Origin of the sequence: Dyella sp. KRB-257, from assembly GCF_049445995.1 — a bacterium.
Taxonomy (GTDB): Bacteria; Pseudomonadota; Gammaproteobacteria; order Xanthomonadales; family Rhodanobacteraceae; genus Dyella_A.
This window is the reverse complement of sequence record NZ_JBMSDZ010000003.1, coordinates 115,344-171,136: the sequence shown is the minus strand read 5'-3', so window position 1 is coordinate 171,136 and position 55,793 is coordinate 115,344. Positions and strand designations below refer to the sequence as shown.

Here is a 55,793-nt window from a genome sequence, read left to right as displayed (position 1 = left end):
TGACGCTGGCCGGCATCGGGCTGGTGCGCGCCATCGTCGCCGCCCGCTAGACGGCCTGGCATCATCCATCCGGGAGCATTCGCATGAACGGCTATTCGCTGCGTTTCTACATGCACGAGAACCAGAAGCACCAGGGCATGCTGCTGTACGAGTGGCTGCTGGAAGCGGCCAAGAAACACCGCGTGCACGGCGGCTCGGCATTCAAGACCATCGCCGGCTTCGGCCGGCACGGGCAGATCAACGCCGCGCACTTCTTCGAGCTGGCCGGCGAGCAGACCGTGCTGGTGGAGTTCATCGTCGACGCCGCCGACGCGGACACGCTGGTAGCGCTGGTGAAGCAGGAAAAAGCGCCGCTGTTCTGGGCGCGCTTTCCCGCCGAGTTCGGCATGGTCGAGGCGTCGTGACGGCCGACCATCGAGCGCGCCATGTCCGTCTCGGGCGATCGCATGCGCCGTAGTAGGCTGGCGCCAGTCATGACGGCGATGCCGCGTCCGGCCGCCGGCCGATCCACCATCCGGACAATCGCGTGGGAGGCGTCGATGAACTCCGATTCGCTGCGACTGAAGGCCGAACAGCTGCTGGCGCAGGCCGGCATCCAGATCAACGGCGACCGCCCCTGCGACCTGCGCGTGCACGACGAACGTCTGTATGCGCGGGTGTTCTCGCACGGCTCGCTGGGGCTGGGCGAGGCGTACATGGACGGCTGGTGGGACGCCGCCGACCTGCCCGGCTTGTGTACGCGACTGCTGACCGCCGGCCTGGATCAGGAACTGAAAACGCTCGACGTCCTGCTCGCCCATCTGAAGGCCCGCTTCATCAACCTGCAGCGCGGCGAACGCGCCTACGAGATCGGCAAGCTGCATTACGACCTCGGCAACGACCTGTTCCACGCCATGCTGGGCAAGCGGCTGGTGTACTCGTGCGGCTATTGGGCCGAGGCCGACAACCTCGACGACGCCCAGGCCGCCAAGCTCGACCTGGTCTGCCGCAAGCTGCAACTGCAGCCGGGCCAGCGTGTGCTGGACATCGGTTGCGGCTGGGGTGAGGCACTGAAGTACGCGGCGGAACACTACGGCGTCGAGGGCGTCGGCATCACCGTGTCGCAGCAGCAGGCCGACTATGCCCGCGAACTGTGCGCCGGGCTGCCGATCGAGATCCGCCTCCAGGATTACCGCGAGATCGACGAATGCTTCGACGCGGTGTACTCGATCGGCATGTTCGAACACGTCGGCGGCAAGAACTACCGCAGCTATTTCGAAACCGTCAGGCGCTGCCTGAAGGACGACGGCCTATCGGTATTGCACAGCATCGGCAGCAACGGTGCGCCGGCGCAACCGGACCCCTGGATCGAGAAGTACATCTTTCCCAACTCGATGATTCCCGCCGCCAGCCAGGTCACCGCCGCACTGGAAGGGTTGTTCGTGGTAGAGGACTGGCACAACTTCGGCGCCGACTACGACCGCACCCTGATGGCCTGGCGCGACAATTTCGATCGCGCCTGGTCCGAACTGGCGGCGCGCTACGACGAGCGCTTCCGCCGCATGTGGCACTTCTACCTGGGCGTGTCGGCCGCGGTGTTCCGCAGCCGCCGCGACCAGCTCTGGCAACTGGTGCTCAGCCCGCACGGCGTGCCCGGCGGCTACCGCGCGCCGCGCTGACACCGCGCCTTTCGTCAAGCTTGCCGGCCGCCACGCGGATTTTTGGCGCCACGCCCCCCGGATCGGCATACTGGCCACGCCCGGGCCGGGGGGGCCTTGCCGACGGGACATCGCATGGGGAATGCCGTGAAGGACGACAACGATTCCGCGCGCATGGGTGCAACTGGGCGCGCAACGCAGCGCGGCATACCGCTACCCGATCCTCGCCGTGGCCTGGCTGGCGCTGTGGTACCTGTCCGGTCTCGTGCCCTGCGGGCCGCATGCCGGCGTGTGGTTCCCGTCGGCCGGGCTGACCTTCGCCGCACTGCTGGTGATGGGCTGGCGGGCATTGCCGGTGCTGGTGCCTGGCGCGATGCTGGCCACGCCATGGCTCGACCGCCTGTACCTCACAGGCACACCGCCTGGTCATTCCGCAGCTGTGGATCGTGCACACCGAGGGCCCGCTGCGTGGCGCGGCGAGCCTGGTGCTGTTCGCCACGGTCGCCGCGGTGATGCTGGCGGTACTGGGCTCGACCGACAGCGGACTGGCGTACCCGTTCGCGATCTGCATGATCGCCGCCAGCGCCTGCTTCGGCCTGGCGGCGCCGGCATTGATCGCGCAGAGCCGCTCATCCGGCGAGCTGGCACTCAACGACACACTGACCCAGGTCGCCTCCCGCGCGTATTTCATCGAGTGTGCCGAGCGCGAGCTGGCCGAAGCCCACGGCCAGGGCCTGCCGATATATCGCTGATCGTGCTCGACATCGATGGGTTCCGGCAGATCAACGACCGCTTCGGCCATGCCGGCGGCGACCGGGTGCTGGTCGAGGTGGCACGGGTGCTGCGAGCGCACCTGCGCCGCTCCGACCGGGTGGGCCGTTTCGGCAGCGACGAGTTCATGGTGTTGCTGCCCGGTCTGGCACTGGACCGGACGCAGGCCATGGCCGCGCGGCTGGCGCAGGCGTTGGCGAAGCTGTCGGTGCCGGGCGTGCCCACCACGCTGTCGGCACGGTTCGGCGTGGTCGGCGTGGGCGATGGCGAGAGCATCACCGACGCGTTCCGCCGCGCCGACGCCCGGCTGCTCGCCGCCGGGGCGACCACCCTGCAGCCACCGCAACGGCCGTTCCCCGGCCACGGAAGCATCGCTTGAACGCCGGGCCGGTCCACCCTACCGTGGCCGCATGGCCCATGTATTGAACCCGACCGACGCGGTCGCCCGTCTCGACGAACCGTGGTCCCCGCACGTGCTGGCGCAAGTCGACGACACCCCGGCCAAGGCGGCCCGGGTGCACGGCTCGATGAGCTGGCACAGCCACGCCGACGAGGACGAGCCGTTCCACGTTTTGCGCGGCTCGTTGCGCATCGAGCCGCATCCGCTGTGAGGCAGCGTGCCCTCCCCCTGCTGGCGGCACTGGTCCTTCTGCTGCTGCCCGCGTGGGTCGTCGCCAAGCCCGCGCTGTGGGTGGTGAAGGATGCCGACACCACGCTGTACCTGTTCGGCACCATCCACCTGCTGCCCAAAGACGCCGACTGGCACTATCCGGCGCTCGATCGCGCGCTGGCGCACAGCGGCGCGCTGGTGGTGGAGATCACCGACGACAGCCCGGCCAACATGACCGCGCTGGTGCTGCGGCTGGGTATGGATGCGGCGCATCCGCTGTCCAGCCTGCTCTCGTCCGGCGACTTCCACCGGCTGGATCTCGCCGCCCGCAAGGCCGGCCTGCCGGGCACCACTACGCTCAACGTGATGCGCCCGTGGCTGGCCGCGCTGACCCTGACCCTGGCGCCGCTGACCCGCGCCGGGCTGGACCCCGCCCGCGGCGTCGATCGCCAGCTCCGCGACATGATGACCAAGGCGGGCAAGCCGGTGCGGGCGCTGGAAACCGCCGAGGAGCAGATCCACTTCCTCGCCGACATGCCGACCCGCCTGCAGCTGGACATGCTGCGCCAGACCGTGCACGAGGCCGATCACGCCAGCGTGGAACTGCAGGCCCTGCTCGACGCCTGGCAGGCGGGCGACGACGCGGCCATCGCCCGGCTCGAAAACGAGCTGATGAGGCGCGAGACGCCCGCGCTCTACCGGCGCCTGCTGGTGCAGCGCAACGCCGCCTGGGCCGGCCGCATCAAGGCCATGCTCGACACGCCCGGCACGGTGTTCATCGCGGTGGGCGCCGCCCACCTGGCCGGGCCGGACAGCGTGCAGGCGCAGCTGCACAAGCTCGGCATCGACAGCACCCGCGTCCCGGCCATGTAGGGGAGGTTGAAGAAAATGCTTCAGCCCCGACAGCCCCATCGACCTGCACCGTCGCGACTGAAGTCGCTCCCACGAAGAGCCGCAGTTACGCCCAGTAGCGACCAGCTTGCCTACGGCAACCCGGCAAGCTCCGCCGCGCGCAGCAGCCATCCGGCCATGCGCTCGCCCCACGCGCGCTGGCCGTCAGCCGCAGCGATCAGATCCTGGCGCACCTCCAGCTCCACGTGCGGCAAGCCACGCTGCTCGCCGTGGACGGGGATCGCATAGTCGGTGGCGTCGCTCACCGCGTAGGGCCGGTTGTCGCCCACGCACCAGCCGTCGGCGCGCATCAGTTCCAGCAGCGGGCGCGCCAGCCGCGCGTCGCGCTGGTACAGCACGCCCAGTTCCCAGGCGCGGGTGTCGTCCATGAACACCGGCGTGAAGCTGTGCACGGTGACCAGGATCGTCGGCTGGCCGGCGGCGGCGCGGCGGTCCAGTTCCTGCACCGTGCGCTGGTGGTAGGGCTGGAAGATCTCGCCGCGCCGGGCGGCGATCGCCTCGGCGGAAAGATCGCGGTTGCCCGGCACCTCGGTGCGCTCGCTCACCGTGACGATGGAACCGGGCGCGTCCAGCGGCCGGTTGCAGTCGATCACCAGCCGCGAGTAGGTCTGGCAGATCAGCCAGGCATCGAGCGCCTCGGCGATCACCCGCGCCATGCCGGCCGCGCCGATGTCCCAGGCGATGTGGCGGTCCCACTCCGCCGCCGGCACGCCGAGGTCGCCCAGCGCGGCGGGCACCGCGCGACCGGCGTGGTCGCAGGTGAGCAGGAACGGCGAGCGGCCGCCGGCGCGATGCACGGTGAACGGGGCGGGATCGGCAGGGCCGAGCAGGCGGGATGACGGCATGGATCGAGGCACGACGGGCAAGGCCGCCACGATACCGAGCGCCCCCGCCTCCGGCCAGCGTCGCCGGCGCAGCCCGTGCGACGGCGGCACGGCAGCCTGCCCCGCACAAGCTGTCGCCCCCCGGCCCGTTCTGGCACCATCGACCGGCTGTCCGCGCCGCCGGCGCGCCTATCGATCGATCGAAAAAAATGAACCTGCAAGCCAATTACGAACAGATCCCGCTGAAGGAATACGCCGAGCGCGCCTACCTCGACTATTCCATGTACGTGGTGCTGGACCGCGCCCTGCCCTTCGTCGGCGACGGCCTGAAGCCGGTGCAGCGGCGCATCATCTACGCGATGAGCGAGCTGGGCCTGGCCGCCGGCGCCAAGCCGAAGAAGTCGGCGCGCACCATCGGCGACGTGATCGGCAAGTTCCATCCGCACGGCGATAGCTCCTGCTACGAGGCGATGGTGCTGATGGCGCAGCCGTTCTCGTACCGCTATCCGCTGGTGGACGGCCAGGGCAACTTCGGCTCGCCGGACGACCCCAAGAGCTTCGCGGCGATGCGCTACACCGAGTCCAAGCTCAGCCCGATCGCCGAGGCGCTGCTGGGCGAGCTGGGCCACGGCACGGTGGACTGGGTGCCGAACTTCGACGGCACCATGGACGAGCCCAGCTGGTTGCCCGCGCGGGTGCCGCACGTGCTGCTCAACGGCTCGATGGGCATCGCCGTGGGCATGGCCACCGACATCCCGCCGCACAACCTGCGCGAGGTGGCGAGCGCCTGCATCCGCCTGCTGGACGATCCGGACGCGAGCGTCGCCGACCTGTGCGAGCACGTGCTCGGCCCGGACTACCCGACCGAGGCGGAGATCATCACCCCGCGCAAGGAGCTGCAGGCGATCTACACCACCGGCGGCGGCTCGCTGCGCGCGCGGGCGGTGTACGGCGTGGAAGACGGCAACGTGGTGATCACCGCGCTGCCGCACCAGGTCAGCCCGTCGAAGATCCTCGAGCAGATCGCCGCGCAGATGCGCGCCAAGAAGCTGCCGATGATCGAGGACCTGCGCGACGAGTCCGACCACGAGAATCCGATCCGCCTGGTGATCGTGCTGCGCTCCAACCGCGTGGACACCGACGAGATGATGCAGCACCTGTTCGCCACCACCGATCTGGAAAAGAGCTTCCGCGTCAACCTCAACATGATCGGCCTGGACGGCCGGCCGCAGGTGAAGGATCTCAAGCGCATCCTCACCGAGTGGCTGAGCTTCCGCACCGCCACGGTCACCCGCCGCCTGGAGCACCGCCTGGGCAAGGTCGAGCGCCGCCTGCACCTGCTGGAAGGCCTGCGCATCGCCTACCTCAACCTGGACGAGGTGATCCGCATCGTGCGCACCGAGGACGAGCCCAGGCCGGTGCTGATGAGCCGATTCCGGCTGTCCGAAGAGCAGACCGACTACATCCTCGAAACCAGGCTGCGCCAGCTGGCCCGGCTCGAGGAGATGAAGATCACCGCCGAGGCCAGCCAGCTCGAAGAGGAGCGCGCGCGCATCAACGTGCTGCTGAAGTCGCCGGCCAAGCTCAAGGGCCTGATCAAGGACGAGCTGCGCGCCGACGCCGAGAAGTACGGCGACGCGCGCCGCTCGCCGCTGGTGCAGCGCGAAGTGGCGCAGGCGCTGGACGAGAGCGCGCTGGTGGCCAGCGAGCCGGTCACCGTGGTGCTCAGCCAGAAGGGCTGGATCCGCGCCGGCAAGGGCCACGACGTGGACGCCGAAGGCCTCAACTACCGCGAGGGCGACGGCCTGCTCGCCGCGGTGAAGGCGCGCACCACGCAGCAAATCGCGGTGATCGACTCCACCGGCCGCAGCTATTCCACCCCGGCGCACACGCTGCCCTCGGCACGCGGCAACGGCGAACCGCTGACCGGCCGCTTCACCCCGCCGGCCGGCGCCAGCTTCGACGCGCTCGCGGCCGGCGACAACGACACCCGGCTGATCCTCGCCACCGACTTCGGCTACGGCTTCGTCACCCGCTTCGAATCGCTCACCGGACGCAACAAGGCCGGCAAGCAGATCATCAGCCTCAGCGACGGCGCGAAGGTGCTGGCGCCGCAGGCCAGCGCCGATCCCGCGCGCGACCGCATCGTGGTGGTCACCAGCGAAGGCCACCTGCTGATGTTCTCGGTGGCCGAGCTGCCGGAGCTCGACAAGGGCAAGGGCAACAAGCTGATCGAGATTCCGAAGAAGCAGTTGGCCGAGGGCGAACGCGTGGCCGGCGTGGCCGTGGTCGCCGAAGGCAAGGGCGAGGTCATCCTGTACGCCGGTCAGCGCAAGCTCACGCTGAAGTGGGCCGACCTGGTCGAATACGGCGGCAACCGCGCCAGCCGCGGCGGCGTGCTGCCACGCGGGCTGCGCCGGGTGGAGCGGATCGAGACGTCGGGCTGAACGGGAACCCGGTAGGAGCGCACCCTGTGCGCGAATGCCTTTACTCCTGATCGATATCAAAGCCAAAGGCATTCGCGCACAGAGCCTGCCCTCGACTCGATCGAGGGGTGCGCTCCTACCGCCATGGCGAGTCGGAACTTGTCACGGCGGTACGGTTCCAATGGCCATGTCCACGTCGACACGTGCTCGTGCGTTGGCAGGACAACGATCCGGAGCACACATGAAAGCGTCCCCTCTTCTCCCCATCTTCGTCGCGAGCCTGCTCGCACTCCCCGCCGCGGCGCAGACGGCCTCGCCGCCGCTCAACCTCAAGCTGCCGCCATCGGCCGCGCCCGCGGCAAGCAGCCGCGCCGCCAAACCTGCCACTGCGAGCACCGCGCCCGGCGTCTACTACGGCGACACCAGCGGCAGCACCGATGCAGGCCTCGCCGCCGAGGCGGACACCGCGGACCACTGCGACGACGCCACCTACAACGACACCCAAGTGCACGGCAGCGTGGGCATGGGCGTGGTCGCTGGGAACCACGTCAGCGGCAATTACCAGACCGGCACGGTCAACCTCAGCAAGGCCTTCGGCGACTGCGATCACCCCACCGGCGGCATGAGCATTTCGATCGGCGCCGGCCAGGGGCATTTCGACCGCGACGGCCGCCGCTTCGGACGCTGACCGACGGACGCCCGTCACCCCCACCCGCCGCCGAGTAGCCGGCTTGCTTCGCCGCCTCGCTCACAGCCGGCTGTACGACCACGACTGCATGCGGCCGCCCTGGTAGGGCATCACGCCGTGGAACGGCCGCGGATCGTCGTCGAACACCAGCGGCAGGAAATGGCGGTCGCCTTCCCACATCGGCAGTTCCATCAGCCGATCGCGCTCGACCCACTCCAGCGTGCCTTCCGGATTGGCCTGCAGCGGCGTGCCTTCGAAGCCGTCGATGACAAAGATGAAACCTAGCCAGTCCTCGCCCTGCTTGCCGAAGCCGGGCCAGTTGAGCGTGCCGCGCAGTTGCATGGAGGTGCACTCGATGCCGGCCTCCTCGCGGATCTCGCGGCGCATGCAGCCCGCGGCGTCCTCGCCCGGCTCCATCTTGCCGCCGAGGCCGTTGTACTTGCCCAGGTGCTGGTCGTCGGGTCGCGCGTTGCGGTGGATCATCAGCACCCGGCGGCGATCGGGCGAAAGCACGTAACCGAGCGTGGCGACGATGGGGCAGTAAGGCATGGCGGGTGCCGGCAAAGCCCGTAGTGTAGCGCCGACGGCCGCAGCGGCCCGACCGCGCCGACGACCGCGCTTGCGTCACACCGCGTTGCCCGGCGACCATCGACGGATGCCCGTATCGTCCGCACCGGTTTCGACGCTTTCCCGCTGGCGCCCGCTGCTCGGCGCTGTGCTGCTGCTCGCCACGCTGGCCGGCTGCGCCTCGCGTGCCAGCGCGCTGGACAGCGACGAGCGCGAGTTCGACGGCCAGCGTTTCCACGTGGTCAGCATCGACCTCACCCGTCAGCACCTGAGCCTGCACTGGCGCAATCCGGACGACGGCCGGCCCTACGGCAGCATCGACGTCCTGCAGCAATGGGGCACGCGCCACGGCAAACGGCTGCTGTTCGCCGCCAACGCCGGCATCTACGACCACCGCGGGGCACCGCTGGGCCTGTACGTCGAGGGCGGCCACACGCTGGTGCCGCTGAACCGCGCGCGCGGCAATCCGGCGGCGGGAAATTTCTCGCTGCAGCCCAACGGCGTGTTCGCGGTGTATGCCGACGGCCGCGCCGCGGTGCGCACCACCGAGGCGTTCAGGGCCGACCGCCGGCCGGCGGCGCTGGCCACGCAGTCCGGCCCGATGCTGGTGATCGACGGCCAGCTCAACGCGCAGTTCGTCGACGACTCGGCCAGCCTGAAATGGCGCAGCGGCGTGTGCGCGACCTCGCCCACCCGCGTGGTGTTCGCGGTGAGCGAGACGCCGGTGAACTTCCACACCTTCGCACGGCTGTTCCGCGACGGCCTGGGCTGCCGCGACGCGCTGTACCTGGACGGCTCGATCTCGCAGTTCTACGTGGACGGCGAAGGCTACAGCGGCGCGCCCTCGTTCATGCTCAAGCCGTATGCGGGCATCTTCGCGGTGTTCGGCGATTCATGAGGCACGCGAAGCTCGGGCGCTGGGTGCGCCGCGTCCTTGGTGCTGTCGCCCTGCTGGTGCTCGCCGCCGGCATCGGCGTGTGGGTGCTGCTGGCGCGCGGTCGCGCCGTGCTGGATGGCGAGGTGGCCGCGCCCGGGTTGAGCGCCCCGGTCAGCATCACCCGCGATGCGCTGGGCACGGCCACGCTGGAAGGCCGCACGCGCGACGATCTCAGCTACGCGCTGGGCTACGTGCACGCGCAGGAGCGCTATTTCTCGATGGACCTGATGCGCCGGCTGCCGGCCGGCGAGCTGGCCGCGCTGGTCGGCAAGGCGGCGCTGCCGACCGACATCGCGCATCGCCGCCTGCGCCTGCGCGCGGTGGTCGCGCAGGCCTATGCGCAGCTGCCGGCCGATCAGCGCCGCACGCTCGACCGCTACCGCGACGGCGTCAATGCCGGGCTGGCCGATCTCGCCGTGCGTCCGTGGGAGTACTTCCTGCTCGGCACGCGGCCGCAGCCGTGGCGGTCGGAAGACAGCCTGCTGGTGATCGCCGCGATGTACCTGGATCTCAACGGCGACGGCCGCAACACGCGCGAGCTGCGCATCGCGCAGATGCGCGCCGCGCTGCCGCGGCCGGTGGTGGATTTCCTGCTCGCGCCCGATCCGGACTGGGAGGCGCCGCTCGCCGGCGCACTGTCGCGCGTGCCGGTGGTGCCGGGCGCGGCCACCTTCGACCTGCGCCGCGGCGCGTCCGCGAAGGGCCACGATCTGGCCGCCGTGCTGGCGCCCGCGCTGGACGATGCCCGCCCCGGCAGCAACAGCTTCGCGGTCGCCGGCGCACTCACCGGCAGCGGCGCGGCGCTGCTGGCCAACGACATGCACCTGGGCCTGCGCGTGCCGAACCTGTGGTTCCGCGCCCGCCTGCGCTATCCGGATGCCAGCGCGCCGCACGGCCTGCGCGACGCCAGCGGCGTCACCCTGCCCGGCACGCCGGCGCTGGTGGTCGGCTCCAACGGGCAGGTCGCCTGGGGCTTCACCAACAGCTACGGCGACTGGGCCGATTGGGTGCGCGTGCGGCGCGATCCGGTGGACGCCACGCACTACCGCACGCCGGACGGCTGGCAGGCGATCGCCACGCACCACGAGACGATCCACGTGAAAGGTGCGCCCGACCACGTGATGACGGTACAGGACACGCGCTGGGGTCCGATCCTCGCCAGCGACACCGACGGCACGCCGCTGGCGCTGGCGTGGACCGGCGATCGCCCGCGCGGCTACAACCTCGCCCTGATGCAGCTCGAACGCGCGCCCGACATGGCGCACGCGCTCGACCTCGCGCCCACGCTGGGCATGCCGGCGCAGAATCTGCTCGTCGCCGACCGCGCCGGGCACATCGGCTGGACCGTCGCCAGCAACAGCATCCCGCTGCGCCGGGGCATCGATCCGCTGGTGCCGGCCGACTGGTCGCGCCCGGATACCGGCTGGGTCGGCTGGGCCAGCGCGGCGCAGTACCCGCGCATCGAGAATCCCGCCGATGGCCGGCTGTGGACCGCCAACAACCGCACCGTCGACGGCGCCGCCCTGGCGCTGCTGGGCAACGGCGGGCACGATCTGGGCGCCCGCGCGCAGACCATCCGCGACGACCTGCGCATGCGCGCGCGCTTCTCCCCGGCCGACCTGCTCGACATCCAGCTCGACACCCGCGCGGTGCTGCTGACCCGCTGGCAGCAGCTGCTGCAACAGACGCTGGCCGGCAGCACCGATCCCCAGCTCGTGCAGCTGCGCGACCTCACCCGCAGCTGGCGCGGCCGCGCCGCGGTGGACAGCGTGGACTACCGCCTGGTGCGCGCCTTCCGCGAGCGGGTGCACGCCGCCGTGCTGGCGCCGTTCGCGGCGCGCGTGCAGGCGCGCTTCGCCGACTTCAGCTGGCCCGGGCTGGGCGATCCGGAAGCGGCAGTGTGGACGCTGGTGCACCAGCAGCCGAAGCACCTGCTCGATCCGGCCTACGCCGACTGGCACGCGCTGCTGCTCGCCGCGGCGAAGCAGGTGGTCGACGAGCTCGGGAAGGAACCCGGCGGCCTCGCCGCGCGCACCTGGGGCGAGCGCAACCGCGCCGCGGTAAACCATCCGCTGGCGCGCGCCCTGCCCGGCTGGCTGGCGCGCTTCATCGACATGCCGGACCAGCCGCTGCCGGGCGACGGCAACCTGCCGCGCGTGGCCGCGCCGGGCTTTGGTGCGTCCGAGCGGCTGGACGTGTCGCCCGGCCACGAAGACCACGGCATCTTCCACATGCCCGGCGGACAGAGCGACAACCCGCTCTCACCGTTCTTCGGCGTCGGCCACGAGGACTGGGTGCAAGGCCGGCCCACGCCCCTGTTGCCCGGCGCTGCGACGCACGCGATGACCCTGGTTCCCGCGCGCTGACCGCACCATATTGCGCATCCGTGACGGCGCGCACAGCCCGGCACCGGCGCCGAAAGACTCGCGAAAGATTCCCGCACCGATGCTCGATCGCCTTTCGTGGGGAGCCGTGACAGGATCGTTGCGGGACGGAAGATCGCACCGGCCAGGGGATGGCGGTGGCGAGCACCCTGCCGCCGCTGCAGCATGCCCGGCCGGCTCAGAAAGTCGAACTGTCTTTCTCGGAGGGGTTCCAATGACAACGCTCAAACCAAACCTGCCGGGCTTGGGTACCGCCCTGTGCGCGCTCGCCGGCATGACCTGCCTGAACGCATACGCGGCCACCGCCACCCTGTCGGGTGCCGAAGTGGCCGCCTCGGTGCAGCACGACACGCTTCACTCGCTGCGCGGCGTGATGCCGCGTCCGGACGATTTCTCCAAGAGCGGGCAGCATCCGGCCCGGCCGCTGCCCTGGCTGGACGGCCCGGGCACGCCCACCGACGGTGCCTTGCAGACCAGCAGCACCGGCAGCTTCGCCCCAGCGGTGGGCGCCGGCTTCGACGGTGTCGGCCAGGGCTTCAGCGGCCCGCAGGGCACGTTCACCGTCAACAGCGCGCCGCCGGATACCAATGGCGCGGTCGGCGCCACGCAGTACGTGCAGATCGTCAACTCGGCGTTCGCCGTGTTCGACAAGACCACCAGGTCGGTGACCTACGGCCCGGTGGCCACCAATACGCTGTGGACCGGCTTCGGCGGCCCCTGCGAGGCGGACAACGACGGCGACGCCATCGTGGTCTACGACAAGGCCGCCGGCCGTTGGGTGATCTCGCAGTTCGCGGTCACCGCCGCGCCGTACTACGAGTGCGTGGCCGTGTCGGCCACCAGCGATGCCACCGGCGCGTACTACCGCTATGCGTTTCCGTACGGCTCGGTGTTCCCTGACTACCCGAAGATGGGCGTGTGGCCGGACGCGTACTACGAGACGTTCAACATGTTCAACGGCAACACGTCGACTGGGCCAACTCGGCGAACACCACGCTGACCGGCCCGATCGCGATTCCAGTGGCCTCGTTCGCGGCCGCCTGCGGCGGTGGCACCTGCGTACCGCAGTACGGCACACGGCAGAAGCTGGACTCGCTGGCCGACCGCCTGATGTTCCGCCTGGCCTACCGCAACTTCGGCGATCACGAGTCGCTGGTGATCCGTGTGTGCGGCTTCAGCCGCGACGCTCTTCGCGCTTGACCTCGCCCCACAGCGCTTCCTGTGCATCGAGATCGCGGGCGGGCAGCGGCCGGCCGGAAGCCGTGGCCAGCGCCTCCATGCGGCGGAAGCGCCGCTCGAACTTGGCGTTGGCGTGGCGCAGCGCCTGCGAGAAATCCACGCCGGCGTGGCGGGCCAGATTCACCAGCACGAAGGCGACGTCGCCGATCTCGTCCTGCAGCCGGGCCTTGTCGGCACCGGCGGCGAACTCCGCGCGCACCTCCTCGATCTCCTCGGCCAGCTTGTCCAGCACCGGGTTCGGGTCGGGCCAGTCGAAGCCGGTGCGGGCGGCCTTCTCCTGCAGCTTCTGCGCGCGCTTCCACTCGGGCAGGCCGCGCGAGACGCCGGCCAGCGCGCTGTCGTCGGCGGCTTCGCCCTTCGCCGCGCGCTCCCCGGCCTTGATCGCCTCCCACGCCGCCTTCTGCGCCTCGACGTCGTCGTAGCTGACGTCGCCGAACACGTGCGGATGGCGGCGGATCATCTTGTCGCTGATCGCATGCGCCACGTCGGCGAAATCGAACAGCCCGCGCTCGCTGGCCATCTGCGCGTGGAACACCACCTGCAGCAGCAGGTCGCCCAGTTCGTCGCGCAGGTCGGGCCAGTCCTGCCGGTCGATCGCGTCGGCGACCTCGTAGGCCTCCTCGATGGTGTACGGCGCGATGGTGGCGAAGTCCTGCTGCACGTCCCACGGGCAGCCGCGCGCGGGGTCACGCAAACGGGCCATGATGGCGAGCAGGTCGTCGAGGCGGTGGCGATCGGTCATAGGGAAGCCCGGCGAAAAAGGAGGGTAGGAGCGCACCCTGTGCGCGAATGCTTTGCTCCTGACCGACATCAAAGCCAAGAGCATTCGCGCACAGGGTGCGCTCCTACCGATCAGGCGAGGCTTTGCGCCAGCCGCGCCGTCCAGTCGATGTCGATGTCGCCCACCGCGATGAACTCGGGGTTGAGCAGCGACTCGCCGCGGTTGTAGCGCAGCGGCGCGCCTTCCAGGTCGAGCACGGCGCCGCCGGCTTCTTCCAGCACGCACTGCGCGGCGGCAGTGTCCCATTCGCTGGTGGGTCCGCGGCGCAGATAGACGTCCGCATCGGCGCGGGCGATCAGGCAGAACTTCAGCGAGGAGCCCATCGGCAGCGCGGTGTAGCTGCCGCCGAGCAGTTGTTCGAGCAGCGCCTCGCCGGTGCCGCCGTGCGAGCGGCTGCCGGCGACCACCGGCGGATTGGCCAGCGTGCGGCTGCGGATCGGCTGCCATTCGGCGGAGCCGTCGGCACGCATCCACGCACCCTGCCCGCGCTCGGCCACGTAGGCCTCGCCGATGACCGGCGCGAGCACCACGCCGAGCACCGGCCGGTGATGGTCGATCAGCGCGATGTTCACGGTGAACTCGCCGTTGCGCTTGACGAACTCGCGGGTACCGTCGAGCGGATCGACCAGCCAGTAGCGGTCCCAGTGGCGACGCACGTCCCAGGCGCAGGCGATCGCTTCCTCGGAGATCACCGGCAGTACCTCGGGCAGCGCGGCGAGGCCCGCGGCGATCACGGTCTGCGCGGCAAGGTCGGCCGCGGTGAGCGGCGAGCGGTCGTCCTTGTGCTCGACGGCGAAGTCGCTGGCGTAGATCCCCATGATCGCCCGCCCGGCCGCCTCGGCAATGGCGGCGACCCGGCTCAGCAGGGGCGACAGCGGTGCGGCACTCATGCGCGCTGGAACCGGCCGGCGAGATACTCGCGTGCCATGAACAGGGCGGCAATCGAGCGCCCCTCGGTGACGTCGTCTCGGGCGATCAGCGTGTGCAGCTCATGAAGTTTCCAGGGCACCACTTCCAGTTCCTCGGGTTCGTCGCCCTGCAGGCGCTCGGGGTAGAGGTCCTGCGCCAGCACCACGTGCGCCATGTGGGTCATGTAGGCGGGGGCCAGCGAGAGATGATGCAGGATGGTGAGCGTGCGCGCGCCGTAGCCCACCTCCTCCTTCAACTCGCGATCGGCGCCCTGCTCCACCGTCTCGTCCTGGTCCAGGCGGCCTTTCGGCAGGCCCAGCTCGAAGCGGCCGAGGCCGGCGGCGTATTCGTTCACCAGCAGCACGGTGTCGGCGTCGAGCATCGGCACGATGATCACCGCGCCCAGTCCGTGCGACTTGAGCCGCTCGTAGGTGCGGCGCTCGCCGTTGGAAAACTCCAGATCCAGTTGCTCGGCGCGCAGGAACGGGCTCTGGGCGACGTCACGCCGCGCATGGATGATCGGTAGCTTGGCCATCCGCGGATTGTAGCCCCGGCCGGCCCCGGGCATGCCGGGCATCTTGCGACTCAGCGGCGCAGGCGTTCGCGTGCCTCGGCATGCAGGGCCGGCGTGCCAGCCAGCACGCTGCGCGATTCCAGCGTGAGCGGCGCGCCGTCCAGGTCGGTGAACACGCCGCCGGCCTCGCGCACGATCACCGCCAGTGCCGCCACGTCGAGGATGTTGACGTCCGACTCGATCACCAGGTCGAGGCTGCCGCGCGCCAGCAGGTGGTAGTGACAGAAATCGCCGTAGCCGCGGATGCGGTTGGCGTCGCGGATCATCTGCCCCAGCGCGTCCCAGCGTGCGTCGGCGGTGAGCGTCTTGACGTTGCCGGTGGAGATCGATGCCTGCGCCATTGACGCGGTCGGCGCCACGCTCACGCGGCTGCCGTCGAGCCAGGCGCCGCCGCCGGCATGCGCCCACATCGTCTCGCCGTACACCGGCGCGCTGGATACGCCCAGCACCAGCTCGCCGGCGTGCATCAGCGCGATCTGGGTGGAGAAGAACGGCGTGCGCCGCACGAAGCTCTTGGTGCCGTCCAGCGGATCGACCAGCCACAGCAGGCCGTCGCGACTGCCGTCCAGGCCGAACTCCTCGCCGTAGATCGCCGCCTCCGGCAGCGCGGCGGTGAGGATGCGGCGAATCGCCAGCTCGGCCTCGCGGTCGGCGGCGGTGACCGGCGTGTCGTCGGACTTCAGTTCCACGTCCACACCCTTGCGCCAGTAGTGCAGGATCACCTCGGCGGCGGCCGCGGCGGCCTCGCGGGCGGCGGCCAGGGCGGGGGTGAGATCGGCAAGTGTCATCGTGAGGCTCCGGCATTCAGTGCGCCCACGCCGGCGCCGCGTTGAAGATGGGTGACTCCCTGCGCGTCGGGCGGGCCCAGGCGGGCCAGCCAGCGCTGCAGCGCGGGGTCGTGGTCGCGTGCGGACAGACGCGCGTCGAGGTGCCAGCCGATCGGGCTCAGCTGGAGCACGCCGGCCAGCGCCAAGGGACCGCTGCCGCCGTCGCGCAGACCGGCGCGGATCACGCCGTGGCTGCCGCTGAGCTCAGCCATCAGGTCGCCCAGGGCGACGCTGGCCTGCGGTGTCTGCAGGGTTGCGCGCGGCCAGCGCACGCGGCCGGACACGCTGTCGGGCCAGCCCTTGCGCACCTGCATCTGCGTCAGGTCCAGGAGCAGTTCGCCGCGCGGCACGCCCCAAGGCGTTGGCGGCGGATGCGGCAGTGCGTCCAGCGCCACGTGCAACTGCACGCCGCGCCAGCGGGCGGTGTCGCCGTCGCGGGCGAAATCACCGTGACCGCGCATGGCCGGTCCGTCGATCGCCGCATGCAGGCGCACCTGGCCGAACAGGGCACGGCGCGACAGCCGCCAGTCCAGCCGGCCCAGCACCGTGCCATCGGCCAGCACCAGCTCGCCCACGCGACCGTCCCACACGCTGCCCGACACGGCGTGCAACTGCACGCCGCGCAGCCGCGTCTCGACCATCGGCGCCAGCCAGCGCGTCGGCGCGAACCACACCAGCAACGCCAGTGCGACCGCCACGACGGCAAGGCCCAGCAGCAGTTTCTTCCCCCTCGTCAACGCACGGACTCCGGCTCGGATTGCGCGCCCGGCTTGAGTGCCCGGCGCAAGCCCACGATCATAGCCGGATGACCACGCACGACCGCAGCAACCGCGCGCTCGCCCAGCGCGACCTCCGCCACCTGTGGCACCCGTGCACCCAGATGCACGACCACGAGCGCATCCCGATGGTGCCGATCGTGCGCGGCGAAGGCGCCTGGCTGATCGACGCGGACGGGCGCCGCTATCTGGACGGCATCAGTTCCTGGTGGACCAACCTGTTCGGCCACGCCAACCCGCGCATCGCCGCAGCGCTGGCCGACCAGGCCAGGCAGCTGGAGCATGTGATCTTCGCCGGCTTCACCCATGAGCCGGCGATCGCGCTGGCCGAGGAACTGGTGCGCATCACGCCGCCGGGGCTGGAGCGGGTATTCCTCGCCGACAACGGTTCGGCGGCGATCGAAGTGGCGCTGAAGATGAGCTTCCACTACTGGCTCAACCAGGGCCATGGCGAGAAGACCCGCTTCATCGCGCTTACCGGCAGCTACCACGGTGAGACGCTGGGCGCGCTCTCGGTGAGCGACGTGGCGCTGTACCGCAAGACCTACGCGCCGCTGCTGCTGACGCCGATCCTGACGCCCTCGCCGGACACCTGCGAAGGCGAGCCGGGCGAGACGCCGCCGCAGATCGCCGCCCGTCGACTGCTCGAACTGCGCGCATTGCTGGAGCGGCACGCCCACGAGACCTGCGCGGTGATCGTCGAACCGTTGGTGCAGTGCGCCGGCGGCATGCGCATGTACCACCCGGACTACCTCACCGGCCTGCGCGCGCTGTGCGACGAGTTCGACGTGCACTTCATCGCCGACGAGATCGCGGTGGGCTTCGGCCGCACCGGCACGCTGTTCGCCTGCGAACAGGCACATGTGTCGCCCGACTTCCTGTGCCTGTCCAAGGGGCTCACCGCCGGCTTCATGGCGCTGTCGGCGGTGCTCACCACCGCGCGGGTGTACCAGGCGTTCTACGCCGAATACAACGCCGACAAGGCCTTCCTGCATTCGCACAGCTACACCGGCAACCCGCTGGCCTGCCGCGTGGCACTGGAGACGCTGGCGATCTTCCGCGAGGAACCGGTGCTGGAGCGCAACCGCGCGCTGGCCGCCCATCTGGCCGCGCGCCTGGCGCCGCTGCGCGATCACCCGCACGTGGCCGACGTGCGCCAGACCGGCCTGATCGCCGCGGTCGAGCTGGTGGCCGACAAGGCGACGCGGCGGCCCTTCCCGGCCCACGAACGCCGGGGGCTGGAGGTGTACCTGCACGGGCTGGAGCACGGCGCCCTGCTGCGCCCGCTGGGCAACATCGTCTACTTCATGCCGCCCTATGTGACCACCACCGGCGAGCTCGACCACCTGGTGGACACGGCGATGGCCGGCATCGAACTGGCCGTGCGGCGCTGACCGCGCCAGCGGCGGACAACCGCGCCCGGCTATCCTTGCCGCCTCGCGTCCGACTCCGCCCCGCCATGCGCACCATCCGCATCCATATCGACCAGCCGCTGACGATCGGCGCCTCGCTCGCCCTGCCCGCCCAGGCCGGCGAGCACGTGGCGCGCGTGCTGCGGCTGGGTGCGGGCGATCCGCTGGTGCTGTTCAACGGCGACGGCCACGACTACGCCGCCACCATCGCCGAGGCGGGCAGGCGCCAGGTCAGCGTGACGATCGGCGCGCGCACCGCGGTGGCCAGCGAATCGCCGCTGCCGCTGGTGCTGGCGCAGGCGGTGGCGCGCGGCGAGAAGATGGACCTGATCGTGCAGAAGGCCACCGAGCTGGGCGTGAGCGCCATCGTGCCGCTGCTGACCGAGCGTTCGGAGGTGAAGCTGGACGCCGATCGTGCGGCCAGGCGACTGGCACACTGGCAGGCGGTGATCGCCAGCGCCTGCGAGCAGAGCGGTCGCGCCGTGCTGCCCTCGATCGTCGCGCCGCAGCCGCTGGCAGCCTGGCTGGATCGGCTCCATGCCGGCGCGCTGCGCCTGGCGCTGCTGCCGGACGGCAGCTGTCGTCCCCGCGAGCTGGCACCGACATCCGGCGGGGCGTTGCTGATGGTGGGTCCGGAAGGCGGCCTGGGCGAACGCGACGTGGCGGCGCTGCTCGCCCATGGGTTCCGGGGACTGCAGTTGGGGCCGCGCATCCTGCGTACCGAAACGGCGGGGCTGGCGGCGCTGGCCGCCTTGCAGGCGCTGCACGGCGATCTCTGAACCGCGGATACGCGAACGGCGCGCCGGAAGCGCGCCGTTGCGTCGATCCGGCGGAAACCTCAGGCCTCGGCGGCGAGCAGTCCGTCCAGCTCGCGTTCGATCATTTCCAGATCGGGGATCACCGCCATGTCGTCGCGCACCAGCACGTTGGCGCGCACGCCGGGCGGCAGCGCGCTGCCGTCGTGGGTGGGGATGATCAGCTCGGCGTTGAGCGTGGTCAGGCGCGGGAAACCCTGGGTGAGCACGGCGATGAAGGGCAGCTCCGGATTGCCGCCCAGCGCCTTGAGCACGGCCACGCGCACCGCGAGATCCGGATCGCCCTCGCCGGCGCCGGCCAGGCGGGTGAACGACACCAGCGGCACGCGCCAGCCGCGCCAGGCGATGCGGCCGAGCAGCCAGTCCGGCGCGCCTGCCACCGGCTCGGGCGTGGGCAAGGTGATCACTTCGGCGACCGTGGCGTTGGGCAGCAGCAGGCGCAGCTCGCCGGCCGGCACCAGCACGCAGCGGATTTCGCGCGGGAGAGGCTGTTCGCTCATCGGTATTCCTCGATCAGGCGCGCGGCCAACTGCGCCGGCGTGCCGGAAAAATCGGCCAGGTGTTCGGCCAGCACGCTACCGACCATGTCGGCATAGTGCTCGCCCGGGGCGTCTTCCACCCAGATGCGGCCACCGCGGTCGTGCACCGCCTGGCAGCCGGCCACGGCGTCGTTGGCCTGCCCGGCGAACAGGATCGCCAGCGCATCCACGCCGAACACGTTGGCCACGGCGGTGAAGCTGGCGTCGATCGAGGGGCTGCTGGTTGGCACGTCCTGCGCGGGCGCGAGCTGCAGCCTGCCGTCGCGGGTCAGGCGCAGCTGGGCGTCGGGGGGCACCACGACGATCTCGCCGGCGCGCGCGAACTGGCCGCCGACCGCCGCGCGCACCGGCATCGTGCAATGGCGGCCCAGTTCCTGCACCAGTTCCTGCACCGGCCGGCCGCCCAGATGCTGGACGTGCACGATGGGGGCGCGCAAACCCTGCGGCAACGCGCGAAGAAAGTCGGCGACGGACGCGTGACTGCTCGCCGCCGCACCGAGCAGCACCACGCGCGAAAGCCCACCCGAAAGTTCTTCCAGGATCATTTCCCCGCCCATCCCCGGGTCGTACGCGGCGGGCGCGATGGCCTCTTCCAGCGAGACCAGTTCGAGCGACATCACCGGCTCGCCCATGGGCTCGCCGGGCTCGGAATCCGGCGTGAGGAAATCCTGCGCGCTGATCTTCTCGATGCCGAAGTCGGCGGCCGAGGGCCGCGGCGAAGCCGGCGAGGTCGCGACGACGGCATCCTCCTCGACCAGCGACCACTCGTCGGACAGTGTGAAGCGGGCGGCGCTCCCGCCGACGGGTGCCCGGGCGGCGGGTGCCGGCGCGGGCTGATCCGCATCCGGATCGGCCAGACTCGGGCCCTCGGTCGAAAATCGTGCGGCCGACCTGGGCGCAGCCGGTGGTTCGGCGGAGGCCGACGACTCGCTGGCCGCCGAGTCGAGAAAATTGCCATCGTGGAGCGGCGATTCCGGCAGTGGCCGGTCCAGTTCGCCGAGCGCCAGTTCGTCCAGCTCGAAGTCGTCCAGCTCGAAGTCATCCAGGTCATGGACATCCTGCTGGTCGGCGCGCGCGCTGGATGAAAAGCCATCCCCGGCCAGGTCGTCCGGCAGCGGATCGCCGGAAAGCAGTGCCTCGAGCTCGGCTTCCAGCGACTCCGATTCGGCCGCAATCTCGGCCACGTGCGCGTCCGCTGCGGGCTCGACGGACGCCGCCGGCGCAGGCGCATCGACCTCGTGCGGCTGCGGTTCCGGCGGCGGCTCGGCGGCCGGCGGCCGCGGCGGATCGACGTCGCTGCTGGCGAGCACCTTGGCTGCCAGATGGCGTGCCCAGCGCGCGCGCGCCCAGCCGTCCAGCGCACGGGTGGACGCAGCCTCGTTGAACACCACGCGTGGATGATCGCCCTGGATGGATTCGTCCAGGCGATCAAACACCGCGTCGTCCGTTTCGTCGAGGTTGATCACCACCACGTCGGCAGCGACGCGCTCGAGCAGCGCCCGGCTGAGGTCGGTCAGGCTGCCCTCGTGGACGATGCGGGCGCCGCGCTCGTGCAGGGCATCGCGCAGCTGGGCACCGAGCTCCGCGTCGTCGAACAGCAACGCGACGGCCGTTGCCTCAGCCATTGGCCAGCTCCATCGCCCGCTGCTCGAGCACCTCGCCGATCTGCGCCAGCAGTTCGGCTTCCTGGTAGGGCTTGCCGAGGTAGCGGTCCACGCCGATGTCGAACGCGCGCTGGCGATGCTTCTCGCCGGTACGCGAGGTGATCATGATGATCGGCACGTCGCGCAGGCGCGGGTCCGCCTTCATGTGCTCGGCCAGCTCGTAGCCGTCCATGCGCGGCATCTCGATGTCCAGCAGCATCAGGTCCGGCACGCGCTGCTCGTGCAGCTTCTCCAGCGCGTCGACGCCGTCCTTCGCGGTGTTGACCTCGTAATCGTGCCGCTCCAGCACGCGGCCGGTGACCTTGCGCATGGTGATCGAGTCGTCCACCACCATCACCAGCGGCTTGGTGCGGGCTTCCTCGATCATCGGCGTCGACACCGGCACCAGGCCCTCGGCCATGCGCTGTTCGCGGCGGGCGATGCCGTAACGCACCAGCGGGGCGAGATCCAGAATCATCAGCACCGAGCCGTCGCCCATGATGGTGGCGCCGAGCAGGCCCGGCACCGAGCTGATCTGCGGGCCCACCGACTTGACCACGATCTCGCGCGAGCCGATCACCGCGTCGATGCGGATCGCCGCGCGCAGGTCGCCGGCGCGGGTGAGCAGCAGCGGCAGCTGCGGCTCGTCCGCGGCGTAGCTGGCGGTCAGGCCGAGCAATTCGGCCAGGTCGTGGATGCCGTAGTCCTCGCCGTTGTGCAGGAACGAGGGCACGTCGGAGGCCAGGTGGATCGCCAGCTCGTCCGGCGTGATGCGGGCCACGCCCTGCACCGAGGTCATCGGGATGGCGAAGGTGGACTCGCCGATGCGCACCAGGATCGCCTGGGTGACCGCCAGCGTGAACGGCAGGCGCAGCACGAAGGTGGTGCCCTTGCCCGGCTGCGATTCGATCGACAGCGAGCCGCCGAGCTGCTTGATCTCGTTGGCCACCACGTCCATGCCCACGCCGCGACCGGCCAGCTGGGTCACCGAACTGGCGGTGGAGAAGCCCGGCTGGGTGATCAGGGCGAGCAGCTGGTCGTCGCTCGGCCTGGCCTCGGCGCGCAACAGGCCGCGCTCGATGCCCCGCTTGCGCACCGCCTCGCGATCGAGGCCGCGGCCGTCGTCGGTCAGGCGGATCACCACCTCGGTGGCCTCGCGGGCCACGCGGATGCGCACCGCGCCCTCCTCAGGCTTGCCCGCCTTGCGGCGGTCTTCCGGCGACTCGATGCCGTGGGCGATCGCGTTGCGCAGCATGTGCTCGAACGGCGCCTTGATACGGTCGAGCAGGTTGCGGTCCATTTCGCCGTGCGCGCCCTCCACGAACAGCTGGGCACGCTTGCCTTCCTCCTGCGCGGCCTGGCGCAGGGTGCGGCGCAGGTTCGGCACCATCGTGTCGAACGGCAGCATGCGGGTGCGCAGCAGGCCTTCCTGCAGGTCCGAGCTCACGCGCGACTGCTGGATCAGCAGCGTCTCGGACTGGCGGGTGAGCTCGTCGAGCATGTTCTGGATCGACACCAGGTCGGAGACCGACTCGGCCAGCGCACGCGAGTACTGCTGCAGCTGCGAGAAGCGGTCGAGCTCCAGCGGATCGAACACCGCCATGCCCGCCTCGCGATGCTCGCGCTGGAAGCGCGCGATGATCTGCGCCTCGGTCTCGATCTCCAGCATGCGCAGCTGGCTGCGCAGGCGCACCACGGTCTGGTCCAGCTCGACCAGGTTGAAGCGGTAGCCGGCGACCTGCTGCTCCAGCCGCGAGCGATAGATCGCCACCTCGCCGGCGTGGTTCACCAGGTTGTCCAGCAGTTCGGCGCGGACGCGGATCTGTTCCTGCGGCGAGCGCGTCTCGTCGTGGCCTTCGAGCAGTTGTTCGGGCAGCAGTTCGGGCAGTTCGGGCCCGGTCGGTGCCAGATCGCGTGGCTGCACGGTGGCGTCCTCGCGCTCGACCAACGCCTCCTCGCCGGCGAGGGCGAGCAGGTGGTTGATCGTATCCTGCGGGTAGCGGACACCCTTGTTCTGGCTGATCCGCTGCACCAGCGCGTGGAGCCGGTCGAAGCCGGTTTCCAACGCGCCAATCAGGGTCGCGATCTGGGCGCTTTCGCCGGTGATCGGTTTTTCCAGCAGCGTCTCGATCGCGTGGGCGAGGTCGCCCACCGGCACGAAGCCGGCAATCCGCGCACCGCCCTTGAGGGTGTGCAGGTCACGCTGCAACACCGGCACCTGCGCCAGCTCGGCCGGCTCGGCGCGCCACTGGGCCAGCGATTCGTCGGCGTGGTCGAGGATATCGCGTGCCTCTTCGGCAAACACCTCGAGCAAGTCGGGATCGATCTGGCCGCGCCACAGTTCGACGCCTTCGGCCGCCTCGTCCTCCTCCGGCTCCTCGGCCTGATCCTCCGCCACGGCCTGCTCGACGGCCTCATCCGCCGCCGTCGCGGGCAGCTGCGGTGCGTCGGCGTCCAGCGCCTCGACCGGCGACTCCTCGGCCGGCGTGTCGATGCCGGAATCGGCGGCAGCCTCGGGAGACTGCGCGGCCGGTGTCTGCGGCGTGCTGTCGGCAGCCACCGTCGCCGGCTGATCGGCGGCGACCGGCGCGGCGGGTTCGATCGGCGCATCGGCGCCAGGCGCGGCGGCCACGGGCTCGTTGTCCAGCAGGCCGGCGAACATCGCGGCGATGTCGTCCTCGTCGCTTGCCATGGGCGTGGTCGGCGGCGCAGGTGGCTGCGGCAGGGCCGCTCCCTGCTGCTGCGGATCGAATGCGTCCAGCGCCGCCATCATCTCGTCGGCAAGCCGATCGTGATGCTCCTGCTCGACCTGCTGTTCGCGGCGCGCTTCCACCTCGGCCAGGCTCTCGTCCAGCGCGGCGGCGGCCTCGGCATGCGTGTCCTCCGCAGCATCGGCGTCATCGTCGTCGTGCGACTCGAACACGACGTGCGCCACCTGCGGTTCGGGTTGCGCGTCGCGCAGTTCGGTGATGCTGGCGACCAGCGCGTCGACGTCGGGCAGTTGCGGGTCGGCGGCGTCGAACTGCGCCATCACGTGATCGACCACGTCGGCCGAGCGGCCCAGCAGATGCACGCCTTCGGCCGACAGCGGCACGTTGGCCGCGCGCAAGCGCTTGAGCAGGTTCTCCAGTGGCGACAGCAGTTGGGTGAGCAGCGGCATGTCGACCATGGCGATGGCGCCGTGCAGGGTGTGCACGGCGCGCAGCAGCGCGTCCTCGACGCGCAGCTCGGGGTGGCTGCGACCGATGTGTGCGCGGATGGTCTGCAGGTACTGGGCCACCTCGCTGCGCAGGATCTCCAGCAGCACCGAGTCCACCGGCGGCATCACCGGCATGGGCAGGCTTTCGGCCGGCTCCACCGGCTCCGCTGCGGTCGCCCCGGCGGTGTTCGCCAGAGTGGCTGCAGGCACGCTGGCACTGGCGGTGTCGAAACGCGGCACGCGACGGCGCACGATGCGGCGCACGGTTTCGGTGGCCCCGGTGGTCAGTTCCGCGATGTCGGCCTGCTCGCCCGCGGCCAGGCGGTCGGCGGTCTGCATGATCGCGCCGAGCGGGGCGTCGGGCGTGCCTTCGTCGCGCAGCGCGGTTAGCAGTTGCGGCAGCGTGGCAATGGCGTGGCCCACCAGCGCCTGCACGCCGTGGTGCGGCTCGATGCTCTGGTCGAGCACCCGGTTGAGCATGTTCTCCACGCGCCAGGCGAACTCGCCCAGCGTGCTGGCGCCGACCAGGCGGCCGGAGCCCTTGAGCGTGTGGAACGAGCGGCGGATCGGCGTGAGCGCCGCAATCTGCGCCGGATCGGCCAGCCACGCCTGTTCGGCCCGCTGCAGGTTGTCGATCTCTTCCTGCATTTCTTCCAGGAAGATTTCGCGGATGTCGTCGTCGATGCCGTCGGTGGAATCCTGGAAACCGGCTTTCGCCGCCAGCGGATCGGCAATGGGACGCTGCTCGACCACTTCCTCTTCGATCTCGATCCAGTCCCCGTCGCCCCCGGCCGCGTCGGCGGCGTCGGCGTGCTGGTCGACCGTCTCGGCCAGATGCAGGCCGGCCATGTCCTCGGCGGCGTCGGCCAGCGCCGGCGCCTCGCCGATCATCAGGCTGCCGAGATCCTCGCCGGCCCCCACACGGACCGATTCGGACAGTTCCGGCTGGGCCGCCAGCTCCTCGTCGAGCCCCGCCAGCGCGTGGGTAGGCACGTCGAGCCGTGCGTCCGGACCGGGCTCCGGCTCGGCCAAGGGCGCGCGGGCGGCAGGTACCGGCCAGTAGCCGAGCAGCGACAGGCTGTGCTCGGCGACGTCGAGGATGTGTTCCAGTCCGCCCCGGTGCTCGCGCGCGGCATCGAGGTAGTACTCCAGTGCGGCCAGCGCGTCGGCGAGATGGTCCATCTGGGCGCTGCTGGGTACCCGGCGGTCCGCCAGCAACTCGTTGCCGATGAACCGGCCGATGCCCTCGGCCAGCTCGGCCGGGCGCGTGCTCGCCAGCATGCGCATGGCGCCGGCGACCTCCTCCATCTGACCGGGCGCGTCCTTGAGGTGATGGTGCTGCCAGGCGGACTCGACGAAGCCGACGATCGCGTCCTTGACGCGATTGGTGCTGACGCTGGCCTCCTGCATCAAGGTGGCCATGATGTGGCGCGCTTCGCTGCGCGGCAGCGCCGGCGTGACGCCCCGCTCGGCCGCCGGCTCTTCGCTGCTGCCGAGGCTCTCGATATGGTCGTCCAGCGAGGCCTCCACGTAGAGCAGGGCTCCGGCCACTTCCAGCAGCGCATCGTCTTCCGGCGCACGCATGCGGCTGGCGATCTCGTCGAGGATGCGGCGCTGCTCATTGATCACCCGGCGCGGCACGCTCAGCGCCAGCATGCCCAGCGTGTCGCCGACGCGTTCGAGCACCTCGCTCTGCGCGGCGAGCTGGGACGGGTCGGCATCGCTCTGGCGCAGGAACAGATCCAGCGCCTCCTTCACACGCAGCATGTCGTCCTTCAGTGCACGCGAGACGGAGTCGAGCAGGGCGCGGTTGTGTCCGGCCATCGAGCCGCGGGCGTGTTCCAGCTCCGCCGCGTCGGGCAGCAGGCTGTCCAGCGCATAGGTTTCGCGCAGCAGTTGCATCTGCGGACTGCGTTGCCCGGCCTGCGCCACGATGAAGAGCAGCTTGCGGGCCAGATCGTCCGCATCGCCTCCACGCAGGCTCTCCTCGCCGTGCTCGAGCATCTGGCGGATGCTGCGGTCGACCTTGCCGATCAGCTGGCGAACTTCGGCGGCCTGCGACTTGAGATGACCCTGTTCGAGCCCCTCCAGCGCGCCGGCGGCAATCCACCAGAGTCGGCGACCGGGGGTGCTGTGGCAGCAGCCGGCGATCGCGTTGAGCGTATCGCGCATGCCCAGCAGTTGCCGGTCGGTGTCCTGCCCGCGGAACCAGGCCAGCAACTGCTGCTGGAATCGCAGGCGCAGATCGGCCACGCGGGAACGATGCGCGTGTGCCTCGGCCTCGGTCACCGCCGGCGGAGCCTGCGGCGGCAGGGGCGCATCCAGGCGCGGGTTGAACAGCGCCACTTCGGTCAGTGCCGCCATCTTGCGGCTGGCACGCAGCTCGTTGAGCAGCGGCAGCAGCACCACCGGCACGTCGCGGTGACCGCTGGACAGGCGCTCGAGGTAGTCGGGCAGCTGCATCAGGCCGCGCATCAGCGAGGCGTAGGCCTCTTCGCGCTGCGGCACATGGTCCTCGAGCAGCGCGATGGCCAGCGTCTCCATCTCGTCGGCGACCATGGCGGCGCCGTACAGCTCGACCATCTGCAGCGTGCCGTGCACCTGATGCAGGCTGTCGGCGCACGAACGCATCGCATCCCGATTGCCCGGGTTGTCGACGTAGGATTCCAGCGCGTCGCGGGCGGCGGCCAGGGTCTCGTCGAGCTCCGGCTTGACCCACTGCAGGGTGGTGAAATCGATGTGGTCTTGAAGTCTCATGCGCCCCTCACTGCGGCTGCGCCAAACTGCCTGGCGCAACCGTCGAGGTTGCCCCCTGTCATGTAAGCCTGTGTCAACCCGGCAGCTTGAAGTGCGCCACCGAACGGCGCAGATCGCTGGCCAACTGTGCCAGGTAACCGATCGAATCGGCCGTCTGGCTTGCACCCTGCGACGTCTGCGAGGTGATTTCCTGGATCGCGTTCATCGATTGGGAAATGTCCGTCGCGGCCGCCGACTGCTGGCGTGCTGCAGTGGAGATGTTCTGGATCAGCGCGGACAGGTCGTGCGACACGCGTTCGATGTCGCCCAGCGCGCTGCCGGCATCCTCGGCCTTGCGGGCTCCGGACACCACCTCGGCGGTGGTCTGCTCCATCGAGCTCACCGCCTCGTTGGTATCGGACTGAATCGCCTGCACCAGCGTCTCGATGCGCTTGGTCGCGCTCGCCGAGCGCTCGGCGAGGCGCTGCACTTCGTCCGCCACCACCGCGAAGCCGCGACCGGCCTCACCGGCCGATGCGGCCTGGATGGCGGCATTCAGGGCGAGGATGTTGGTCTGCTCGGCGATGTCGTTGATCAGTTCCACGATCGAGCCGATTTCCTGCGAGGACTCGCCCAGCCGCTTGATGCGCTTGGAGGTCTCCTGGATCTGGTCGCGGATCGAGTCCATGCCGGAGATGGTTTCACGCACCACTTCGGCACCGCGCGAGGCGATCTGCACCGAGCGCTCGGCCACGTCGGCCGATTCGGCCGAATCCTTCGACACGTTGTCCATCGAACTGGCGATCTGGTTGATCGCCGAGGTCGCGGTACTGATGCGCTGCGCCTGCGCCTGCGCCGATTCGGCCAGCTGGCGGGCGGTGGTCTGGGTTTCCTGCGCCGACGAGGACACCTGCTCGGAGGTCTCGTTGATGGTGGTCACCAGGGTGCGCAACTCGTCGATGGCGTAGTTCACCGAGTCGGCGATGGCGCCGGTGATGTCCTCCGACACCGTGGTCTTCACGGTGAGGTCGCCTTCGGCGAGCGAGCCCATTTCGTCCAGCAGGCGCATGATCGCCTCCTGGTTGCGCTGGTTCAGCTCGGCCGAGTCCTGGAAGCGCTTGCGCTGGTCGCGCACCAGCGTGAACACCAGCAGCAGGGCGAAGGCTACTGTGCCGATCGCGCCGATGATGCCCCACCACAGGTTCGGGAACAGGCGCCGCAGCGGCAGCTTGCCGATCTGGTCGGCCAGTTCGTTGGCGCGCAGCAGCACGTTCTGCGAGTCCAGCGAGGCTTGGTTGGCGGCGCGCTTCACGTCGGCGATGTTGCCGGCGGCGCTGACCAGCTTGGCCACGGGGTCGGCCAGGCTGTCCCAGTTCGTGCGCATGTCGCCGAGGATCTTCTGCGCATTGGCGTCGTTCATCGCGCGGATGCCGGCGGCGCTGTCGCCCTCGCTCAGGCCCTTCAGCACGGTGCCGTAAAGCTGCGCGTCGCGGGCCAGGCCGTCGGCCGCGGACTGGGCCGAATCGCCGCCCTGCAGCACCTCCTGCACGCGGCGGATCATGCGGTCGGCCACCAGCATCTGGCGCGACGAGTTCAGCATCTGATCGGCGCTGCCGCTGCGTTGCTGCAGGATGTTGACCACCTGCTCGGTGCTGGAGTTGAGCAGCGGAATCTGTTTGGCCAGGGTGTCCGCGCGACTGGCCGAGTCCAGCACCACCGACTTGTTCGACAGGATCTTGCCGATGTCGCCGTCGAGCTGCGCCCAGGCATTGTCAAGCGCGGTGACGGCGCGACCGGCAGGCGAGGCGTTGTTGTCGCCGTACGCCTGCATGCCACCCTTGGGATCGCCCCTGGTCAGCTTCTGCACCGCCGCGTCGATCGCGTTGCGCGTACCGGCCAGCTCCCGGAACGAGTTGACGTTGCCATTCGCCGACTCGATCGCGTACTTCGCGGTCTGCTGCGACAACACCTGGATTTGCGTGGTCAGCGCCACGGCCTGGCGATCCTCGGCGTTCTTCTGGTTGAGAAGGACGAAGTCCAGTGCCGCGAAACCGATCGAGATCAGCAGCAGAACGATCAGGCCGGTATAGCCCCGCTCTTTGCCGACGCCCCCTGTAGTGCTCATGTTCACCTCACCCTTCCACAACCTTGGGACCATGCGCCGGCATCGCCGGGCACACCATCCGTGACTTGCCGCCCCTGTTTCCGGTCCGAACCCGGCACCGGCCCTGCCTCAGTGACTGCCGGACGTCAGGCCGCGGCCTGACGGAAATCCGGGGCACGCACCAGCTTGCCCATGCTGAACAGGGCCAGCTTCTGCTCGCCCACCCGATCGTCGACAAAGCGCGCCAGGCGCGGATCGTCTTCCGGCTCCGCCTCCCGTCGCTGCTGCTCGTCGATCGTGCGCTGGCCAAACACCTCGTCCACCATCAACGCCACGCTGCCGCCGCTCTGGCGAACCATCAGCAGGCGGGCCCGCTCGCCGGGCTGGGTACGCACGCCGAACAGGAAGCGGCCGAGGTCGATCACCGGCACCAGGTTGCCGCGCACGTTGGCCACGCCCAGCAGCCACGGCAAGGTGCCCGGAACCGGGGTCAGCGTCGGCACGGCGAGCAGTTCGTTGATCTCGTCGATGCTGCTGACGAACAGCCGCGAGCCGACGCGGTAACCGATGCCGCGCCACAGTCCCGGCGCCTCCAGCGTCTGGCGCGTGTCCGATGCGTGGGCAAGCGAAATGCGCTCGTAGCGGGCGAGCACCTCGAAGGGCGAGAGATTCACCGCCTCGCTCATGCCGCGCTCGGCAACAGATCGTTGATGCACGCCAACAGTTCTTTTTCCTTCACCGGCTTGGTGATGAAGGCGCGCGCGCCCTGGCGCAGTCCCCAGACACGGTCGGTTTCCATCGACTTGGTGGTGATCATCACGATCGGCACGGCCGCCGTGACCGGATCGCGGGTCAGCATGCGCGTGGCCTGGAAGCCGTTCATGCCGGGCATGATCACGTCCATGATCACCAGGTCGGGCAGGTCGGCGCGCACGCGCTCGACGCCCTCCTCGGCCGAACTCACGGCGGACACGGCATGACCGGCCGCTTCGAGCAACGTGGTGAACACCCGCACGTCGGTGGGCGAATCGTCGATGATGAGAATCTTTGCCACAGGCCTCCCCTCAGACGCCGCAGTCACGGAATTCAGGCAACCGTGCCCACATGGCGATGTATGGCTCCCAGCAGTTCGTCGCGCGTGAACGGCTTGGTGAGATATTGCTCGGCGCCGACGATGCGGCCGCGGGCCTTGTCGAACAGGCCGTCCTTCGAGCTCAGCATGATGACCGGGGTGGCCCGGAACAGGGGATTGTTCTTGATCAGCGCGCAGGTCTGATAACCGTCCAGCCGCGGCATCATGATGTCGACGAAGATGATCGAGGGTTTCTGGTCGGAGATCTTCGCCAGCGCCTCGAAGCCATCGACGGCGGTCAGCACGTCGCAACCCTCCTTCTTCAGCAAGGTCTCGGCGGTGCGCCGGATGGTCTTGGAGTCATCGATGACCATGACCTTCAGGCCGGCCAATCCGTTTGCGCTCACGTTCAAGTTCACTCAACCCCCTGTGGCCCGCCCCAGGCTCAGGTGAAGCACGGGCCGTATCCGGCGTGATTGCCTGGCGCAGCCCGTGCAGATGAAAAGAATCCCGCTTTTGTCTTGTTAGAGACGCTTTTTTCGGATGGCGTCTTCAGCCGTTGCTGTTTACCGCTTGCCCCACGGTCCGTCAAGACAAAATGAAGCGGGGTGCCGACTGTGCCGCCCTTCCACAAGGATGTCGGCCGCCGTGCCGCACACTTGATTGCCCGCCCGGGTTGCAGCGCCTTGCCGGGCAGCGTGCGCTCGGCCAACATCACGGTTTACCCGGCTGTCGGGCAGCCGCCTCGCGACTCCGACGCCGCTCCCCTACCCCGCCCCGGAGAATCCCATGCCGCTCTCGGTTGCCGTGCTGATGGACCCCATCGGCGCCATCAAGATCGTCAAGGACACCACCTTCGCGATGCTGCTGGAAGCGCAGCGCCGCGGCCATTCGCTGTCCTACATGGAACAGGGCGACCTGGCCCTGCGCGACGGCACGCCGTGGGCTAGGCTCGCGCCGCTGACCGTCAAGGACGACCCGTCCGGCTGGTTCAGCCTCGACGAGGCCTGCTGGCAGGACCTGCGCGAGCTCGACGTGGTGCTGATGCGCAAGGATCCGCCGGTGGACCAGCAGTTCCTCTACGACACCATGGTGCTGGAGGCCGCGCAGCGCCACGGCGTGCAGGTGGTCAACGATCCGCGCGCGCTGCGCGACTGCAACGAGAAGCTGTTCACCCTGCACTTTCCCCAGTGCATGGCGCCGACCCTGGTCGCCCGCGACCCGGCGGAACTGCGCCGCTTCGTCGACGAACACGGCGAGGTGGTGCTCAAGCCGCTGGACGGCATGGGCGGACGCGGCATCTTCCGGGTCAGGGCCGGCGACGCCAACCTCAACTCGATGCTGGAAACCCTGCTCGGCGGCGATCCGCACGGCCAGGGCCGGCAGTTCGCGATGGCGCAGAAGTTCATCCCGCAGATCAGCGCCGGCGACAAGCGCGTGCTGCTGGTCGACGGCGAACCGGTGCCCCATGCGCTGGCGCGCATTCCGCAGGGCGGCGAATTCCGCGGCAACCTCGCCGCCGGCGGCCGCGGCCAGGGCGTGCCGCTGTCCGACCGCGACCGCTGGATCGCCGCCGAGGTGGGGCCGGAGCTGGTCCGGCGCGGGCTGCGTTTCGTGGGGCTGGACGTGATCGGCGACTACCTGACCGAGATCAACGTCACATCGCCGACCTGCGTGCGCGAGCTCGATGCGCAATTCGGACTTAACATCGCCGGCACCCTGTTCGATGCGATCGAACGCAGCGCCACCGGAACCCGTGTCTAAGTGAGCAACGCCGTCCCGCCACCCCGCAGCCCCGACATGATCGGGGCGACCATGCTGTTTTCGCTGCTGTTCCACGGCGTGCTGCTGCTCGGCATCACGTTCGAGTTCGTCAAGCCGAAGTCGGGCCTGCCCACGCTGGACGTGACCCTGGTCAACGTGGCCAACCAGCAGGCGCCGGACAAGGCCGACTTCCTGGCGCAGGCCAACAACCGCGGCGGCGGCGATCGCGACCGCGCCGCGCGACCCTCCAACCTCTTCAGCGGCCCCTTGCCCAAGCCCACGCCCGGCATCGCCGCCCGCCGCGTCGAAGCCAGCACGCCGGCACCGCAGCCGCCGACCCCGCAGCGCCTCGTCACCACCCGCGGCGACAGCCGCTTCAGCGTCGAGGCCACTACCGGCAAGCCCGAGGTGACCAGCGATCCGGACGACCGCGCCGCCGAGCTGCGCCGCGAGCAGGAGATCGCCCAGCTGGCCGCCGAACTGCGCCACAGCAACGAGGCCTACGCCAAGCGCCCGAAGAAAAAGTACATCTCCGCCAACACTCGCGAATACGCCTACGCCGCGTACATGCGCGGCTGGTCGGACCGGGTCGAGCGCATCGGCAACCTGAACTACCCCGAGCAGGCCCGCCGCCTGCAACTGCACGGCGAGCTGCTGCTCACCGTGGGCCTCGACCGCGATGGCGGCATCCACAGCATCGAGGTGATCAAGAGCTCCGGCTCGCCGCTGCTGGACGCGGCGGCCAAACGCATCGTGCGGCTGGCCGCGCCGTTTCCGCCGATTCCCCGCGGCAGGGGCGTGGACGAGTTGTACATCACCCGCACCTGGCAGTTCCTGCCCGGCGACATCCTGCGCAACAAGTAGCCTGCCCGCCTGCAGGCGGGCAGGCATCCGGCCGCGGGACTACAATACGGCAATGCGCGTTTCCCTTCCCTCCTCCCTGACAGGGCATTTCCTCATCGCCATGCCCAGCCTTGCCGCCACGCCGTTCTCGCGCGGCGTGGCGCTGCTTTGCCAGCACGACGAGGACGGCGCCGTCGGCCTGCTGGTCAACCAGCTGTCCGAGTACCGGATGGGCGACATCCTCGGCCAGATGAGGCTGGACTGCACCGACCCCGAACTGGCCGACGCGCCGGTGCTGATCGGCGGCCCGATGCAGCAGGAGCGTGGCTTCGTCCTGCACCGCGAGCACGGTCATTGGGAGTCCAGTTTCCGCGTGAACGACATGTGGTCGATCACCAGTTCGCGCGACATCCTGGGGGCGATGGCCACAGGCGAGGGGCCGCGCCAGGCGCTGCTGGTGCTGGGCTATTCCGGCTGGGGCGCCGGCCAGCTCGAACAGGAGCTCAAGGACAACAGCTGGCTGACCGTGGAAGCCAACGACCGCATCATCTTCGACACGCCGCTGGAGGAGCGCTGGAGCGCCGCCGCCGGCCTGATGGGGCTCGACCCGATGCAGCTGCCCGGCTACGCGGGCCACGCATGAGCCAGCACTCGTGAGTCCGGGCCGATGAGCTGCGTGCTGGGCTTCGACGTCGGCAGCAGGCTGATCGGCGTGGCGGTCGGCAACCGGATTACCCAAAGCGCCCGCGCGCTCGCCACCGTCGCCATGCGCGACGGCCAGCCGGACTGGCCGGCGCTGGATCGCCTGCACCGCGAATGGTTGCCGCAGACCCTGGTGGTCGGCCTGCCGCTGACCCTCGACGGCGCCGAGCAGCCGGCCAGCAGGCTGGCGCGCCGCTTCGCCGACGGGCTCAGGCAGCGCTACGGTACCGTGCCGGTGCTGATCGACGAGCGCCACAGCTCGCGCGAAGCGGCCGAACGCTTCGCCGATGCGCGTGCGGCCGGCCTGCGGCGGCGGCGCGACGGCGCGCAGATCGATGCCGAGGCCGCCGCCGTGATCCTCGAACGCTGGCTGGCCGCGGCCGACCACAACCAGCCATCCCTTTCATCCAAGCCCACCGCCGAGTCGCCATGAGCCCACGCCTGCGCCACCTCACCACGCTCGAACACCTGCCGCGCGAGACCATCGAGCGCCTGCTCGACCGCGCCATGGCCATGCGCGACGCCTGCGCCCACGGCACGCGCAAGATCGACCTGCTGACCGGCCGCACCGTGCTGAACCTGTTCTTCGAACCCTCCACGCGCACGCGCACCTCGTTCGAGCTGGCGGCGCGGCGGCTGGGCGCGGACGTGGTCAATTTCGACATCGGCTTCTCCTCGGCCAACAAGGGCGAGGAGCTGTACGACACGCTGCACACGCTCGAGGCGATGCACCTGGACGCGATCATCGTGCGGCACAAGGCGTCCGGCACGCCCGACGAGCTGGTGCGCCACGCGATGAGCGGCGTGTCGGTGATCAACGCCGGCGACGGCAACCGCGCCCACCCCACCCAGGGCCTGCTCGACGCCCTCACCATCCGCCAGCACCGGCCGGACTTCGAGAACCTGGCCGTCACCATCTGCGGCGACGTGAAGCACTCGCGCGTGGCCCGCTCGGACGTGCACGCGCTGAGCGCACTGGGCGTGCGCGACATCCGCCTGTGCGGCCCGGCCTCGCTGATGCCGGACGCCGGGGAGTTTGCGCAGTGCCGCTTCGTCGAGGATTTCAGCCAGGCCATCGAGGGTGCCGACGCGGTCATCATGCTGCGCCTGCAGAAGGAGCGCATGGCGCAGACCGAGCTGCCCGACGAGGCCGCCTACTTCCGCCAGTACGGGCTGGACAGCGCCCGCCTGGCCAGGGCACGCAAGGGCTGCCTGGTGATGCACCCCGGTCCGATCAACCGCGGCATCGAGATCGCCTCGGAGGTGGCCGACGGCGCGCAGTCGCGCATCCTGGAACAAGTGGGCAACGGCGTGTTCGTGCGCATGGCCGTGCTCGGCGAACTGCTCGCCCGCTGACCCTCGGCGGCGCGGCATCACTGGCGGCATAATGGCCGCTGCTACACCACTCAATGGGGAACATTATGCGACCGATGAAGCGCGCGCTGGCGCTCGGCGTGGCCGGCATCCTGCTGGCTGCCTGCAGCCACAAGGACAAGGATGCACCGTTGGCTTTCGTCCCGGCGGACACGCCGTACGTGGCGGCCAATCTCGACGTACTGGACGACGACACCCGCGCGGCACTGTTCGCCCAGGCCAACGCCCAGCTTCCGGCGCAGGTCGCGCAGATGAAGGCTGCGGCCGACGAGCTGAAGGCGAAGGATCCGGATACCGCCAACCTGCTGCGCGCGTTCGCCGGCGAGTTCGACGGCAAGACCGTGGAGCAGTTCGCCCAGAACGCCGGCCTCGACGTGAAGGGCCATTCGGCGTTCTACGGCCTGGGCCTGGCCCCGGTCGCCCGCTTCCAGCTGAGTGATCCGGCCGCGTTCGACGCCTTCGTCGGCCGCCTGGAAACCGCCTATGGCAAGCCGCTCGATACCGCCAGGCTCGGCGACGTGAGCTATCGCCGCCACGTCTCCACCGCGACGGGCACCGAGGTCGTGCTCGCCGTGGTCGGCAAGCAGGCCGTCGCCGCGCTGTTGCCGGCCGATGCCTCCGATGCGCTGCTGCGCCAGGCGCTGGGCCTGGATCGTCCGGCCAGGAGTCTGCAGGACGACGGCCGGCTGCAAAAGCTGGCCGAGGCCAAGGGCTACGGCAAGCAGGCCGTGGGCCTGGTCGACCTGAGTCGCCTGCTGCCGCTGATCGCCGGCGGCAAGGATCCGCTGTTCCTGGCCATGTTCAAGGCGCACGCGCAGGCCGAATCGGCCAAGACCGGCGAGCCGGTGGCCAACCAGATGCAGATTCCCGCCACGTGCGCCACCGATGCCGCCCGCATCGCCGCGCGCGTGCCTACGCTGAGCTTCGGCTACACCCGGCTCGACGCCACGCACCAGGACATGCGCCTGGACGTGGCGATGGCCAGCGACATCACCCAGGCCTTTGCCGGCCTGAAAGTCGCCCTGCCGGGCCTCGGCACCGACGCCACGGCACCGTTCGACATGAGCCTGGCGCTGCCGGTGACCGAATTGCGGACATTCTGGTCGGCGCAGGCCGATGCGGTCGCCGCCAAGCCATTCAGCTGCCCGGCGCTGGCCGACCTCAACGACGGCTTCGCCAAGCTCGGCCCGGCCATGCAGAAGGCGGCGATTCCGCCGTTCGGCGACCTGCTCGGCCTGCGCATCGCGCTGGACAGCTTCGATGCCGGCACCGGCCAGGGCATGCCCAGCTTCACCGGACGCATCGTGCTGGGCACCAACAACCCCGCCGGCCTGCTGGCGATGGGCCAGATGATGACCCCGGCGCTGGCCCAGCTGAAGGTCACCGCCGATGGCAAGCCGGTCGCGCTGCCGCCCGACCTCGCCAGGATGATCGGCCAGCCCGCCTGGGTGGCGATGGGCGAGAAGGCGCTGGCGCTGGCGATCGGCCCCGGCGAGGACGCCAGGCTCGCCGACACGCTGAAGGAGCCGGGTGGCGACGCCGGCCGCATGATGCGCCTGCACCTGGACGGCGCCATGTACCGGAGCTGGATCAAGCTGATGATGGACAAGGCCGACAGCCTGGCCGCGATGAGCGCCGCGATGGGCCACGGCGACGCCCCGGGGAGTACCCCGGCCGCCGCCGGGAAGGAAGCCGCGACTCGCACGCATGCCCAGTTCCAGGCCATGCAGGCGCAGGCCGCGCGGATCGAGGCGGTGGGGTCGGAGGCGCACGTGGACGCCAACGGCCTGGTGATCACCAGCCAGACCAAACTCAAATAAGCCAGTCTGCAGGTACGACCGCGGAGGGGCGCCATCGGCGCCCCTCATTTCTTGCGCATGCGGCTGCAGATGTGAACTGCGCGTGTGCACCGATGCACGACCGCGTTCGCACCGTCTGCGCTCCGCTGAACGCGCAAACCGGCACCCACGGTGTGTTCACGGCCGGCTTGGTGCCATGTCCCGCGGGAGCCACACGGGCAACCGACTGCCTGCGGGCAGGGTCATCCAAGAGAGAGGAGAAGCACCATGCGTACCCATCTGATCCGCAAGAACCTGGTCGCCATGGGCCTGATCGCCGCCTTCGCCGCCGCGCCGCTGGCGCAGGTCGCCGCGCAGGAGAGCATGCCGAAGGACGCGACCCAACAGACCGTGCCGGACAAGGCCGCCGATGCGTGGATCACCACCAAGGTGAAGTCCGAATTCGCCACCACCAAGGGCGTGGACGCCACCGACATCTCAGTCAGCACCAACAATGGCGTGGTGACGTTGAGCGGCCACGTCGGCAGTTCTGCCGAAAAGGCGAAGGCCGAGCAGGTCGCCCGCGCGGTGAAGGGCGTCAGGAGCGTGGACACCAGCGGCTTGACCCTCGCCGCCGACGAGGATTGAGCACCGCCAGTTCACCTGCCGCCGAAACGACAAGGGGCCCTGCGGGGCCCCTTCTTTTCGTGCATGGTCGCGCGCCACCTCAGCGGCGCAGCAGGCCGCCGCCGAACTGGTTCTTCTCGCGCGACTCTTCCAGCTCCACGCCGTCCAGGCCCTGCGACAGCGTGTGCGCGTCGCCGCCCTGGGAGAGCTTGATGCGCAGGCGCACCTCGTTCGAGCTGTCGGCGTGGCGCAGCGCGTCCTCGTAGCTGATCTCGCCGGCGTGATAGAGCTCCACCAGGCTCTGGTCGAAGGTCTTCATTCCCAAGTTGGTGGATTCCTTCATCACTTCCTTGAGCTTGTGGATCTCGCCCTGGCGGATGTAGTCCTGCACCAGTGGCGTGCCCAGCAGGATTTCCACCGCCACCCGGCGCGCCTTGCCGTCGGGGGTGGGAATGAGCTGCTGCGCCACGATGCCCTTGAGGTTCAGCGACAGGTCCATGAACAGCTGCTGGCGGCGATCTTCCGGGAAGAAGTGCAGGATGCGGTCCATCGCCTGATTGGCGTTGTTCGCATGCAGCGTGCACAGGCACAGATGGCCGGTCTCGGAGAAGTTGATCGCGTGCTCCATCGTCTCGCGGGTGCGCACCTCGCCGATCATGATCACGTCCGGCGCCTGGCGCAGGGTGTTCTTCAGCGCGTTTTCCCAGCTTTCGGTGTCGATGCCGAGCTCGCGCTGGGTGATGATGCAGCCCTCGTGCTTGTGCACGTATTCGATCGGGTCCTCGATGGTGATGATGTGACCGGTCGAGTTGGCGTTGCGGTAGCCGATCATCGCCGCCAGCGAGGTGGATTTGCCGGTGCCGGTACCGCCCACGAAGATGATGATGCCGCGCTTGGTCATCGCCAGCTGCTTGACCACCGGCGGCAGCGTGAGCTCCTCGATGGTGGGGATCTTCGACTCGATCCGGCGCAGCACCATGCCCACGCAGTTGCGCTGGTAGAAGCACGACACGCGGAAGCGGCCCACGCCCTGCGCCGAGATGGCGAACTGGCACTCGTGGGTCTTCTCGAACTCCTCGCGCTGCGAGGGCGTCATCACGTTGAGCACCATATCGCGCGACTGCTGCGGGCTGAGCGGACTCTGCGTGATCGGCACCACGCGGCCCTGCACCTTCATCGACGGCGCCACGCCTGCGGTGATGAACAGGTCCGAGGCCTTCTTGTGGACCATCAGCTTGAGGAACGAGGTGAAATCGAAATCGCTCATGGCTTTTGTCCGTGATTCGGGATGGGGGATTCGGGATTCGTCAGGAGCAAGTTGACGTCACTCCGGGACGACGCGCCCAGGATCCGATGCGGCGGCACGAATCCCGAATGACGAATCCCGAATCCCGGCGTCACTTGAAGATGTCCTTGTTCTTGGCGTAGGTGAGCGCTTCCTGGCGCGTCACCTGGCCGCGCTTGACCAGGTCCTGCAGGTTCTGGTCGAGCGTCTGCATGCCGTACTGCTGGCCGGTCTGGATCGACGAGTACATCTGCGCCACCTTGTCCTCGCGGATCAGGTTGCGGATGGCGGGAATGCCGACCATGATCTCGTGCGCCGCCATGCGCCCGCCGCCCACCTTCTTCAGCAGCGACTGCGAGATCACCGCGCGCAGCGACTCGGACAGCATCGAGCGCACCATCGGCTTTTCGCCGGCGGGGAACACGTCGATGATGCGGTCCACCGTCTTGGCCGCCGAGCTGGTGTGCAGGGTGCCGAACACCAGGTGGCCGGTTTCCGCCGCGGTCAGCGCCAGGCGGATGGTTTCCAGATCGCGCAGCTCGCCCACCAGGATGTAGTCCGGATCCTCGCGCAGCGCCGAGCGCAGCGCCTCGTTGAAGCCATGCGTGTCGCGGTGCACCTCGCGCTGGTTGACCAGGCACTTCTGCGAGGTGTGCACGAACTCGATCGGATCCTCGATCGTGAGCAGGTGGCCGTATTCGTTCTTGTTGATGTGGTCGACCATCGCCGCCAGCGTGGTCGACTTGCCCGAGCCGGTGGGGCCGGTGACCAGGATCAGGCCCTGCGGCTGCTCGATCAGCTCCTTGAAGATGCGCGGGCAGCCGAGGTCCTCCAGCGTGAGCACCTCGGAGGGAATCGTGCGGAACACCGCGCCGGCGCCGCGGTTCTGGTTGAACGCGTTGACGCGGAAACGGGCCAGGCCGGGAATCTCGAACGAGAAGTCGGTCTCGTAGAACTCCTCGTAATCGCGCCGCTGCTTGTCCGACATGATGTCGTAGATCAGCGAATGCACCTGCTTGTGTTCCAGCGCCGGGATGTTGATGCGACGCACGTCGCCGTCCACGCGGATCATCGGCGGCAGGCCTGCCGACAGGTGCAGGTCCGAGGCCTTGTTCTTCACCGAGAAGGCAAGCAGTTCGGCGATATCCATCGGGCAGTTCCCCCTCAACCGATCGTCTGAAATAAGTGTGTCTTGCGGCAATCGATGCGGGTGCCCTGCCCCGGCCGCAACCCCGCGCGCTGCCGGACGCCTGAAGCCGTTCCCGGGTCCCCCTGAACGGCTCGATACTACTCGTGCCGGGGGCGGTGCGACCAGCCCTTGCCGCCGCTTTTGCCAAGGGTGCACACCCGCGCGTCGTACCGGCCCGGCAGTGCATCGCGCGGCGCGCGCAGTGGCAACTGGGGTAAGGTAGCCGGCTGACGACCACGGGAGCGAACATGACACGCATTGCCTTCATCGGTGGCGGCAACATGGCGCGCAGCCTCATCGGCGGCCTGCTCAAGACTGCGATTCCCGCCGCCTCGATCACCGTCTCCGAACCGCAGGCCGAGTCGCGCCAGGCCCTGGCGCGCGAGTTCGGCGTGGCCACCTACGCCGAGAACCGGCTGGCCGCCGCCGAGGCCGGGGTCATCGTGCTGGCGGTGAAGCCGCAGATCATGCCGGCGATCCACGCCGAGCTGCGCGACACGCTGCAGCGCAACCGCCCGCTGCTGATCTCGATCGCCGCCGGCGTGCGGCTGGACCAGCTCGAGCGCTGGTTCGGCGCGCTGCCGATCGTGCGCTGCATGCCCAACACCCCGGCGCTGATCGGCGCCGGCGCCACCGGCCTGTGCGCCAACGCCCGGGTCAGCCCGCCGCAGCGGGCGCAGGCGCAGCACATCCTGGACGCCGCCGGGCTCACCCGCTGGGTCGACGATGAGGCGCTGATGGATACCGTCACCGGCCTCTCCGGCTCGGGCCCGGCGTATTTCTTCGCCTTCGTCGAAGCGCTGGAAGACGCCGCCGTGGCGCAGGGCCTGCCGCGCGACACCGCCCGCGCACTGGCCGCGCAGACCTGCCTGGGCGCCGGCCGCATGCTGGTGGAAAGCGGCGAGGCGCCGGGCGAACTGCGCCGCCGCGTCACCTCGCCCCACGGCACCACCCAGGCCGCGCTGGAGCGCTTTGCGGCCGACGGCCTGCCCGCTATCGTGGCGCACGCCGTTGCGGCAGCCACCCGCCGCGGCGGCGAACTGGCGGCCGAACTGGACTCCCTCTAAGTGACCTACCTGCTCAACGCCCTGTCGCTGCTGATCGAACTGGCCTTCGACCTGCTGGCCACGCTGCTCGTGCTGCGCGTGCTGGCCGAGGCGGCCCGCGCGGACTTCCACAACCCGATCAGCCAGTTCCTCTACCGCGCCACCAACCCGGTGCTCGCGCCGGTCCGCCGGGCGATCCCGAACTGGCGCCGCATCAACCTCGCCGCGCTGCTGCTGGCGTGGCTGGTGATGGTGCTCAAGAACGCGCTGCTGTTCGTGCTGCTCGGTGCCGCGCCGAACGCGGCGGGCCTGCTGGTGCTGGGGCTGGCCGACCTGATCGACTTCGTGCTGGTGTTCTACCTGGTGCTGATCTTCGGCTGGTCGCTGATGAGCATGCTGCAGGTCGATTCGCGCCAGCCGGCACTGCACCTGGCCGGCGCCATCGTCGAACCCTTGCTGCGTCCGCTGCGCGGCCGGCTGACGGTCGGCATGATCGACTTCTCGCCGATGGCGGTGATGCTGGTGATCGTGCTGGCGCGCATCCTGATCGCCGCCCCGCTGCTCGACCTGGGCAAGGCACTCACGCTGGGGCAGTGATCGGCCGGTGCGCGGCGGGTGCTTGAGGCCGGGAAAAATTCGACCGCCGTAGCGAGAGCGCCGCCAAGCGTTCGTGACAAGGTGCGCAGGGCGCAAATCCGGGGAGTTTGGTGAGCCAAATGACCCGGATTGGCGCCCAGCGCGCCGCCGGCACGGGCGTTTGGCGGCGGCCGCAGTAGGCGGGCGATTTTTTCTCGGCCTCTCAGCCCACCGCCGCCTCGATCCGCCGGCGCAGCGAAGCGTCCATCCGCGGCAACAGCTCGAGCGCACCGAGGTTCTGCGCCAGCTGCTCCAGCCGGCTGGCGCCCAGCAGCACGGTGGACACGTGCGGGTTGCCCAGACACCAGGCCAGCGCCAGCTGCGCCATCGGCACGCCCAGCTCGTCGGCGAGCGGCTGCAGCCGCTGCGCCCGCGCCACGCGGCCCTGGCGCGGATCGAGCAGTTCCTCGCGCAGCCACTCGTAGCCGGGCTGGGTCAGCCGCGCGTCGCGCGGCACTCCGTCGCGGTACTTGCCGGTGAGCAGGCCCGAGGCCAGCGGCGACCACACGGTGGTGCCCATGCCGTACTTCGCGTACAGCGGCACGTACTCGCGTTCCACCCGGTCGCGGTGCAGCAGGTTGTACTGCGGCTGCTCCACCACCGGCGCGGTGAGCTGCTGCTCGCGCGCCACGCGGTGGGCTTGCTCGATCGCCTCGGCCGGCCACTCGCTGGTGCCCCAGTAAAGCACCTTGCCCTGGCGCACCAGCAGATCCATCGCGGCCACCGTCTCGGCGATCGGCGTGTCCGGATCCGGGCGGTGGCAGAAGTAGAGGTCGAGGTAATCCACCCTCAGCCGCTTCAGCGCCTGGTGGCAGGCCTCGATCACGTGCTTGCGCGACAGCCCGCGCTGGGTCGGCTTCGGGTCGGCCACCGCGCCGAAATAGACCTTGCTCGACACGCAGTAGCTGTCGCGCGGGAAACGCAGGTCGGCCAGCACGTCGCCCATCAGTTCCTCGGCGACGCCGGCGTTGTAGGTCTCGGCGTTGTCGAAGAAATTGACCCCGCGGTCGTGCGCCAGCGCCAGCAGGTCGCGCGCCAGCGAGCGGCCCACCTGGCGGCCGAAGTTGATCCAGGCGCCGAACGAGAACACGGACAGCTGCAGGCCGGATTGGCCGAGGCGGCGATACTGCATGGAAAGGCTCCTGCGAAGACGTCAGGCCCGGCAGGATGCCAGAGGCCGCGTCACGGCAGCGGCAATGCGACGCCGCACGCGCGCATCAGCACGGTCAGCGCGAGCGCGGCGGCCACGCCAGCGACCACGTCGTCCACCATCACGCCCAGGCCGCTCTTGAGATGGCGGTCGAGCCAGCAGATCGGCCACGGCTTCCACACGTCGAACAGGCGGAACAGCACGAACCCGGCCAGCACGATCCACCACGGAGCGAACAGCGCCGGCAACAGCGCGATCCACTGGCCGACGAACTCGTCGATCACCAGGCTGCGGTGGTCGTCGACGCCGAGCAGGCGACCGGCCACGTTGCAGGCCCACACGCCCAGCGCGAACACCGCCAGCACCACCAGCAGGTACGCCGGCAGCGGCAGACCGCGCAGCAGCAGCCACGGCAGGATCGCCGCCGCCGAGCCGAAGGTGCCCTGCGCCTTGGGCGCGAGGCCCGAACCGAAGCCGCAGGCGATCCAGCCGGCGGGCGACGCCATCAGCGTGCGGCGCTGGGCGGCAGTGAGGGTCTTGCGGTCGGCCATGCTCGTCATCGTACGGTGTCGTCAGCGAAATGATCCCAGCCGCGGCGCACTGGCGTGATCCACGCGCCATCGGCGCCGCGCACGCGCACGCCGGGCGCCTCGACGATGCGGCCGATGCGCGCGGCCCCGCAGCCGAGGCGCGCCAGATCGGCCTGCACCTCGCCGGCCCGCGCCGGCGGCACGGTGAAGCACAGTTCGTAATCGTCGCCGCCGGCCAATGCGTGGTCGTGCGCCGCCGCTTCGTCGCAACTGCCGAGCAACGCGCTGGACAGCGGCAGCCGCGCCAGCTCGATTTCCGCCCCCACGGCGCTGGCCGCGCACAGATGGCCGAGGTCGGCGAGCAGGCCGTCGGAGATGTCGATGCAGGCGCTGGCCCGCCCGCGCAGCGAGAGCCCGGCCGCCACCCGCGGCAGCGGACGATGGAGGCGCGCGCGCAGGAAGGCGCGGCGCTTTTCCTCGTCGGGATCGGCACTGGGCGCCAGCCGCTGCAACCCCGCCGCCGCGTCGCCCAGCGTGCCGGTGACGAACACCAGGTCGCCCACGCGGGCGCCGTCGCGGCGCAGCGCCTGTCCCGGCGGCACGAAACCGTGCACCGCCACCGACAGCGTGAACGGACCGCACGTGGTGTCGCCGCCGACCAGCGCCACGCCGTACGCCTGCGCCAGCTGCGCGAAGCCGTCGGCGAGGCCGTCGACGCGCGCGGCCTGCGCCGCGGCCGGCAGCTCCGGCAGGGTGAGCGCGAGCAGCGCCCATGCCGGCGTGGCGCCCATCGCGGCAAGGTCGGACAGGTTCACCGCCAGCGCCTTCCAGCCGATGTCGGCCGGCGCCGTGCCGTGTGGAAAATGCACGCCCTCGACCAAGGTGTCGATCGCCACCGCCAGCTCCTGCCCGGCCGGTACGGCGAGCAGCGCGGCGTCGTCGCCCATCCCCAGGCGCACGTCCTCGCGCGCCTGCGCGGTGCGCTCGCGGAGGCGGTCGATCAGGCGAAATTCCATCAGGGCCGCGCCGGGGCCGGCACGTCGCGCGTGAACAGGCGGATCGGCGCGTCGTGGAAGATGGTGTCGCACCAGGGACGAAAACCGGCCTTCTCCGCCACGCGGATCGAAGCGGCGTTCTCCGGCGAGATGATGCAGGCCTCGCGGTGCGCGCCGAGATAGCGACCGCCCCAGGCCAGCACCGCCGCCAGCGCCTCGCTGGCATAGCCGCGCCCGTGAACCGCCGGCGCCAGCACCCAGCCCAGTTCGAGCATGCCGTCCAGCGAAGGGGTGATCTCGCGCTGGAAGTCGGCGTAGCCAAGGTCGCCGACCAGTGCGCCGGTGGCCTTGTCTTCCAACGCCCAGAAGCCGACACCGAGCAGCGGCCACATGCCGCCGTAGCGCAGCAGGCGCATCCACACGTCCTGGCGCGTGGCCGGCTCGCCGCCGATGTGGCGGTAGACCTCCGGCGCGGACCAGATCGCGTGCAGCGCATCGAGATCGTCCGCGCGGTGCGCACGCAGGCGCAGGCGCAGCGTCTCCAGCACGGGCGCCTGCCGCAGCACCGACGCGCCGGCCAGGGTGAACGCCATCAGCCGCGCTTCTCCGCCGCGCGCAGCTGCGCGGCCAGCTTGTCCAGCACGCCATTGACGTAGCTGTGGCCGTGATCGGCGCCGAAACGCTTGGTGACCTCGATCGCCTCGTTGATCACCACGCGGTACGGCACGTCGGGGCGATGGCCCAGCTCGTACGCGGCCAGGCGCAATGCGGCGCGCTCGATCGGATCGATCTGCGCCACCTCGCGGTCGATGTGCGGGCGCAGGCTGGCGTCCAGCGCATCGACGTGCTTTTCCACGCCGTGCAGCAGGTCCTCGAAGTATTCGAGGTCGGCGATCTCCATGTCCTGCTCGTGGCGGAACTGCTCGATCACCGCGTTCATGTGGCTGCCCGACAGCTGCCACGCGTACAGCGCCTGCAGCGCACGACGACGCGCGCGCGAACGCGCGGCCATGTCGATGCCGTGGCTCGGCGGCGCCATCACAGCTGCCCGTAGAGGTTGACCATCTCCAGCGCGGCCATGGCGGCGTCGACGCCCTTGTTGCCGGCCTTGGTGCCCGAGCGCTCGATGGCCTGCTCGATGGAATCGGTGGTCAGCACGCCGAAGGCGACCGGCACACCGGTGTCCAGCCCAGCCCTGGCCAGGCCCTTGGCGCATTCGCCGGCGACGTAGTCGAAGTGCGGGGTGGCGCCGCGGATCACCGCGCCCAGTGCGATCACCGCGGCGTACTTGCCCGAGGCCGCCAGCTTGTGCGCGGCCAGCGCGATTTCCCAGGCGCCCGGCACGCGGATCAGCGCGATGTCATCGTCCTTCACGCCGTGGCGCACCAGCGCATCACGCGCGCCGGCCACCAGCGGCTCCACCACGAAGCCGTTGAAGCGACCGGCGACGATGGCGAAGCGGCCCTTGGGCGTGGCGAAGTTGCCTTCGATGATCTTCATGGAAACACTTCCTCGATGGGCGCCGGCCCGTGCTGGCCGGCCATTTTACGGGTTTGTCCGCACGGCTGCTCGCCCGCGCGAAGGTGAACAGGCGACGGTCACACCAGGTGCGGATAGCCGGAGAACGTCAGCGTGGCCGCCGTGCCGGCCACCTGCAGCCGTGCCGGCGCGCCGAACGGCAGGGTGAACTTGTCGGCTGCGTGGCCGAACGGCAATCCATCCAGCACCGGGATGCCGGCGACAGAGCGGACCTGCGCAAAGGCCTGCGCCAGGTCGTAGCCGTTGTCGTAGGCGCTGGGCCGGCATTGGCTGAAATCGCCCAGCAGCAGCGCCCGCTGGCGTCCCAGTACGCCGGACAGATGCAACTGGTAAAGCATCCGTTCGATCCGGAACGGCGGCTCGCCCACGTCCTCCACGAACAGGATGCCGCCGTCGATGCGCGGAAAATACGGCGTGCCGAGCAAGCTGCACAGGATCGCCAGGTTGCCGCCCCAGACGAGGCCCTCGACATCCACTGCATGCTCGCCGGAGGTGCTCCACGTCGCCTGCCCCTCGGGCGAGCGCAGCGTCTCCCACACGTGGGCGAGGGTCAGCGCACTCGGGTCGACCGCACCGAAATCGGGACCGAGCATCGGTCCGCCAAAGGTGACCAGGCCGATCTTCGCGAACAGCGCCAGCTGGATCGCGGTGAAGTCGCTATGCCCGACCAGCGCCAGCGGCGTGCCGACGAGGCGCTCCAGCAGCCGGCCGTAGTCCAGGTGCGGCAGCAGCCGCGTGGCGCCATAACCGCCGCGCACCGACAGCGCGATGTCCGGCAGTTGCTCCATCGCCGCCAGCGCATTGATGTCGCCGGCACGTTGCCCATCGCTGCCGGCGAAGCGCAGCTCCGCCCGCTCGAGCACCTCGACGCCCCGCACCTCGCAGCCGGCCGCACGCAATCGTGCCACCCCACGCGCCATCGCCTCGCGATCGTGCGGGTAACCGGATGGGGCGATGAGCTGGACGCGCGTTTCGGACATGGGTGCGGCTCGCGAGCGGTAGGAGCGCACCCTGTGCGCGAAATGCTTTTGCTCCTGATCGACGTCAAAGCAGCAGCATTCGCGCACAGGGTGCGCTCCTGCCGCAACATAGCAAGCTTCTCGCTCAGACGTACTCGACCACCTCCAGCCCGAAGCCGCCCAGGCCGACCAGCTTGCGCGGGGTGCCGATCACCCGCAGCCGGTGCACACCGAGGTCGGCCATGATCTGCGCGCCCAGACCGAGCTGGCGCCACTGGTTGTGCTGGGCGTCCTCGTCGCTGACCGTGGCCGGCTGGCCCTTGAGCCGGGCCAGCAGGGCCTCGGGGGTGTCCTCGCCGGAGAGCACCAGCAGCACGCCGCGGCCCTCGTCGGCGATGCGCCGCAGCGCGGCGGTGACGGTGAGGCCGAGGTCGTCGCGGGTCAGGTGCAGCACGTCGGACAGGGTGTTGCGCACGTGCACGCGGCTGAGCACCGGGGCGCCGTCGTCCACCGTGCCGCGCACCAGCGCGAAGTGCAGGCCGCGGCGGATCGCGTCGCGGTAGGCGACGAGGCGGAACGCGCCGAACTCGGTCTGCACGTTTTCCTCGTGCACCCGCTCCACGGTCTTCTCGGTCTCCAGCCGGTAGCGGATGAGATCGGCGATGGTGCCGATCTTCAGGCCGTGTTTTTTTGCGAACACCTCCAGCTCGGGGCGGCGCGCCATCGAACCGTCCTCGTGCAGGATCTCGATCAGCACCGAGGCCGGCTCCAGCCCGGCCAGCGCGGCCAGGTCGCAGCCCGCCTCGGTGTGCCCGGCGCGGGTCAGCACGCCGCCCGGCTGCGCGGTGAGCGGGAACACGTGGCCCGGCTGCGAGAGATCCTGCGGCTTCGCGTCGGACTTCACCGCCACCTGGATGGTGCGGGCGCGATCGTGCGCCGAGATGCCGGTGGTGACGCCCTCGGCCGCCTCGATCGAGACGGTGAAGTTGGTGTGGTACGGCGAGGTGTTGTCGCTCACCATGGGCTTGAGGCCGAGCTGGCGCGTGCGCTGCTCGGTGAGCGTGAGGCACAGCAGGCCGCGCGCCTCGCGCACCATGAAGTTCACGTCCTCCGGCCGCACCATCTGCGCGGCCATCACGATGTCGCCCTCGTTCTCGCGGTCCTCGTCGTCGAGGATCACGACCATGCGGCCGGCGCGGATGTCTTCGAGGATCTCGGGGATGGTGTTGAAGGGCATGGCGGTATCCGTGATGGTTTCCTTCTCCCGCTGGGAGAAGGTGCCCCGAAGGGGCGGATGAGGGTTCGGGCGGAGCGCAGCGTCACGCTTGCGCACGGACCCTCACCCCAACCCCTCTCCCGACGGGAGAGGGGCTACGACGTCAGGCAAAGCCGTGCTGCTTGAGAAACTCGACATCGATGCCGGACGCCTGAGCGCCGCCGATCAGCCGCTCGACGTAGCGCGCGATCACGTCCACCTCGATGTTCACCGCGTCGCCCACGCGGCGGGCGTGGAAGGCGGTGTGCTCGACCGTGTGCGGGATCAGGTTGACGCCGAAGCGCGCGCCGCTCACCTCGTTGACGGTGAGGCTGGTGCCGTCGATGCACACCGAGCCCTTGGCCGCGATGTAGCGCGCGATCGACGCCGGCACCTCGAAGGTCCAGCGCTGCGAGCGGCCGTCCGGAGTGATCGACACCACCTTGCCGACGCCGTCGACGTGGCCGGACACCAGGTGTCCGCCAAGCCGGTCGGCCAGCCGCAACGCCTTCTCCAGGTTCACCGGGTCGCCGGCCTTGAGCTGGCCCAGGGTGGTGAGCGACAGCGTTTCGTTGGAGACGTCGGCGCCGAAGCCGTGCGCGTCCAGCGTGACGGCGGTGAGGCACACGCCGGAGACGGCGATCGAGTCGCCCAATTGCACGTCGGCCAGATCGAGGCCGGCGGTGTCGACCACCAGCCGCACGTCGCCGCCGCGCGGTTCCAGCCGCACGATGCGGCCCACGCTCTGGATGATGCCGGTAAACATCAGCGCAGCTCCCGGATGGAAATGGCACCGTGGCGTGTCGGCTCGATGGTCATCGCAACGTTCCCGCGTGAAAAGCGTGAAACGCCCCAGGGCATGAGGCCGGCACGCGGCGCTCGGGCCACGCGTCGAACCGTCTTCGCTTTATCCGGACTGTGAGGAAGCGGCTGCCCGCTCCCAACCGTCGGCTCCGGCATCGGACCGGATCTGCTGGACCCTTCGCCGGGGAGCGTGGCCGGCAGAAACGCAAGCGGCTGCGGCTGCGCGGTGTTGGCCAGCTTTTCCGCTCCTTATTCGTTGAATAGCTACGGCTATTCGCCTCAAACGATCGAAAAATCTGACGCAAAACCGCTTTGCCTCACTCACTTGGTTCCTGCCGCCCACGCTCCTTGCGGCGAAGGCGCTCGCGGGCTCGCTTCGCGGGTCGCCCCGCTCCACCTACCGCCGGTGGGGAATTTCGCCCCGCCCTGAAGACGCTGTGATCGGTTGTCGCTGGCGAACCAGCCGGCGGATTCTAGCAGCCTGTCGGGCTTTGCTGGTCGAGGCGAGAATTCGGCTGTGCGAGGACAGATTTTCGCCGCTTCGCCGGCCCATAGTGGTTCTATGGGTCAAGAAGCGGCGGAAATAGGGACCGCACAGACGGATTCGCAGCCCGGCCGAGCAAAGTCCGACAGGCTGCTAGCACCCGCCGGTCGACGGGCCTGGCGCGTCGGCGGGGGAAGCAGCGTTCGCTCTGGCAGACAACCGCCAGACCCACCGCGTCGCGACTGAAGTCGCTCCCACGAGAGCGATGGGCTTCAGGGGTTTTGTGGGAGGGGCTTCAGCCCCGACGATCCGGTACCAGACGCAGCCGCCAGTCCGTGCCCACCATGCGCTGGTCGATCGTGCGCAGCTGCCAGCGCTCGGCCATCTCGCCGAGGCTCGGCAACTGCAGCAGCGGGCGGGCTTGGTCGCCGAGCAGCACCGGCGCCACGTACAGCAGCAGTTCGTCGACCAGACCGGCGGCCAGCAGCGCGCCGCCCAGCACCGGACCGGCCTCCACGTGCACCTCGTTGACCTGTCGCGCGGCCAGCAGCGCCAGCACGGCGGCCAGATCCAATCGACCGTCGCGAACGGGCACCGCGAAGCACTCGACGCGTGCGAAACGATCATCGTCGGCCTCCACACCCGCGCCGTGCAGTATCAGCGTGGGTGCGGAACCGTCCAGCACATGGCTGCCGGCCGGTGTGCGCAGCCGGCGATCCAGCACGACGCGCAGGGGCGCAAAAGCCTCCCCCTCTCCCCAACCTTCTCCCCCGGCCGAGCCGGGGGAGAGGGAGCCAGGGCGCGCGGCATTCCGATCGTTTTCGACGGCAGCGCTGATCGAGGGGGAGCCGAGGTGTGCGGCATCCTGCACCTCTTCCACGGCAGCAGCGGAGCCAGGGTCCACGGTTTGCAAGCCCTCTCCCCCAAGCGCGCCTGGGGGAGAGGGTTGAGTGAAGGGGGGCTTTGATGAAATCAAAGCGGCAGCCGCTTCGCTACGCCCCGCGCCCCCGGCGAAACCTGGAGCGGCGCAGGCGATCGGCAACCGCACGGTGAGCCGCGGATTGTCGGCCAGCACGGTGCCGCTGCCGGTGAGGATGGCCGAACTGCGCGCGCGCCAGCGCTGGCCGTCGGCACGCGCCGCCTCGCCGGTGATCCACTGCGAGGCGCCGTTGGCCAGCGCGGTGCGGCCGTCCAGGCTCATCGCCAGCTTGACCCGCACGAAGGGACGTCCGTTCTCGATGCGGCGGAAGAACCCCACGTTGAGTTCGCGCGCCGGCTCGCGCAGCAGCCCCGTCTCGATCGCGATGCCGGCAGCGCGCAACCGCGCCAGCCCCGCACCTTCGGCCTGCGAGGTGTCCTCGGCGGCGATCACCACGCGCGCCACGCCGGCAGCGATCAACGCATTGGCGCACGGCGGCGTGCGGCCGTGCAGGCCGCAGGGTTCCAGCGTGACGTAGACGGTGGCGCCACGGGTCCGCTCGCCGGCGGCGCGCAGGGCGACCACTTCGGCATGCGGACCGCCGGCGCGCCGGTGCCAGCCCTCGCCCACCACGGCATCGCCGTGGGCGATCACGCAGCCCACGCGCGGGTTCGGCTGGGTGGTGAACAGCCCGCGCTCGGCCAGCGCGAGGGCACGCGCCATGTGTCGGTGGTCGGTTGCTGTGAATGGCATGGGGCGAGGAGTGAGTGAGGAGTGAGAAGTGAGAGAAAGCATCCGACCGGGGCTCAAGCATCCCTCATTCCGGAAACAACCAGGATGCTGCGCCTTTCATGGGGCTACGCGAGTTTCCCAACGGTAGTGACGCCCGACAACCGACCGCGCTCTGATCAAGCTGATGTTGGAACGGGATAGCGATGGGAATTTCCAACCATGCACTCGCCCTCTGCCCCTCACTTCTCGCTCTTGCGCGTTTTCCTGGCCGCCGCGTCGCCGCCGAGCAGCGACAGCTGCAGCTTTTCCAGCTCCGGCAGGTCGCGTTCGAGCTTCTCGATCTCCTCGCGAAACGCCTGCACGTCCTCGAACTTGCGGTAGACCGAGGCGAAGCGCACGTAGGCGACCTGGTCGAGCTTGCCCAGCTCGCGCATCACCAGCTCGCCGATGTGGCGCGAGGTCACCTCGCGCTCGCCGCTGCGGCGCAGGTCGTTGATGATCTCGCGCACCGAGGTATCCACGTCATGACTGGGTACGGGGCGCTTCTGCAGCGCGCGCTCGAAGCTGGTGCGCAACTTGCGCTCGTCGAACGGCTCGCGCCGCTCGCCGCTCTTGACGATCGCCGGCAGCTTCAGCTCGGCCGTCTCGTAGGTGTTGAAGCGCTCGCCGCACTGCGGACACTCGCGCCGGCGGCGCACGGTGGCACCGTCGTCGGCCAGGCGCGAGTCGATCACGCGGGTGTCTTCGTGCTGGCAGAAGGGGCAATGCATGCTTTACGGGAGTCGTGAAACGGGATTCGGGATTCGATGAAAGCGGGAGCTCACGGGGATGCCGGCTCTCACGAATCCCGAATCACGTATCCCGAATTCCAGCCTCTCAGCCATACACCGGAAACTTCCTGCACTGCGCCTCGACCTTGGCCCGCACCGCGGCGATCACCGCCTCGTCGGCCGGCGCGTCGAGCACGTCGCAGATCCAGTTGGCCAGCTCCACGCAGTCCGCTTCAAGGTAGCCGCGGGTGGTGACGGCGGGGGTGCCCACGCGCAGGCCGGAGGTGACGAAGGGCTTCTGCGGGTCGTTCGGCACGGCGTTCTTGTTCACGGTGATGTGCGCCTTGCCCAGCGCCGCCTCCGCGTCCTTGCCGGTGACGCCCTTGCCGATCATGTCGATCAGCATCAGGTGGTTCTCGGTACCGCCGGAGACGATCTTGTAGCCGCGCGCGATGATGGTCCGGGCCATCGCCTGCGCGTTCTTCACCACCTGTTGCTGGTACGCCTTGAATTCCGGCTCCAGCGCTTCCTTGAAGGCCACCGCCTTGGCCGCGATCACGTGCATCAGCGGACCACCCTGGATGCCGGGGAAGACGATGGACTGCAGCTTCTTCTCGATCTCCTCGGCCGCCTCCCCCATGCCCCGCCTGCTGGCGACGATGATGCCGCCGCGCGGACCGCGCAGGGTCTTGTGGGTGGTGGAGGTGACCACGTGGGCGTGCGGCAGCGGGCTGGGGTAGACGCCGGCGGCGACCAGTCCGGCGACGTGCGCCATGTCCACGAACAGCCAGGCACCCACCTTGTCGGCGATGGCGCGGAAGCGCGCCCAGTCCAGCACCTGCGAGTAGGCGCTGAAGCCGGCCACGATCATCTTCGGCCTATGTTCCAGCGCGAGGCGCTCGACCTCGTCCATGTCGACGATGCCGTTGGCGTCCACGCCGTACTGCACGGCGTCGAGGATCTTGCCGGACAGGTTGACCTTGGCACCGTGGGTGAGGTGGCCGCCGTGGGCCAGGCTCATGCCGAGGATCTTGTCGCCCGGCTGCAGCAGGGCGAAGTACACCGCCTGGTTGGCCTGCGAGCCCGAATGCGGCTGCACGTTGGCGTAGTCGGCACCGAACAGCTGCTTGACCCGGTCGATCGCCAGCTTCTCGGCCACATCCACGTATTCGCAGCCGCCGTAGTAGCGCTTGCCCGGGTAGCCCTCGGCGTACTTGTTGGTGAGCTTGGAGCCCTGGGCCTCCATCACGCGCGGACTGGCGTAGTTCTCCGAGGCGATCAGCTCGACGTGATCCTCCTGGCGGCGACCTTCATCGGCGATGGCCTGGGTCAGTTCGGGGTCGTAACCGGCGATCGTGCAGTCCTTCGGGAACATTCTGGCCTCGGGGGTTGGCAAGCAGGACAAGCGCAAAATTGTAGCGCCGCGGGGCCCTTGCGGCCACTGACGCCGCCTGCCGTAGGAGCGCACCCTGTGCGCGAATGCTCTTGCTCTTGCTCTTACGGACGTTTCGACAAGAGCATTCGCGCACAGAACCTGCCCTCGACTCGATCGGGGGGTGCGCTCCGGCGAATCGGGGCATTCAAGGTGCCCTACAATGTGCGGTTTAGCGATTCATCATTCGCTGCCCGCCTCACCTGGGCGGCGCGACACACGCCTTCGGAGACTCCATGAGTTCGCAGTACATCTACACCATGAACGGGGTGAGCAAGATCGTTCCCCCGAAACGCCAGATCATCAAGGACATCTCGCTCAGCTTCTTCCCCGGCGCCAAGATCGGCCTGCTGGGCGTGAACGGCGCCGGCAAGTCCACCGTACTGCGGATCATGGCCGGCGTGGACAAGGACTTTCAGGGCGAAGCCCGTGCCCAGCCCGGCACCAAGATCGGCTACCTGGCGCAGGAGCCGGACCTGAATCCGGAAAAGACCGTGCGCGAAGTAGTCGAGGAAGGCGTGTCCGAGATCCTCGATGCGCAGAAGCGCCTCGAAGAGGTCTACGCGGCGTACGCCGAGGAAGGCGCTGATTTCGACAAGCTGGCCAAGGAGCAGGAGCAGTTGGAAAACCTGCTGGCCGCCAACGATGCCCATGCGCTGGAGCGCCAGCTCGAAGTGGCCGCCGACGCGCTGCGCCTGCCGCCGTGGGATGCCAGGGTCGGCCCTCTGTCCGGCGGCGAGAAGCGCCGCGTGGCGCTGTGCCGCCTGCTGCTGTCCAAGCCGGACATGCTGCTGCTGGACGAACCCACCAACCACCTGGACGCCGAGTCGGTGGACTGGCTGGAGCAGTTCCTGCACGACTACCCCGGCACCGTGGTGGCGGTCACCCATGACCGCTACTTCCTCGACAACGCCGCCGAGTGGATCCTCGAACTCGATCGCGGCCGCGGCATCCCGTGGAAGGGCAACTACACCGAATGGCTGGAGCAGAAGGACGCCCGCCTGAAGCAGGAAGCCAGCCAGGAAAAGTCGCGGCAGAAGGCGATCGCCAAGGAGCTGGAGTGGGTGCGTTCGGCCGCCAAGGGCCGCCAGTCCAAGGGCAAGGCCCGCCTGGCCCGCTTCGAGGAACTGAACTCGGTCGACTACCAGCGCCGCAACGAGACGAATGAAATCTTCATCCCGCCGGGCGAGCGCCTGGGCCAGGAAGTGATCGAGTTCAAGAACGTGACCAAGTCGTTCGGCGACCGCGTGCTGATCGAGGACCTGTCGTTCAAGGTGCCGCCGGGCGCGATCATCGGCGTGATCGGCCCCAACGGCGCCGGCAAATCCACCCTGATGAAGATGATCATGGGCAAGGAAACGCCGGACTCGGGCGAGGTGAAGCTGGGCCACACCACCAAGCTCGCCTACGTCGACCAGTCGCGCGACGCGCTCGACCCGAAGAACAACGTATGGCAGGAAGTCTCCGGCGGCTCGGACATCCTCACCATCGGCAACTTCGAGATCCAGTCGCGCGCCTACCTCGGCCGCTTCAACTTCAAGGGCACCGATCAGCAGAAGATCGTCGGCAGCCTGTCCGGCGGCGAGCGCGGCCGCCTGCACATGGCCAAGACCCTGCTGCAGGGCGGCAACGTGCTGCTGCTCGACGAACCGTCCAACGACCTGGACGTGGAAACCCTGCGCGCGCTGGAAGACGCCCTGCTGGAATTCCCCGGCAGCGCGATCGTGATCTCGCATGACCGCTGGTTCCTCGACCGCATCGCCACCCACATCATCGCCTTCGAAGGCGACTCGCACGTGGAGTTCTTCCCCGGCAACTACAACGAGTACGAGGCCGACAAGAAGCGCCGCCTCGGCGACGAAGGCGCCCGTCCGCACCGCGTGAAGTACAAGAAGCTGGTCTGAGAGGCTGAGAACGGGACTTTGATCCAAAGCCCCTTTCGACCAAGCCGGTTCGGGGAAAGGGCTGGATGAAGAGTTAAAGGATCAAAGGCAAAACCGCCCCCTCACCCCAACCCTCTCCCCCAACAAACAGCCGTTGGGGGAGAGGGAGCAAGGACGCGGCGCTGCTCGAAGCCCTCTCCCCCGAGCTCGCTCGGGGGAGAGGGTTGGGTGAGGGGGAGGCTTTTTGCTCCTGCTTTCCAGAGCCGCAAGGGCCGCCCCTCTCCCCAGCCCTCTCCCCCAACAAACAGCCGTTGGGGGAGAGGGAGCTAGAGCGGCACCGCCGCAGCCATGGTCGCCACGCGATCGAACAACGGGAGACTCCAATGCATTTCATGCAATCCCTGCAACAAGCGTGGGCACGCAACGACTCGCTGGTCTGCGTCGGCCTCGATCCCGAGCTGGGCAAGCTGCCGGCGCATCTGCAGGGGCGGCCCGACGCGGTGTTCGAGTTCTGCGCCGCGATCGTCGACGCCACCGCCGACCTTGCCTGCGCGTTCAAACCGCAGATCGCCCACTTCGCCGCGCTGCGCGCCGAAGACACGCTGGAGCGGCTGATCGCCTACATCCACGACAAGCACCCGGGCGTGCCGGTGATCCTCGACGCCAAGCGCGGCGACATCGGCTCCACCGCGCAGCACTACGTCAGCGAGGCGTT

54 protein-coding genes (2 of these 54 cut by a window edge) are annotated in these 55,793 nt (G+C 69.5%); 26 read left to right on the top strand and 28 right to left on the bottom strand.

All coding sequences use genetic code 11. The features are described from left to right. The 7 genes from crcB to ACO2Q2_RS03530 all read left to right on the top strand — a co-directional run. A protein-coding gene (gene crcB / locus ACO2Q2_RS03560; RefSeq protein ID WP_423254395.1) for a fluoride efflux transporter CrcB crosses the window boundary here: on the top strand, positions 1 to 50 show its end. Its footprint begins 340 nt before the window's first position; only the last 50 of its 390 coding nucleotides appear in the window; its start codon lies off the left edge, out of view; its stop codon occupies positions 48 to 50. A 33-nt stretch (positions 51 to 83) separates the two neighbouring features. Beyond that, positions 84 to 404, top strand: a complete 321-nt coding sequence (locus tag ACO2Q2_RS03555; protein WP_423254394.1) for a DUF190 domain-containing protein — start codon at positions 84 to 86, stop codon at positions 402 to 404. Between the two features lie 135 nt (positions 405 to 539). Then, the gene (gene cfa, locus ACO2Q2_RS03550; RefSeq protein ID WP_423254393.1) at positions 540 to 1,658 is read left to right on the top strand and encodes a cyclopropane fatty acyl phospholipid synthase; all 1,119 of its coding nucleotides are present in this window, start codon (positions 540 to 542) and stop codon (positions 1,656 to 1,658) included. Between the two features lie 425 nt (positions 1,659 to 2,083). Then, positions 2,084 to 2,389: a hypothetical protein gene (locus ACO2Q2_RS03545; RefSeq protein ID WP_423254392.1), complete on the top strand. Its 306-nt coding sequence runs from the start codon at positions 2,084 to 2,086 to the stop codon at positions 2,387 to 2,389. A 2-nt stretch (positions 2,390 to 2,391) separates the two neighbouring features. Continuing rightward, positions 2,392 to 2,787 (top strand): GGDEF domain-containing protein, encoded by a 396-nt coding sequence (locus tag ACO2Q2_RS03540; RefSeq protein WP_423254391.1) that lies wholly within the window; start codon positions 2,392 to 2,394, stop codon positions 2,785 to 2,787. A gap of 31 nt (positions 2,788 to 2,818) precedes the next feature. Further along, positions 2,819 to 3,019 carry a hypothetical protein gene (locus ACO2Q2_RS03535; RefSeq protein WP_423254390.1) on the top strand — a complete coding sequence of 67 codons (201 nt, stop codon included), beginning with the start codon at positions 2,819 to 2,821 and terminating at the stop codon, positions 3,017 to 3,019. Then, entirely contained in the window at positions 3,016 to 3,891 is an 876-nt protein-coding gene (locus ACO2Q2_RS03530; RefSeq protein ID WP_423254389.1) for a TraB/GumN family protein, read from the top strand. The genes ACO2Q2_RS03535 and ACO2Q2_RS03530 overlap by 4 nt, the downstream gene beginning before the upstream one ends. Before the next feature lie 110 nt (positions 3,892 to 4,001). Here the strand turns inward: ACO2Q2_RS03530 and ACO2Q2_RS03525 are convergent, their stop codons facing one another. Continuing rightward, positions 4,002 to 4,775 (bottom strand): N-formylglutamate amidohydrolase, encoded by a 774-nt coding sequence (locus ACO2Q2_RS03525; RefSeq protein ID WP_423254388.1) that lies wholly within the window; start codon positions 4,773 to 4,775, stop codon positions 4,002 to 4,004. A 188-nt stretch (positions 4,776 to 4,963) separates the two neighbouring features. On the opposite strand from ACO2Q2_RS03525, the gene parC reads away from it, so the two are divergent. Together parC and ACO2Q2_RS03515 are read left to right on the top strand one after the other, a co-directional pair. Further along, positions 4,964 to 7,201, top strand: coding sequence for a DNA topoisomerase IV subunit A (gene parC / locus ACO2Q2_RS03520; RefSeq protein WP_423254387.1), 2,238 nt, complete (start codon positions 4,964 to 4,966; stop codon positions 7,199 to 7,201). A 220-nt stretch (positions 7,202 to 7,421) separates the two neighbouring features. Further along, the gene (locus tag ACO2Q2_RS03515; protein ID WP_423254386.1) at positions 7,422 to 7,868 is read left to right on the top strand and encodes a hypothetical protein; all 447 of its coding nucleotides are present in this window, start codon (positions 7,422 to 7,424) and stop codon (positions 7,866 to 7,868) included. 60 nt (positions 7,869 to 7,928) lie between these two features. On the opposite strand, the gene ACO2Q2_RS03510 is transcribed toward ACO2Q2_RS03515, so the two are convergent. After that, on the bottom strand, positions 7,929 to 8,417 hold the full coding sequence (locus ACO2Q2_RS03510; protein WP_423254385.1) for an NUDIX hydrolase: 489 nt from the start codon (positions 8,415 to 8,417) through the stop codon (positions 7,929 to 7,931). Between the two features lie 106 nt (positions 8,418 to 8,523). On the opposite strand from ACO2Q2_RS03510, the gene ACO2Q2_RS03505 reads away from it, so the two are divergent. The 4 genes from ACO2Q2_RS03505 (at position 8,524) to ACO2Q2_RS03490 (ending at position 12,956) form a co-directional block, all read left to right on the top strand. After that, a complete protein-coding gene (locus ACO2Q2_RS03505; protein WP_423254384.1) occupies positions 8,524 to 9,333 on the top strand; it encodes a phosphodiester glycosidase family protein in 810 nt (269 codons plus the stop codon). Further along, positions 9,330 to 11,738 (top strand): penicillin acylase family protein, encoded by a 2,409-nt coding sequence (locus ACO2Q2_RS03500; protein WP_423254383.1) that lies wholly within the window; start codon positions 9,330 to 9,332, stop codon positions 11,736 to 11,738. The genes ACO2Q2_RS03505 and ACO2Q2_RS03500 overlap by 4 nt, the downstream gene beginning before the upstream one ends. 232 nt (positions 11,739 to 11,970) lie before the next feature. Beyond that, entirely contained in the window at positions 11,971 to 12,756 is a 786-nt protein-coding gene (locus ACO2Q2_RS03495) for a hypothetical protein (RefSeq protein ID WP_423254382.1), read from the top strand. A 20-nt stretch (positions 12,757 to 12,776) separates the two neighbouring features. Beyond that, positions 12,777 to 12,956, top strand: coding sequence for a hypothetical protein (locus ACO2Q2_RS03490; RefSeq protein ID WP_423254381.1), 180 nt, complete (start codon positions 12,777 to 12,779; stop codon positions 12,954 to 12,956). On the opposite strand, the gene mazG is transcribed toward ACO2Q2_RS03490, so the two are convergent. The 5 genes from mazG to ACO2Q2_RS03465 form a co-directional block, all read right to left on the bottom strand. Continuing rightward, positions 12,931 to 13,737, bottom strand: coding sequence for a nucleoside triphosphate pyrophosphohydrolase (mazG, locus tag ACO2Q2_RS03485; RefSeq protein ID WP_423254380.1), 807 nt, complete (start codon positions 13,735 to 13,737; stop codon positions 12,931 to 12,933). The two genes, ACO2Q2_RS03490 and mazG, sit on opposite strands and share 26 nt — an antisense overlap. Before the next feature lie 110 nt (positions 13,738 to 13,847). After that, positions 13,848 to 14,666 carry a 3'(2'),5'-bisphosphate nucleotidase CysQ gene (gene cysQ, locus ACO2Q2_RS03480; protein WP_423254379.1) on the bottom strand — a complete coding sequence of 273 codons (819 nt, stop codon included), beginning with the start codon at positions 14,664 to 14,666 and terminating at the stop codon, positions 13,848 to 13,850. Further along, entirely contained in the window at positions 14,663 to 15,220 is a 558-nt protein-coding gene (nudE, locus tag ACO2Q2_RS03475; RefSeq protein ID WP_423254378.1) for an ADP compounds hydrolase NudE, read from the bottom strand. Before nudE ends, cysQ begins: the two co-directional genes overlap by 4 nt. Positions 15,221 to 15,270: 50 nt before the next feature. Further along, positions 15,271 to 16,047, bottom strand: coding sequence for an inositol monophosphatase family protein (locus ACO2Q2_RS03470; protein WP_423254377.1), 777 nt, complete (start codon positions 16,045 to 16,047; stop codon positions 15,271 to 15,273). Beyond that, on the bottom strand, positions 16,044 to 16,823 hold the full coding sequence (locus tag ACO2Q2_RS03465) for a type II secretion system protein N (RefSeq protein WP_423254376.1): 780 nt from the start codon (positions 16,821 to 16,823) through the stop codon (positions 16,044 to 16,046). Before ACO2Q2_RS03465 ends, ACO2Q2_RS03470 begins: the two co-directional genes overlap by 4 nt. 68 nt (positions 16,824 to 16,891) lie before the next feature. Between ACO2Q2_RS03465 and ACO2Q2_RS03460 the strand changes: the two genes are divergently transcribed. Beyond that, positions 16,892 to 18,256: an adenosylmethionine--8-amino-7-oxononanoate transaminase gene (locus tag ACO2Q2_RS03460; RefSeq protein ID WP_423254375.1), complete on the top strand. Its 1,365-nt coding sequence runs from the start codon at positions 16,892 to 16,894 to the stop codon at positions 18,254 to 18,256. Between the two features lie 65 nt (positions 18,257 to 18,321). Beyond that, positions 18,322 to 19,053: a 16S rRNA (uracil(1498)-N(3))-methyltransferase gene (locus ACO2Q2_RS03455; RefSeq protein WP_423254374.1), complete on the top strand. Its 732-nt coding sequence runs from the start codon at positions 18,322 to 18,324 to the stop codon at positions 19,051 to 19,053. 59 nt (positions 19,054 to 19,112) lie between these two features. Here ACO2Q2_RS03455 and ACO2Q2_RS03450 read toward each other — a convergent pair whose 3' ends face one another. The 7 genes from ACO2Q2_RS03450 to pilG form a co-directional block, all read right to left on the bottom strand. Beyond that, positions 19,113 to 19,589 (bottom strand): chemotaxis protein CheW, encoded by a 477-nt coding sequence (locus ACO2Q2_RS03450; protein WP_423254373.1) that lies wholly within the window; start codon positions 19,587 to 19,589, stop codon positions 19,113 to 19,115. Continuing rightward, positions 19,586 to 21,253, bottom strand: a complete 1,668-nt coding sequence (locus ACO2Q2_RS03445; RefSeq protein ID WP_423254372.1) for a chemotaxis protein CheB — start codon at positions 21,251 to 21,253, stop codon at positions 19,586 to 19,588. Before ACO2Q2_RS03445 ends, ACO2Q2_RS03450 begins: the two co-directional genes overlap by 4 nt. Continuing rightward, positions 21,246 to 27,227: an Hpt domain-containing protein gene (locus ACO2Q2_RS03440; RefSeq protein ID WP_423254371.1), complete on the bottom strand. Its 5,982-nt coding sequence runs from the start codon at positions 27,225 to 27,227 to the stop codon at positions 21,246 to 21,248. Before ACO2Q2_RS03440 ends, ACO2Q2_RS03445 begins: the two co-directional genes overlap by 8 nt. 73 nt (positions 27,228 to 27,300) lie before the next feature. Further along, entirely contained in the window at positions 27,301 to 29,331 is a 2,031-nt protein-coding gene (locus ACO2Q2_RS03435; RefSeq protein ID WP_423254370.1) for a methyl-accepting chemotaxis protein, read from the bottom strand. A gap of 125 nt (positions 29,332 to 29,456) precedes the next feature. Continuing rightward, positions 29,457 to 29,996, bottom strand: a complete 540-nt coding sequence (locus tag ACO2Q2_RS03430; RefSeq protein WP_423254468.1) for a chemotaxis protein CheW — start codon at positions 29,994 to 29,996, stop codon at positions 29,457 to 29,459. Further along, on the bottom strand, positions 29,993 to 30,364 hold the full coding sequence (locus ACO2Q2_RS03425; protein ID WP_423254369.1) for a response regulator: 372 nt from the start codon (positions 30,362 to 30,364) through the stop codon (positions 29,993 to 29,995). Before ACO2Q2_RS03425 ends, ACO2Q2_RS03430 begins: the two co-directional genes overlap by 4 nt. Positions 30,365 to 30,396: 32 nt before the next feature. After that, positions 30,397 to 30,756, bottom strand: a complete 360-nt coding sequence (gene pilG / locus ACO2Q2_RS03420; RefSeq protein ID WP_423254467.1) for a twitching motility response regulator PilG — start codon at positions 30,754 to 30,756, stop codon at positions 30,397 to 30,399. Between the two features lie 415 nt (positions 30,757 to 31,171). Between pilG and gshB the strand changes: the two genes are divergently transcribed. The 7 genes from gshB (at position 31,172) to ACO2Q2_RS03385 (ending at position 37,491) form a co-directional block, all read left to right on the top strand. Then, the gene (gene gshB, locus ACO2Q2_RS03415; RefSeq protein ID WP_423254368.1) at positions 31,172 to 32,146 is read left to right on the top strand and encodes a glutathione synthase; all 975 of its coding nucleotides are present in this window, start codon (positions 31,172 to 31,174) and stop codon (positions 32,144 to 32,146) included. A 36-nt stretch (positions 32,147 to 32,182) separates the two neighbouring features. After that, positions 32,183 to 33,010 (top strand): energy transducer TonB, encoded by an 828-nt coding sequence (locus ACO2Q2_RS03410; RefSeq protein WP_423254367.1) that lies wholly within the window; start codon positions 32,183 to 32,185, stop codon positions 33,008 to 33,010. Between the two features lie 52 nt (positions 33,011 to 33,062). Then, complete coding sequence (locus tag ACO2Q2_RS03405; protein WP_423254366.1) at positions 33,063 to 33,632, top strand: YqgE/AlgH family protein; 570 nt, start codon at positions 33,063 to 33,065, stop codon at positions 33,630 to 33,632. A gap of 24 nt (positions 33,633 to 33,656) precedes the next feature. Next, on the top strand, positions 33,657 to 34,124 hold the full coding sequence (gene ruvX, locus ACO2Q2_RS03400; RefSeq protein WP_423254365.1) for a Holliday junction resolvase RuvX: 468 nt from the start codon (positions 33,657 to 33,659) through the stop codon (positions 34,122 to 34,124). Continuing rightward, positions 34,121 to 35,047, top strand: coding sequence for an aspartate carbamoyltransferase catalytic subunit (locus ACO2Q2_RS03395; protein WP_423254364.1), 927 nt, complete (start codon positions 34,121 to 34,123; stop codon positions 35,045 to 35,047). The genes ruvX and ACO2Q2_RS03395 overlap by 4 nt, the downstream gene beginning before the upstream one ends. Positions 35,048 to 35,112: 65 nt before the next feature. Then, complete coding sequence (locus ACO2Q2_RS03390; RefSeq protein ID WP_423254363.1) at positions 35,113 to 36,885, top strand: hypothetical protein; 1,773 nt, start codon at positions 35,113 to 35,115, stop codon at positions 36,883 to 36,885. A 246-nt stretch (positions 36,886 to 37,131) separates the two neighbouring features. After that, a complete protein-coding gene (locus ACO2Q2_RS03385; RefSeq protein ID WP_423254362.1) occupies positions 37,132 to 37,491 on the top strand; it encodes a BON domain-containing protein in 360 nt (119 codons plus the stop codon). A 79-nt stretch (positions 37,492 to 37,570) separates the two neighbouring features. On the opposite strand, the gene ACO2Q2_RS03380 is transcribed toward ACO2Q2_RS03385, so the two are convergent. Together ACO2Q2_RS03380 and ACO2Q2_RS03375 are read right to left on the bottom strand one after the other, a co-directional pair. Continuing rightward, a complete protein-coding gene (locus ACO2Q2_RS03380) occupies positions 37,571 to 38,737 on the bottom strand; it encodes a PilT/PilU family type 4a pilus ATPase (protein WP_423254361.1) in 1,167 nt (388 codons plus the stop codon). Positions 38,738 to 38,867: 130 nt separating this feature from the next. Then, positions 38,868 to 39,905 (bottom strand): type IV pilus twitching motility protein PilT, encoded by a 1,038-nt coding sequence (locus tag ACO2Q2_RS03375; RefSeq protein ID WP_423254360.1) that lies wholly within the window; start codon positions 39,903 to 39,905, stop codon positions 38,868 to 38,870. Between the two features lie 287 nt (positions 39,906 to 40,192). Here ACO2Q2_RS03375 and proC point away from each other — a divergent pair, with 287 nt between their 5' ends. Then, positions 40,193 to 41,011: a pyrroline-5-carboxylate reductase gene (proC, locus tag ACO2Q2_RS03370; protein WP_423254359.1), complete on the top strand. Its 819-nt coding sequence runs from the start codon at positions 40,193 to 40,195 to the stop codon at positions 41,009 to 41,011. Beyond that, a complete protein-coding gene (locus ACO2Q2_RS03365) occupies positions 41,012 to 41,587 on the top strand; it encodes a YggT family protein (protein ID WP_423254358.1) in 576 nt (191 codons plus the stop codon). It abuts the gene before it with no gap. Between the two features lie 202 nt (positions 41,588 to 41,789). Here ACO2Q2_RS03365 and ACO2Q2_RS03360 read toward each other — a convergent pair whose 3' ends face one another. From ACO2Q2_RS03360 to glyA, 12 genes are all read right to left on the bottom strand, one after another. Next, positions 41,790 to 42,758, bottom strand: coding sequence for a potassium channel beta subunit family protein (locus tag ACO2Q2_RS03360; RefSeq protein WP_423254357.1), 969 nt, complete (start codon positions 42,756 to 42,758; stop codon positions 41,790 to 41,792). A 50-nt stretch (positions 42,759 to 42,808) separates the two neighbouring features. Further along, entirely contained in the window at positions 42,809 to 43,327 is a 519-nt protein-coding gene (locus ACO2Q2_RS03355) for a phosphatidylglycerophosphatase A (RefSeq protein WP_423254356.1), read from the bottom strand. 5 nt (positions 43,328 to 43,332) lie between these two features. Beyond that, a complete protein-coding gene (gene thiL / locus ACO2Q2_RS03350; protein ID WP_423254355.1) occupies positions 43,333 to 44,322 on the bottom strand; it encodes a thiamine-phosphate kinase in 990 nt (329 codons plus the stop codon). Further along, a complete protein-coding gene (locus ACO2Q2_RS03345) occupies positions 44,322 to 44,894 on the bottom strand; it encodes a GNAT family N-acetyltransferase (RefSeq protein WP_423254354.1) in 573 nt (190 codons plus the stop codon). Before ACO2Q2_RS03345 ends, thiL begins: the two co-directional genes overlap by 1 nt. Next, positions 44,894 to 45,340 (bottom strand): transcription antitermination factor NusB, encoded by a 447-nt coding sequence (gene nusB, locus ACO2Q2_RS03340; RefSeq protein ID WP_423254353.1) that lies wholly within the window; start codon positions 45,338 to 45,340, stop codon positions 44,894 to 44,896. Before nusB ends, ACO2Q2_RS03345 begins: the two co-directional genes overlap by 1 nt. Further along, the gene (gene ribE / locus ACO2Q2_RS03335) at positions 45,340 to 45,801 is read right to left on the bottom strand and encodes a 6,7-dimethyl-8-ribityllumazine synthase (protein ID WP_423254352.1); all 462 of its coding nucleotides are present in this window, start codon (positions 45,799 to 45,801) and stop codon (positions 45,340 to 45,342) included. The genes nusB and ribE overlap by 1 nt, the downstream gene beginning before the upstream one ends. Before the next feature lie 98 nt (positions 45,802 to 45,899). Further along, entirely contained in the window at positions 45,900 to 46,820 is a 921-nt protein-coding gene (gene ldcA, locus ACO2Q2_RS03330; protein ID WP_423254351.1) for a muramoyltetrapeptide carboxypeptidase, read from the bottom strand. A 124-nt stretch (positions 46,821 to 46,944) separates the two neighbouring features. Beyond that, positions 46,945 to 48,036 (bottom strand): bifunctional 3,4-dihydroxy-2-butanone-4-phosphate synthase/GTP cyclohydrolase II, encoded by a 1,092-nt coding sequence (gene ribBA / locus ACO2Q2_RS03325; RefSeq protein ID WP_423254350.1) that lies wholly within the window; start codon positions 48,034 to 48,036, stop codon positions 46,945 to 46,947. A gap of 142 nt (positions 48,037 to 48,178) precedes the next feature. After that, a complete protein-coding gene (locus ACO2Q2_RS03320) occupies positions 48,179 to 48,820 on the bottom strand; it encodes a riboflavin synthase (protein WP_423254349.1) in 642 nt (213 codons plus the stop codon). Between the two features lie 817 nt (positions 48,821 to 49,637). Further along, entirely contained in the window at positions 49,638 to 51,014 is a 1,377-nt protein-coding gene (ribD, locus tag ACO2Q2_RS03315) for a bifunctional diaminohydroxyphosphoribosylaminopyrimidine deaminase/5-amino-6-(5-phosphoribosylamino)uracil reductase RibD (RefSeq protein ID WP_423254348.1), read from the bottom strand. 218 nt (positions 51,015 to 51,232) lie between these two features. Then, positions 51,233 to 51,763 (bottom strand): transcriptional regulator NrdR, encoded by a 531-nt coding sequence (gene nrdR / locus ACO2Q2_RS03310; RefSeq protein WP_423254347.1) that lies wholly within the window; start codon positions 51,761 to 51,763, stop codon positions 51,233 to 51,235. Between the two features lie 106 nt (positions 51,764 to 51,869). Next, the gene (gene glyA, locus ACO2Q2_RS03305) at positions 51,870 to 53,138 is read right to left on the bottom strand and encodes a serine hydroxymethyltransferase (RefSeq protein WP_423254346.1); all 1,269 of its coding nucleotides are present in this window, start codon (positions 53,136 to 53,138) and stop codon (positions 51,870 to 51,872) included. 293 nt (positions 53,139 to 53,431) lie between these two features. On the opposite strand from glyA, the gene ettA reads away from it, so the two are divergent. After that, positions 53,432 to 55,099, top strand: coding sequence for an energy-dependent translational throttle protein EttA (gene ettA / locus ACO2Q2_RS03300; RefSeq protein WP_423254345.1), 1,668 nt, complete (start codon positions 53,432 to 53,434; stop codon positions 55,097 to 55,099). Positions 55,100 to 55,461: 362 nt separating this feature from the next. After that, positions 55,462 to 55,793, top strand: the 5' portion of a protein-coding gene (gene pyrF / locus ACO2Q2_RS03295; RefSeq protein ID WP_423254344.1) for an orotidine-5'-phosphate decarboxylase. 484 nt of this gene lie beyond the right edge of the window; the window shows 332 of its 816 coding nt (coding positions 1-332); it begins with the start codon at positions 55,462 to 55,464; its stop codon lies beyond the right edge, outside the window.

Coding starts and splice junctions, on each gene's coding strand:
- ACO2Q2_RS03555 (WP_423254394.1), top strand. CDS start 84: ATGAACGGCTATTCGCTGCGTTTCTACATGCACGAGAACCAGAAGCAC.
- cfa (WP_423254393.1), top strand. CDS start 540: ATGAACTCCGATTCGCTGCGACTGAAGGCCGAACAGCTGCTGGCGCAG.
- ACO2Q2_RS03535 (WP_423254390.1), top strand. CDS start 2,819: ATGGCCCATGTATTGAACCCGACCGACGCGGTCGCCCGTCTCGACGAA.
- ACO2Q2_RS03525 (WP_423254388.1), bottom strand. CDS start 4,775: ATGCCGTCATCCCGCCTGCTCGGCCCTGCCGATCCCGCCCCGTTCACC.
- parC (WP_423254387.1), top strand. CDS start 4,964: ATGAACCTGCAAGCCAATTACGAACAGATCCCGCTGAAGGAATACGCC.
- ACO2Q2_RS03515 (WP_423254386.1), top strand. CDS start 7,422: ATGAAAGCGTCCCCTCTTCTCCCCATCTTCGTCGCGAGCCTGCTCGCA.
- ACO2Q2_RS03510 (WP_423254385.1), bottom strand. CDS start 8,417: ATGCCTTACTGCCCCATCGTCGCCACGCTCGGTTACGTGCTTTCGCCC.
- ACO2Q2_RS03505 (WP_423254384.1), top strand. CDS start 8,524: ATGCCCGTATCGTCCGCACCGGTTTCGACGCTTTCCCGCTGGCGCCCG.
- ACO2Q2_RS03500 (WP_423254383.1), top strand. CDS start 9,330: ATGAGGCACGCGAAGCTCGGGCGCTGGGTGCGCCGCGTCCTTGGTGCT.
- ACO2Q2_RS03495 (WP_423254382.1), top strand. CDS start 11,971: ATGACAACGCTCAAACCAAACCTGCCGGGCTTGGGTACCGCCCTGTGC.
- mazG (WP_423254380.1), bottom strand. CDS start 13,737: ATGACCGATCGCCACCGCCTCGACGACCTGCTCGCCATCATGGCCCGT.
- cysQ (WP_423254379.1), bottom strand. CDS start 14,666: ATGAGTGCCGCACCGCTGTCGCCCCTGCTGAGCCGGGTCGCCGCCATT.
- nudE (WP_423254378.1), bottom strand. CDS start 15,220: ATGGCCAAGCTACCGATCATCCATGCGCGGCGTGACGTCGCCCAGAGC.
- ACO2Q2_RS03470 (WP_423254377.1), bottom strand. CDS start 16,047: ATGACACTTGCCGATCTCACCCCCGCCCTGGCCGCCGCCCGCGAGGCC.
- ACO2Q2_RS03460 (WP_423254375.1), top strand. CDS start 16,892: ATGACCACGCACGACCGCAGCAACCGCGCGCTCGCCCAGCGCGACCTC.
- ACO2Q2_RS03455 (WP_423254374.1), top strand. CDS start 18,322: ATGCGCACCATCCGCATCCATATCGACCAGCCGCTGACGATCGGCGCC.
- ACO2Q2_RS03450 (WP_423254373.1), bottom strand. CDS start 19,589: ATGAGCGAACAGCCTCTCCCGCGCGAAATCCGCTGCGTGCTGGTGCCG.
- ACO2Q2_RS03445 (WP_423254372.1), bottom strand. CDS start 21,253: ATGGCTGAGGCAACGGCCGTCGCGTTGCTGTTCGACGACGCGGAGCTC.
- ACO2Q2_RS03440 (WP_423254371.1), bottom strand. CDS start 27,227: ATGAGACTTCAAGACCACATCGATTTCACCACCCTGCAGTGGGTCAAG.
- ACO2Q2_RS03435 (WP_423254370.1), bottom strand. CDS start 29,331: ATGAGCACTACAGGGGGCGTCGGCAAAGAGCGGGGCTATACCGGCCTG.
- ACO2Q2_RS03430 (WP_423254468.1), bottom strand. CDS start 29,996: ATGAGCGAGGCGGTGAATCTCTCGCCCTTCGAGGTGCTCGCCCGCTAC.
- pilG (WP_423254467.1), bottom strand. CDS start 30,756: ATGGTCATCGATGACTCCAAGACCATCCGGCGCACCGCCGAGACCTTG.
- gshB (WP_423254368.1), top strand. CDS start 31,172: ATGCCGCTCTCGGTTGCCGTGCTGATGGACCCCATCGGCGCCATCAAG.
- ACO2Q2_RS03410 (WP_423254367.1), top strand. CDS start 32,183: ATGATCGGGGCGACCATGCTGTTTTCGCTGCTGTTCCACGGCGTGCTG.
- ACO2Q2_RS03405 (WP_423254366.1), top strand. CDS start 33,063: ATGCGCGTTTCCCTTCCCTCCTCCCTGACAGGGCATTTCCTCATCGCC.
- ruvX (WP_423254365.1), top strand. CDS start 33,657: ATGAGCTGCGTGCTGGGCTTCGACGTCGGCAGCAGGCTGATCGGCGTG.
- ACO2Q2_RS03395 (WP_423254364.1), top strand. CDS start 34,121: ATGAGCCCACGCCTGCGCCACCTCACCACGCTCGAACACCTGCCGCGC.
- ACO2Q2_RS03390 (WP_423254363.1), top strand. CDS start 35,113: ATGCGACCGATGAAGCGCGCGCTGGCGCTCGGCGTGGCCGGCATCCTG.
- ACO2Q2_RS03385 (WP_423254362.1), top strand. CDS start 37,132: ATGCGTACCCATCTGATCCGCAAGAACCTGGTCGCCATGGGCCTGATC.
- ACO2Q2_RS03380 (WP_423254361.1), bottom strand. CDS start 38,737: ATGAGCGATTTCGATTTCACCTCGTTCCTCAAGCTGATGGTCCACAAG.
- ACO2Q2_RS03375 (WP_423254360.1), bottom strand. CDS start 39,905: ATGGATATCGCCGAACTGCTTGCCTTCTCGGTGAAGAACAAGGCCTCG.
- proC (WP_423254359.1), top strand. CDS start 40,193: ATGACACGCATTGCCTTCATCGGTGGCGGCAACATGGCGCGCAGCCTC.
- ACO2Q2_RS03360 (WP_423254357.1), bottom strand. CDS start 42,758: ATGCAGTATCGCCGCCTCGGCCAATCCGGCCTGCAGCTGTCCGTGTTC.
- ACO2Q2_RS03355 (WP_423254356.1), bottom strand. CDS start 43,327: ATGGCCGACCGCAAGACCCTCACTGCCGCCCAGCGCCGCACGCTGATG.
- thiL (WP_423254355.1), bottom strand. CDS start 44,322: ATGGAATTTCGCCTGATCGACCGCCTCCGCGAGCGCACCGCGCAGGCG.
- ACO2Q2_RS03345 (WP_423254354.1), bottom strand. CDS start 44,894: ATGGCGTTCACCCTGGCCGGCGCGTCGGTGCTGCGGCAGGCGCCCGTG.
- nusB (WP_423254353.1), bottom strand. CDS start 45,340: ATGGCGCCGCCGAGCCACGGCATCGACATGGCCGCGCGTTCGCGCGCG.
- ribE (WP_423254352.1), bottom strand. CDS start 45,801: ATGAAGATCATCGAAGGCAACTTCGCCACGCCCAAGGGCCGCTTCGCC.
- ldcA (WP_423254351.1), bottom strand. CDS start 46,820: ATGTCCGAAACGCGCGTCCAGCTCATCGCCCCATCCGGTTACCCGCAC.
- ribBA (WP_423254350.1), bottom strand. CDS start 48,036: ATGCCCTTCAACACCATCCCCGAGATCCTCGAAGACATCCGCGCCGGC.
- ACO2Q2_RS03320 (WP_423254349.1), bottom strand. CDS start 48,820: ATGTTTACCGGCATCATCCAGAGCGTGGGCCGCATCGTGCGGCTGGAA.
- ribD (WP_423254348.1), bottom strand. CDS start 51,014: ATGCCATTCACAGCAACCGACCACCGACACATGGCGCGTGCCCTCGCG.
- nrdR (WP_423254347.1), bottom strand. CDS start 51,763: ATGCATTGCCCCTTCTGCCAGCACGAAGACACCCGCGTGATCGACTCG.
- glyA (WP_423254346.1), bottom strand. CDS start 53,138: ATGTTCCCGAAGGACTGCACGATCGCCGGTTACGACCCCGAACTGACC.
- ettA (WP_423254345.1), top strand. CDS start 53,432: ATGAGTTCGCAGTACATCTACACCATGAACGGGGTGAGCAAGATCGTT.